Here is a 54,811-nt window from a genome sequence, read left to right on the forward strand (position 1 = left end):
TCGCGCCGCAGACGCCGAAGCACAAGACCGGCAAGAAGGTCGCCGTGGTCGGCTCGGGCCCCGCGGGTCTCGCGGCCGCGCAGCAGCTCGCGCGCGCCGGTCATGACGTGACCGTGTTCGAGAAGAACGACCGGATCGGCGGCCTGCTGCGTTACGGCATCCCCGACTTCAAACTGGAGAAGTGGCAGATCGACCGCCGCATGCGCCAGATGGAAGGCGAAGGCGTGACGTTCCGCACCAACGTGTTCATCGGCAAGCCGGACTCGCTGCCGGCGCACATCGGCAACACGGCGAAGGAAACCATCACGCCGGCCGAGCTGAACGAACAGTTCGACGCGGTCGTGATCGCCGGTGGTTCCGAAATGCCGCGCGATCTGCCGGTGCCGGGCCGCGAGCTCGAAGGCGTGTACTACGCGATGGAATTCCTGCCGCAGCAGAACAAGGTCAACGCCGGCGACAAAGTGCCGAACCAGCTCGTCGCGAAGGGCAAGCACGTCGTCGTGATCGGCGGCGGCGATACCGGTTCCGACTGCGTGGGTACGTCGAACCGTCACGGCGCGAAGAGCGTCACGCAATTCGAACTGCTGCCGCAGCCGCCGGAAGAAGAGAACAAGCCGCTCGTATGGCCGTACTGGCCGATCAAGCTGCGCACGTCGTCGTCGCATGAGGAAGGCTGCGAGCGCGACTGGGCGGTCGCGACCAAGCGTCTCGAAGGCAAGAACGGCAAGGTCGAGAAGCTGATCGCCGCGCGCGTCGAATGGAAGGACGGCAAGATGGTCGAAGTGCCGAACTCCGAATTCGAAATGAAGGCCGACCTCGTGCTGCTCGCGATGGGCTTCACGCAGCCGGTGTCGCCGGTGCTCGAAGCGTTCGGCGTCGACAAGGATGCGCGCGGCAACGTGCGCGCCACGACCGAGGGCGACAAGGCGTACTACACGTCGGTGAACAAGGTGTTCACGGCAGGCGACATGCGCCGTGGCCAGTCGCTCGTGGTGTGGGCGATTCGCGAAGGCCGTCAGTGCGCACGTTCGGTCGATGCGTTCCTGATGGGGCATTCGGAACTGCCGCGTTAAGCGTCTTCAGCCGGTGTGCGTGCCTGGCGTTCCATGCCGCGCGCGCCGGCCACGATTTGCAGGAAGACGTGGAGACGACAAGGCGTCCCATGAAGGGCACCTGTAGCGGGAAAGCAATGCAGTAAAAAAGAAACCGGGCTCGCCTGAAAGGGGGAGCCCGGTTTTCTTTTATCTCGTCGCGGTGCGTTATGTCCGCCTCATTGGCGATAGCGCGCGAGCGTCAGACCGTCGAGATCGATCTCCGGTTTGCGCTGCGCGATCAGATCCGCGACCACGCGCGCCGAGCCCATCGACATCGCCCAGCCCGTCGAGCCGTGCCCGAGGTTCAGCCATAAGTTGTCGATGTTGCACGGGCCGAGCAGCGGCGCGCCATCGGGCGTCATCGGCCGGCGGCCGACCCAGAAGTGCGCGGAAGTCGGATTGGCCGCGTGCGGAAACCAGTCGCGCAGCACCGTGAGCAGCGTTTGCAGCGCCTGCTCGCGCAACGTCGTCTGGCGATTGCCGAGCTCCGCCGTACCCGCGATGCGCAGGTTGTTGCCGAAGCGCGTGATCGCCGTCTTCAGCGATTCGTCCATCAGTGCCGCCCGTGGCGCTTTTTCCTCGTCGGTCACAGGCAGCGTGGCCGAATAGCCCTTCACCGGATAGAGCGGCACCTTCACGCCAAGCGGCGCGAGCAGCGCCGCGCTATCGACGCCGAGCGCGACGACCACCGCGTCGGCCGGCAGCGTCTGCGCGCCCTGCTCGCTTTGAATACGCACGCCGCGCACCGTCGCTCCCTCGACATCGAGCGACGTGACGCGCGTGTCGAAGCGAAAGCTCACGCCATTGCGTTCACAGATCGCGCGCAGTTCGCGGGTGAAGCGCGCGCAGTCGCCGGCTTCGTCGTCGGGCAGATAGAGGCCCGAGAACGGCGCCTGACGCGCCCAGCGCAGACCGGGCTCGATCTCCGCGCACTGCGCGGCGCTGACTTCCCGATGCACGATGCCCGCATCGCGCAGCACCGCGAGCGCCGGCTGCGCGAGTTCGACGTCGTACTCGCTGCGAAACAGTTGCAGATAGCCCTGGCTGCGGTCGTAATCGAACGGATGACGGCCGCGAAATTCGTGCAGGCAAGCGCGGCTGTAGTACGCGATGCGCTGCATACGCTGCTTGTTCACGCGAAAGCGGTCGAGGTCGCACTCGCGCAGCCAGCGCGCGATCCAGCGCCATTGGGCCGGATCGAGCGTCGGCCGGAAGATCAGCGGCGAGGCCGGCTTGAACAGGTACTTGAGGATTTTCGCCGGCATGCCGGGCGCGGCCCATGGCGTCACGTAGCCCGGCGCGATCACGCCGGCGTTGCCGAAACTCGTGGCCAGGGCGACGTCGGGTTCGCGCTCGATCACCGTCACGTCGCAGCCTTGCTGGCACAGATAAAAAGCAGTGGCGACGCCGATGACGCCGCCGCCGAGTACGATCGTTTTCATGATTGTGGAACTGCGGTGTCAGACGATCTCAAGCGGCGGAGCCGGCCGCCCCTAGCACCTTGCCCTTCGTTTCCGGCAGGCACAACGCGGCGACGATCACGAGCAGATACCCCGCGCCCGCGACGATGCCCATCGCCTTCACGAGCGTCATCGTCTGTGCGAAGGTGCCGACGAGTATCGGAAAGAACGAGCCGAGCCCGCGCCCGAGGTTGTAGCAGAAGCCTTGCCCCGAGCCGCGGATTTCGTTCGGATACAGCTCCGACAGATACGCGCCGATGCCCGCGAAAATCCCCTGCACGACGATGCCGAGCGGAAAGCCGAGCGCGAGCATCATCGCGTCGGTGATCGGCAGCATCGTGTAGACCATGCCGAGCACGAACGAGCCGAGCGCGAACAGCACGAACGACGCGCGCCGGCCGATCCTGTCGCACAGAATGGCGCCGACGATATAGCCGGCGAACGAACCGACGATCAGCACGATCAGATAGCCGCTCGTATTGAACACCGACAGATGGCGCTCCGTCTTCAGATAGGTGGGCAGCCACGTCGTGATCGCGTAGTAGCCGCCGAGCATGCCGGTGCACAGCGCGCTGCCGAGCACAGTTGTTTTCAGATGCGCGGCTGAGAAGATCTGCATGAAGTGCGACGTGTTGATGCCGCTTTCGCGCGCGCGACGCGTCGCGACAAAGATGTCTGGGTCGCTGACGTTGCGGCGGATATAGATGATCCACGCGGCGGGCAGCAGGCCAACCCAGAAGCACGCGCGCCACGCGTACTGCTCGGGCAGCAGCGCGAAAGCCGCCCAGTAGACGATCGCCGCAGCCGCCCAGCCGAACGACCAGCTGCTCTGCACGGTGCCGACCGCCTTTGCGCGATGCTGTGGCGAGCGGATCGTCTCGGCCATCATGATCGTCACGACCGACCACTCACCGCCGAAGCCGATGCCCTGCAGCGTACGCGTGGCGAGCAACTGCCAGAACGACTGCGTGAAGCCAGACAGGAACGTGAAGATCGCGAAGGTGGCGATCGTCCATTGCAATACACGGATGCGGCCGTGGCGATCGGCAAGAATGCCGGCGAGCCAGCCGCCGATCGCCGACGAAATCAGCGAGCTGGTGGCGATCATGCCTGCTTCGCTTTTGCTCATGCCCCACGTCGCGATCAGCGTCGGGATGAGGAACGAGTAGATCATGAAGTCGAACGCGTCGACCGCGTATCCGCCGAAACCGGCGAATAGCGTGCGACGCTCGCGCGGGGTCAGCTCGGTGAACCATTGGAGAGAAGACATGTTTTGTTGTGGTCTCCAGGTTTCTTGTGCCTGCGGGGGCCGGATGGGAGGGTGTCAGTATTCTACGGGGATGCGGCGTCGTGAGGCCAGTTGGGGTCAAAAAGGGCGTGCGCGCGGCAACGGCCGATAAGGCACCGCAAGGGAACGGAAATCGGTGGGCCAACCGTCCCTCTTTTTTCTTACAAGCCCTACGATGTAACGCAAAACTTCCTGGTCAACGTTAAACTGCGTCTGCAGCCCCGGCTGCCCCGCGCAATCCTCCTATACACCTGTCGCCCCGATGTCCGTTACCGCGAAAAACCGTTCGCCTTTCCGCGCCCTTGCGAGCACGATCGTGCCCGTGGAGCGCGGCATGCCCGGCGAAGCGTCGGCGGCGCGGCGACGCTTTCTGAGGGGCTCGGCCGGTGCGATGCTGGCCGCGGGTTTCGGCAGCACGCTGCTGTCCGCCTGCGGCGGTAGTCTCGAAGCCGATCAGCCGGCTACGCCGCGGCTCGTGTCGGTCAGCAACTTCCGCGATGTCGGCGGCGCGGGTGCCGGCTATCTGACCGTCGACGGCAAACAGATGCGGCGCGGCGTGTTCTATCGCGCGAACGCGCTGACGCTGAGCGGCACCGACACGGCGACGCTCGACAAGCTCGGTATCGTGTCGGTCTACGACCTGCGCACGCCCGCCGAAATCGCACGCACCGCCGACGTGCTGCCGAGCGGCGCGACATCCTCGACGCTGAACGTGCTCGGCACGAACGACTTCGTCGCGCCCCCGGTCGATTCTCCCGTCGACGCCGTCGCGTTCATGCAGGCGCAGGCGCGCGCGTATGTGACGGGCGGCCCGCAGCGAGCCGCCTATGGCGCGCTGCTCGGCGCGCTCGCCGACGGCACGGGCGCGCAGCTATTCCACTCGAACGCGGGCAAGGATCGCGCGGGCTGGGTCGCGGCGCTGCTGCTCAGCATCGCCAACGTTCCGCTCGACGTGATCATGCAGGACTACCTGCTCAGCAACGTCTATCTCGCGCCATCGATCGCCGCGCAAACCACCACGCTGCGCGCGCAGGAAGGCGCGGCCATCGCGACGGCGAGAGCGCCGTTGCTCGACGTGGACGAGAACTATCTGCAGGCGGGCTTCGACCAGGTGCAGGCGAGCTACGGCACGATGGCGAGCTACCTGACGCAAGGCCTCGGTCTTTCCAGGGCGAAGGTCGACGCGCTGCGCAATCGGCTCGTGCATTGACGCGCTTCGCTGGCGCGCTTTGGTGGCCTTCCTTACAGCGCAAAAAAAGTCCGCCGCAGAGGTGCGGGCGGACCGGGAAGGGCTGCATCGAGGTTGCCGGGGGTGACTATAAGGCCGCACCCCGCGCGACAGTCGATGCGGTAAGGGCAGGTAAGTGTCCGGTCCGCGCCGCGTTTGCCTGCGAACATGCTTACGACAGCGCCGGGTCCACCGGCAATTCGATCCGTACTTCGAGCCCACCCTGCGCGTGATTGCGCACGAGGCAGCGTCCACCGCGATCGTGCGCGAGCCGCGCGACGATCGCGAGACCGAGCCCGCAATGGCCTTCGCCGCCGCGCGCGGCGTCGAGCCGCACGAACGGCTTCATCGCCGCGGCAATGCGGTCGTCGGGAATGCCGGCGCCGTGGTCGCGCACGCTGATCGTCCAATGACGGTCGCTGCACGCGGTCGAGATTTCCACCGGCGGCATGCCGTGTTCGAGCGCGTTGTCGACGAGGTTCGTCACGAGCCGGTCGAGCAGCGTGCGCGGCAGCGTGAACGAGGGGCCGGCGCGCAGATCGAGCGCGAACAGCGGGGTTTCGGCTGGGTCCGCCGCTTCGGCGGTTTCAGCGGCCTCCGCGTAATCGCCCGAGGAAAACTGCTCGCGCAAGAACTCGTCGACTTCGACGGCCGGTCCGGCGTCCGCCGATTGGCCCGCGAATTCGAGGAACTGCTGGACGATGTTGGTCAGGGAATCGACGTCGCGGATCAGGCCCGCGCGCTCGTTTTCGTCGACCAGCACGCTTGCGCGCAGCTTCAGGCGCGTGAGCGGCGCCTTCAGATCGTGCGCGACGCCGGCGAGCATCACCGCCTGGTCGTCGCCGGCTTCGTTCAGGCGCCGCATCATGTCGTTGAATGAGCCGATCAGCTCACGCAGCTCGCGCGGGCCCTGCACCGGCACGGGTCGGGGCCGGCCGCCGGAGCCGAACGCCCGCGACGCATCGGCCACGCGAGACAACGGCCGTTGCATCTGCCACACCGCGAACAACGACAGGATCAGCCCGGCGACCAGCATCGACACCGATTCGATCAGAAAACGCGGCGGCGGCGGCAGGTCGACCGGCACGACGACCCAGTTCGACTTGCCCGGGACCAGCACCCACAGTTGCGGCGGACGCAGATCGTCGACGGCGATCTGCGTGCCGGCCGGCAGGTTCTCACGCAGGTGCCGGCTCAGTTCGACCACCATATGCTCGTGCGGCTCGCGCAGATGCACGCTGGTCGGCATGTTCCAGGTGGGCACCAGATGCACGCGCATCGCCGGCGCGAGCGCGGCGCCCTTGATCGGCTCGCCGTTGATCGCCTGCAGCACGAGCAGAATGCCGCGCGCGAAGCCGTCGATTTCGTGGCGCGGCGGCTGCATCGTCACCAGCACGAACCAGCTCGCCTGAATCGCGAACAGCACCGCCGCCGACAGCAACGCCATTCTGCCGAACAGCGTGTTCAGCGGATTTCTCATGCGCTCGGGGCGGCCCCGTCCTCGAAGGGTGCGCCGTTGGCGTCGGGCACGAACACGTAGCCCTTGCCGCGCACCGTTTGCACGTAGCACGGGTTCGACGGGTCGTCCTCGATCACGCGGCGCAGGCGCCAGATCGGTACGTCGAGGCTACGGTCGCGGAACGCGAGGTTGTCGCGATGCACGAGATCGTGAATCAGCACGCGCGACAGCACCTTGTACGGATTGTTGACGAAGATCTTCAGCAGCGCGAATTCGCTGTCGCGCAGCGGCAGCCTGGCGTCGTCGCGGCTCAGCGAGCGCGTGGCGAAGTCCAGTTCGAATGGACCGAAGCGATAGCGCTTGCGTGCTTCGGGCGCGCTCGTGGTGGACGGCCCGCGCCGGCGCAACACGGTCTGGATCCGCACGAGCAGTTCGCGCGGATCGAACGGCTTGGTCAGATAGTCGTCCGCGCCGAGCGACAGGCCGACGATGCGGTCGGCCACCGTGCCGCGCGCGGTCACGAAGATCACCGGGATGTCGTCGCCGGCGGCGCGCAACGCGGTGAGCGCGCGCAGGCCGTCGGTGTTCGGCATCATGATGTCGAGCACGACGACCGACGGCCGCTCACGCTCGAGACGACGCTGCAAATGGGTGCCGTCATGCAGCACGGACGCATCGAAGCCGTTCGACTGCAGAAATTTGCAAAGCAGATCGCGTACGACCGGATCGTCGTCGACGATAAGGACCTGTGGATTCATGGCGAAATTCTAGACTGGCCCGCCCGACGCGCGACCGGGCATTTCCTTACCAACGCTTACTGTGCGCCGCTCGGTGCTGGCGGGCTCGCGCCGGGGCGGATCAGCGAAGGTGCAGCGCTTACTTTAGCACTGCCTGATCCGGCTCTGCGCGACGACAGGCAAGCGATGACAACAGTTGGCAAGCACTCGAAAGCCCTCGCAAGCCCACGGAACGGATCGTAACAACCGCGCGAAAGCGTGCTTTGCTTCGCCCATCGTCGGCACCCGCGCGGCGCGATGATTCGTTCCGCAGCAAGTCGCGCCGCACGCCGAACGAGGCCCGCTGCCTCGGACGACGGCGCGCGGCGTTCAACCGACACCGGTGCGCAATGCGCACCTTCGCGAGGTCCATCATGACGATCCACAATACGCTCAGTTCCACGCCTTTCTCCTCGCCGGTCGGCAGCGTGCCGATCTGCGAGACGGACGTGCAGGCCGGAGCGCTCGGCATGCGGCTGAAGTCGCACGATAGCCTGAGCGTCGCGTGCCGCTGGGCGCATCGCGATGATGAACGCTGGGCGGTGTCGCAGGCCGTGGTCGATGGTGCGCCGGCGCTCGAACACGTGATGCGCTTCGCGCGCATCGACGGGCAGGGCGCGCTGCGTCTCTACGAGATGTCGTTCGTGATCGACGAGTTGACCGCGGAGGATCTGCGCGACGCGCTCGAGGATCGTTACGGGCCGCCGCGTCTCGCGACCCGCAACGCGGCGCGGCGCCGGGCGCGATGCCGATGTACGTATGGGAGAACGCGGTGAGTTCGATCACGCTGTGCTTTCTGCCCGGCAGCCGCAACGGCACGCTCACGTATCTGCTGAAGGGCTCGGATGCGTGGATGAAAGCGGTCGTGCGGCAGTGGCAGGCGAGCGGCGCCGACGCGGGCTGACGCGGGCTGACGTTTGCCAGGCAACCCTGATTACCGGTGCGATCCCAACGCCGAAACCGGGCGGTGTCCGCATAGGCCGCCTCACTTCGACTCCTTTCATCCTTTCCGCCACGGAGCCAGCATGACCGCGCTACGTCTCACCCTCGTGCTCGGCGCCGCGAGCTGTCTCGCGGCCTGTTCGAGCGCGCAGACCAGGTCGATCGTCGAAACGCCGATGGCGCCGCCGCTCGCGTCCGCGCCGTTGAACGTCAACACGCAAGGCGCGATCTATCAGGCCGGCGCGCCGCTGCTGCTGTATGAGACGCCGCGCGCGCAGCACGTCGGCGACGTGCTGACGATCCGGCTGTCGGAATCGTATAGCGGCAACAACAGCGCGAGCGCGTCGGCGAACCGCACGAGCAGCATCACCGCGACTGCCGCGGATCAATCGACGAATGCCGCCGCGCGACTCGCCAAACTGTTCAACATCGGCTCTGCCGGCACCGACTACAAAGGGCAGGGCAATCTGAGCGACATCAGCGACATGACGGGCACGCTAGCCGTGACCGTGATCGGCACGGTGTCGGGCGGCAATCTCGTCGTGTCAGGCGAGAAGGTGATCGCGATGAGCGGGACCCGCGACCGTCTTCGACTCTCGGGCATCGTCAATCCCAAGGACATCGAAGCAGGCAATTACGTCGCGTCGAGCAAGGTCGCGAACGCGCGCATCGAGCAGGCGGGCCTCGGCATGGTCAACGATGCGACGACGATGGGCTGGCTGCAGAGGATGTTTCTGAGTGTGCTGACGTTTTGACCGTCAGCCGGGTCAGCGCGGTGCGCGCGACACCGCGCTGCGCGTTACGTGCGACGCGTGGGCCGCATCAACCGGCTTCGACCGTCAGGCGCCGCTAACCGAGCGGCGGCGCAAGCCCGCGTTCGGCCGCGCCGATCTCGCCGTCCGGCACGAACACGTAGCCGCGTCCCCACACCGTCTGCACGTAGCGCGGTTCCGACGGGTCCACTTCGATCAATCGACGCAAGCGCCAGATCGATACGTCGAGACTGCGGTTGCGATGCGCTTCGCTATTGCCGTGCAGTTTTTCGAGCAGCTGCGCACGCGTGAGCACGGTCATCGCGTGCGTGACGAACACCTTCAGCATCGCGAATTCGCTCGAACGCAGCGTGATGCGTTCGCCGTCGCGACGCAGTTCGCGCGCGGGGAAGTTCACTTCGAAGCGGCCGAAATGATAGGGCGCGCGCTGTTCGGGCGCGCCCGCCGCGATCGAGCCGCGACGCCGCAGCACGGTGCGAATCCGCGCGACGAGCTCGCTCGGTTCGAAAGGCTTGCCGAGATAATCGTCGGCGCCGAGTTCGAGGCCGATCACGCGATCGATCGGATCGGCGCGCGCGGTCAGCAGGATCACGGGAATGTCGTCGCCGGCGACACGCAAAGCGCGCAGCGCGCTGATGCCGTCGAGCTCCGGCATCATGATGTCGAGCACGACGAGCGCGGGACGCTCCTGCTGCAATCTGCGCTGCAACGCCAAGCCATTTTCCAGCATGGCGACCTTGAAGCCGCGGCCGTGCAGATATTCGCCGACGAGCTCGCGTACGACGGGATCGTCATCGACGATCAGGATGGTCTGGTTCATTCAGGTCATCTTAGTGATGCGCACGGGCCGCGCAAAGCGTATACCGCTTTCCAATCCTTTCCCGTGTAAGGCGCTGCAAGCGAAAGCAAAGCCGCGAGCACTCAGTGGGGCGGCGGGAAAGCCTGCGAGGTTTGCAGGGTCTGCTGTTGCTGCGCTTGACGCGGGAAATCGGTCCGATCGACCACCATCCGCTCGATCAGTCCGCCGAGCTTGACCGAGGCCGACGAAAAACGGTCGGTGTTCAGGCCGCCGGTCTGATAGCGCGCGGTGACCAGAATGCGGCCACTCTGGATCAGCGTCAGATCGATGATCGACAGGTACTGGATCGATTCGTCGCTGAACGAGCGGCGGCCATAGCCGATCGCGGCGTCGTAGACGAGCCGCGCTTCGCAGCCGGCCGGCGAGGTGCCCGGATTGTAGACGTCCGAACGAATACCGCGCCGCTCGAGCGCGAGCTGCAGCGCCGGCACGAAATCGCCGACCGACACCGTCGGGTTCACTTCGATGCAGAGGTGCTGCAAATCCGCGGGCCGGCCGTTGACGAAGGTCGGCGACGAGTAGTTCGACGCGATCGCGTAGCCGGCCTGGATGACGGAGCCGGTGGCGTCGGCGGCCTGGATCAGCGTCCAGGCGCAACCGTCGAGCGCGAGCGTCAGCGTCGCGGCGAAGGCGGCGAGGGCGCAACGACGCCGGCATATCAGCGAGGCGACCAGACACAGGCGCGAATGCCTGGTTGCCGCTGGCGCGCGCACGGTCGGCGACGAGGTCATGAGGCAGCGCCCGATCCCGGTCACAAAATGCGATGGAGCATCAAAAGCAGCGACGGCCGCGCGCTCAGGGAGTCACGCGCAGTCGCAGTTCGTTCTGACCTTGCACGCTCGCGGTGACGTTCACGCGACGGGCGTCGGTGGTCACGACGAAATGCTGGCGCACGGGTGTGTTGACGTCGTGCACGACGCGCGGAAAGCAGGCGGCGATGTCGGCGCCGAGTTCTTCGAGCGGATCGTTGATGACGCCGTCGGCTTGCCAGTGCGCACGCCAGTGGCAGTCGTACGCGTGCGGGCTGGCGCGGCAATCGTCCGTATTGGAGACGCCCGGCAGTTGCGCGGCGGTCTCGTTTGGCAGCCGCCGGAAATCGCTCGCATCGACGATGTGCGTGAGCGCCGCGCAGATATCGGCGGGTTGGTTCGGCCCGGTCGTTTGCGCGGCATCGACGGCGTTCGTGAGCAGCAGCGCCGCGCCGCAGGCGAGCGCGACGCGCGGGAGCAAAGGTGAAACACGGCGAGCGAATGACATGGGCGAGGAGTCCGAAGAGCGGTTGCGATGAAAGACGTGACTGACATCAACGAAGGCCGGCGCATGGCGCGGCCCGTACGACTATCGTCGCTGCTCGCAGGCATTTTCAAAGCGCGGAACAGCTTGCGCGCTCCGCAAATGCTTTCGAACTCTTCTCGTGTCTTTCCGGATGTTGCGCCCGGAGGTGCCGGCGCGCAGGCGAGGCTTAACCGAGCGTCAAGCCGCCATCGATGTGAATCACCTGGCCGGTGATGTGGCGTGCCGCGTCGGACAGCAGGAATGCGATCAGCGCGGCGACGTCGTCCGGTTCGGCGACGTGACCGAGCGGCGTGGCTTCGGCGGCGTGCGCCCACACGGCCGCGTTGTCGGCGCTTGGGCCGCGATCCTTGCGCGTGTAGCCCGGCGCCACGCAATTGACGGTCACGCCGAGCGGCGCGAGCTCCGCGGCCGCCGTTTTCGCAAGCGCTTCGAGTGCCGCTTTCGCGGCCGCCGTCGCGGCGAATGGCGCATCCGCGCGATAGCGATGCGCGACGAACGAACTCAAGGCGACCACGCGACCGCGCTTCGATGTTTCGAGCGCGGGCATCGCGCGCCGCACGAGCGCGGCGAAGGCGGCTGGCATCGCGGCGAAGGCGGCGCCGAAGGTGTCGGGATCGAGCGCGGCCAGCGTTTGGCGCTGCGCATGGCCGGCGTTCGCGACCAGTTGATCGAGTGCGCCGAAGCTCGCGAGCGTCTGATGGATCACGTGCTCCGCCGCGCCGCGCTCGGCGAGGTCGCCGAACACGGTCGCGCAGCGTGCGCCGCTTGCCGTGCAGTCGGCGGCAACCTGCACGAGCCGTCGACGGGAGGCGTCGTCTGCGCCGCGCGCGTGCAGCATCAACGACGTATGCGGCGCCGCGAGGCGCCGTGCGAGCGCCGCGCCGATGCCGGAACCGGCGCCGGTGATCAGCACGACGCGAGCGGCGGTGCCGTGCGCTTCGCTGACGTGAGCGCCGCTCGCGTCGCTCACGCCGCTACCGCTTCGACAGAACGCTCGACGTCGAGCGTTTCGTGATGGAACGCTGCGAGCGATTCGCGATGCGCGACGCTGACGATCGCAGCCTTCGGCAACCGCTCGGTGAACAGCCGATAGAGCCGCGCCTCGTTTTCCGCGTCGAGCGCGCTGGTCGCTTCGTCGAGGAACAGGTAGTCCGGCTTGTGCAGCAGCACGCGCGCGGCGGCGAAGCGCTGCTGTTCACCCGGCGACAGCACGCGAGTCCAGTGCGCCGTTTCCTGCAGACGGTCCGCGTATTCCGACAGATGGCAGGTGATGAGCGCGTCGCGGCATTCGTCGTCGTCATAGGTGTCCGCCGCCGACGGATACGCGAGCGCCGCCTTCAGCGTGCCGATCGGCATGTAGCTGACCTGCGGGATGAACATCATGCGCGCGTTGACCGGTGCGTCGATCGAGCCGTCGCCGAACGGCCACAGGCCCGCGAGCGCGCGCATCAGCGTGCTCTTGCCGGCGCCCGACGGACCGCGCACGAGCCAGCGCGAGCCCGGCCGGATCGCGATATCGCGGATGCGCGACAGTGGGTTGCCATTGGGCAGCGCGAGCTGGAGGCTGTCGGTGGTAAGCGTGTTGCTGTCGACGAAATGCAGATTGATGCCGCCATGTTCCGTGGCCGGCGACACCGATTCCTTCAGACGCGGCGAATGCACGACGCGCTTGAATTCGCGCAACCGGTTCACGGTCGCGCGCCATTCGACGAGGCTCGTATAACTGTTGATGAACCACGAGAACGAATCGCTGACCGTGCCGAACGCGCTCGATATCTGCATCAGCACGCCGAACGTGAACGCGCCCGCGAAGTAGCGCGGCGAGGCGACGACGATCGGGAAAATGATCGCGATCTGGCCGTAGAAGCTCAGCACGAAGGTCAGGCGCTTCGTGTACTTCATCACCTGCCACCAGTTGTCGCGGATGCGGCCGAACAGCGTGCGCGCGTTCGTCTTCTCGGTTTCCATGCCGTTGTAGAACGCGATCTGCTCGGCGTTCTCACGCAGCCGTATCAAGCCGAAACGGAAATCGGCCTCGACTTTCTGCGCCTGATAGTTGATCGACACGAGCGGATGGCCGACCTTCTGCGTGACGAGCGAGCCGCCCACCGCATACAGCGCCGCGGCCCACACCATATAGCCGGGGATCTGCAGCGGCATGCCGCCGAGCGAGATGCTCAACGCGCCCGCGAGCGACCACAGGATCGTGATGAACGACACGAGCGTGACGACGGTCGACAGCAGATCGAGCGTTAGCGACAGCGTGGTGGTCGCGAACGACTGCAGGTCGTCGCTGATCCGCTGGTCGGGGTTGTCGGTGAGGCGGTCGCGCTCGATGCGGTAGAACGCGCTGTCGTCGAGCCACTCGTTCAGGTAGCGGGTGGTCAGCCACTGGCGCCAGCGGAAGCCGAGCATCTGGCGCAGATAGCGTCCATACACGGCGAGGATGATGAAACCGAACGCGAGTCCGGTGAAGATCATCAGCAGGTGCGGGAAGTCGTGGACGTTCTTCGCCTGCAGCGCGTTGTAGAAGTCCCTGCTCCAGCTATTCAGGCGCACGTTGATCCAGACGACGAGCAGGTTCATCACGATGATCGTGACGAGCAGCCCCCACGCGATGCCTCGTTCCTCGGAAACCCAGTAGGGCTTGATCAGGGTCCACGCGGAGACCTTTTCGTCGGGCGGCAGCGCGGGGCTGGCGGAAGTATGTGGTGTCATGAGCATCCTGATGAAGTGCTGACCCGAAGTGCCATTCCGGCGTACGGGTCCGATCTGGTTGACCCATGTCGGGCGATCCCGCGAACAGCAGGCGCCTTTGCGAGGGTGTGGCTGCCGCGGGTCTGCGATACCTGGCCGGTCATCGCGCCATCACGCTCGATGACGCGAGTCCGGACGGGCGCCCGATTCTGGCGTGACGCCCTTAAGCGAAAATTAATTTTCGGGGCCGGCATCCGCTGGGGTGCCGCCGCCACGCATGCGGCCACGAGTGCCGCGCGCGCCGCGTTTTTGCGGCACCGATCACGGCATTGTGCCAGAGCGCCGGGCCGCTTCGCACCGGCATCTCGATAGACGGTGCCAGATCAAAATTGGGGTGGCGACCGCGGAGCGCTGGTTTGCGGGCGCCGCGCCTTTTATGGTCTAATAACCTGCGACGAAACAGGGGTGCTTCGCCCACAGGCGGCATGACTTTCATGCCGGGGCGGCGAGGCTGAGAGAGACCCTTTGCACCCGATCCGGGTAATACCGGCGCGGGAAGTTTCCGGAAGCAACCGTCTTCCATTCCCCGCCGGGCGGCGAGCGCAGCTCACATGTGCACGTCGTGACCGGCCGGCTTCACCCGCCGGTTTCGTCCTGGGTACGTGCGTTTTTGGCCGTACGGAAAGGACTCGATGACCGCCCATTCTTCAGACATGCATTTTTCCCTTCGTCACGCCGCCTCGGGCGAGCCGTGCCGTTTTGGTTTTGCCCACCGCAGTCGAACGGAGCGCGCGCGATGAACCGTCCCGCCCGACCCGATTTCGCCGTGCTCGGCGGCGGCCTGTGCGGCCGCCTGGTCGCGTGGCGCCTCGCTGGCGACGGGCATCGCGTGGCGCTCTACGAGCGCGGCGATGCCACCGGTTCGCAGGCTGCCGCGTGGGTCGCCGCCGCGATGCTCGCGCCGCTGGCAGAGGCCGCGAGCGCCGAGCTGCTGATCACGCGGCTTGGCGCGAGTTCGCTCGAAAGCTGGCCGCGCGTGCTTGCCGAACTGCCGGAGCCGGTGTTTTTCCAGCGCAACGGCACGCTCGTCGTCTGGCATCACGCGGATCGCACCGAGGCGCCGCTATTCGAGCGGCGCGTGCGTGCGAACGCGCCGGCCGAGTTGCTCGCTCGACGGCGGCTTCGTCGCGTTGGCAGGCGCGCAGCTCGGCGCCGCCGAACCCGCGTTGGCCGGCCGCTTCAGCCAAGGCTGGCTGCTGCCGCGAGAAGGCCAGCTCGACAACCGCCAGGTGCTGTCCGCGCTCGCGGCCGGGCTTGCCGAGCGCGGCGTCGACACGCACTGGAACACGCCGATCGACGACGCGTCGCTGCCCGATGCCGGCATCACCATCGATTGCCGCGGGCTCGGCGCGAAGCCGGTGCTGCCGACGCTGCGCGGCATCCGCGGCGAAGTTGCGCGCGTGCATGCGCCTCACCTGCAGCTGACGCGCCCGGTGCGGCTACTGCATCCGCGTTACCCGCTGTATATCGCGCCGAAGCAGAACGGCCTCTACGTGATCGGCGCGACCGAGGTGGAGGGCGAGGACATGTCGCCCGTCAGCGTGCGTTCGGCGCTCGAGTTGCTGAGCGCGGCGTTTTCGGTGCACCCGGGCTTCGGCGAGGCGCGCATTCTCGAGCTGAATTCGCAGTGCCGGCCGACCTTGCCCGATCATCGTCCCGCGCTGCTGTGGGACGGCGCGCGCACGCTGCGCGTGAACGGCCTGTACCGGCACGGCTACATGATCGCGCCCGAAGTCGCCGACGAAGCCGTGCGCTTCGCGAGCGCGCTGCTCGACGGCCGCGTCGGTGATGCCGACGCATTCGCCGGCTGGCGGCGCGACTCACGCTGGAGCGAGCTGTTCCAGCAGCATTTCGCGCGCGAGCCGGCCCGAGCGTAGCGGCCAACGTGCCGCGCGCGATGCCGCTTGCGCCATCGATTGAACCGCATTCGAACACCATGGACATTCATATCAATCAGAAGCCGTTGTCGCTGCCCGAGGGCGCGACCGTCGCCGATGCGCTCGCCGCCTTTGGCGCGCGTCCGCCGTTCGCGGTCGCGCTCAACGGCGATTTCGTCGCGCGTGCGCAGCATGCGGCGCGCGCGTTGCAAACGGGCGACCGGCTCGACGTCGTGCAGCCGGTCGCGGGTGGCTGAGCGCGACCGCGCCAGCCTGTCGCTTACCGAACGCAACAACCGTCGCCGAAAACCCATTGCCGCAACGCGGTCGGTTCTAGCCGCGAGGGCAAACCAGGATGATGCAAATGACTTCTCACGAGACCGCCGACGCGCTGACGCTATACGGTCAAACTTTTGCAAGCCGCGTGCTGCTCGGCACATCGCGCTATCCGTCGCTGCAATCGCTGTCCGATTCGATCGACGCCGCGCGCCCCGGCATGGTGACGGTCGCGCTGCGCCGTCAGATGAACGAGGGCCACGCCGAAGCCGGCTTCTTCGATCTGCTCAAGCGCCATGGCGTGCCGCTCTTGCCGAACACGGCGGGTTGCCTGAGCGTCGGTGAAGCGGTGACGACCGCGCACATGGCGCGCGAAATCTTCGAGACCGAGTGGATCAAGCTCGAACTGATCGGCGACGACTACACACTGCAGCCCGACCCGGTCGGCCTGATCGAAGCCGCCGCGCGGCTCGTCAAGGATGGCTTCAAGGTGCTGCCGTACTGCACCGAAGATCTGGTGATCGGCCGCCGTCTGCTCGACGCCGGCTGCGAGGCGCTGATGCCGTGGGGCGCGCCGATCGGCACCGGCAAGGGCGTGATCAATCCATACGGGCTGCGCGTGTTGCGCGAGCGGCTGCCGGACGTGCCGCTGATCGTCGACGCCGGGCTCGGCGTGCCGTCGCATGCGGCCCAGGTGATGGAGTGGGGCTTCGACGGCGTGCTGCTGAACACGGCCGTGTCGCAGGCGACGCACCCCGACGCGATGGCGCGCGCGTTCGCGCTGGGCGTCGAGGCGGGTCGGCAAGCGTATCTCGCGGGCCCGATGGCCGAGCGCGAGAGCGCGCACGCGAGCACGCCGGTGGTCGGCATGCCGTTCTGGCATCAGGATGGAGGTGCCGCATGACTCAGTCGTTGACGCTGAAGGACCGCGATCTGTTCTGGCCGACGGCCGACGAACTCATCGAAGCCGCCGAGCGCATCCGCGCACGTCTCGGCGACTGGCCGCCGACGCACGCGCCGTGGCGCATCTGCCTGATCGCACCCGACGAACCGAACGGTGGCGACCTGATCGTGAGCGCCGACGCACAGCCGCACGGCGAGCAGATCGCGCGCTGGCTGACGCGGGGTGCGGGCGTGATCGTCGCCGCGGAAAACCGCGCGACGCTGCATCTGGGCGGCGAGAAGTACGGCCTCGAAGGCCATCTGGCGGAAGACTGGATTCCCGCGCTTGCCGCGTTCCTCGACTGCGGTTTCGATCCGCACGACGCGCTGGTGCTCGCGCTCGCGTGGCGCGATGGCGACGAGACCCGCGCCGACGATGCTTTCCCGGCCGACCTCGCTCGCTTTCCGCGCCTTACCGACCTGCCGGCGGCACCCGCCAAGGCGTTCCCGCGCTGCCCGGCAAGGCTCGGCCTGTATCCGGTGTTGCCGACCGCGGACTGGGTCGAACGGGTGGTCGGCTTCGGCGTGAAGACGGTGCAGTTGCGCCGCAAGTCGGCCGAACCCGCCGACGAGCTGAAGCGCGAAATCGCGCGCTGCGTGGCGGCCGGCCGCGCGCACGACGCGCAGGTGTTCATCAACGATCACTGGCAGGCGGCGCTCGAGGCGGGCGCATACGGCGTGCACCTCGGCCAGGAAGACGTGCATACCGCGGATCTGTCCGCGCTGGCCGACACGGGCGTCCGCCTGGGCCTGTCCACTCATGGCTTCTACGAGATGCTGAAGGCGCTGCATTTCCGGCCGAGCTACATTGCATTGGGCGCCGTGTTCCCGACCACGACCAAGGTCATGCCGACCGCGCCGCAGGGCTTGCGCCGCCTCGCACGCTATGTGCGGCTGCTCGACGGCGTGGTGCCGCTCGTCGCGATCGGCGGGATCGATCTGCAGGTGCTGCCGGACGTGCTCGCGACCGGCGTCGGCTGCGCGGCCGTGGTGCGCGCGGTGACGGAAGCGGCCGACCCGGCCGCCGCCGTGTCTGCACTGCAACACACGTTTACGCAATAATCGTCAGGCATAGTCAAGGAACGGGGCACCTCACGGCAGCTTTTGCACGATGGCCCTATAATTCGGCCTTCCCTGTAAAAGGATTGTCAGTGTGGTGCCTTCCTATCCCGAGACCTTACTCGAGTTGCGCGACGTCGACTTCGGTTACGGCGACCGGCTCGTCCTGTCGAATCTGAATCTGCGCTTTCGTCGCGGTCAGGTCGTCGCGGTCATGGGCGGCTCGGGTTGCGGCAAGACCACGGTGCTGCGGCTGATCGGCGGACTCGTGCGCGCCCAGCGCGGCCAGGTGCTGTTCCATGGCGAGGACATCGGCGAGCAGACGCGCGAAGGCCTTTACGCGCTGCGCCGCAAGATGGGCATGCTGTTCCAGTTCGGCGCGCTGTTCACCGACATGTCGGTGTTCGAAAACGTCGCCTTCTCGCTTCGCGAGCATACCGATCTCCCCGAGGAACTGCTGCGCGACCTCGTGCTGATGAAGCTCAACGCGGTCGGCCTGCGCGGCGCGCGCGACCTGCTGCCGTCCGAGATTTCCGGCGGCATGGCGCGGCGCGTGGCGCTCGCGCGCGCAATCGCGCTCGACCCCGAACTGATGATGTACGACGAGCCGTTCGCCGGTCTCGACCCGATCTCGCTCGGCATCACCGCGAACCTGATCCGCACGCTGAACCGGGCGCTCGGCGCCACGTCGATTCTCGTCACGCATGACGTGCCGGAATCATTCGCGATCGCCGACTACGTGTACTTCCTGTCCAACGGCGGTGTGCTTGCCGAGGGCACGCCCGACGAACTGCGCGCGTCGACCGATCCGACCGTGCGGCAGTTCATCGACGGCGCGCCGGACGGCCCGTTCAGATTCCACTATCCGGCGCAGACGCCGCTCGCGGCGGACTTCGGCATCGGCGGAGGCCAGTCATGATCAGTACGATCGGTCGCTCGGTCATCACCGGGCTCGGCACCGCCGGCTACGCGACGCGCTTCTTCCTGCGGCTCGTGCTCGAGTTTTTCCCGCTGCTGCGCCGCCCGCGTCTTGTCACGAAGCAGATCCACTTTGTCGGTAATTATTCGCTAGTGATCATCGCGGTGTCGGGGCTGTTCGTCGGCTTCGTGCTCGGGCTGCAGGGCTATTACACGCTGAACCGTTATGGCTCCGAGCAGGCGCTCGGGTTGCTGGTCGCGCTGTCGCTCGTGCGCGAGCTCGGGCCGGTCGTGACCGCGCTGCTGTTTGCCGGGCGCGCGGGCACGTCGCTGACCGCCGAAATCGGCCTGATGAAGGCGGGCGAGCAGCTCACCGCGATGGAAATGATGGCCGTCGATCCGGTCAAGGTCGTGATCGCGCCGCGCCTGTGGGCCGGCATCGTGTCGATGCCGATCCTCGCCGCGATCTTCAGCGCGGTCGGCGTTCTGGGCGGTTACGTGGTAGGCGTGCTGCTGATCGGCGTCGATGCCGGCGCGTTCTGGTCGCAGATGCAAAGCGGCGTCGACGTGTGGCGGGATGTCGGCGCCGGGGTCGTCAAGAGTGTGGTGTTCGGCCTCGCGGTGACCTTCGTCGCGCTGTTTCAGGGCTACGAGGCGAAGCCGACGCCGGAAGGCGTGTCGCGCGCGACGACCCGCACGGTCGTGTACGCGTCGCTCGCGGTGCTCGGGCTCGATTTCCTGCTGACCGCACTAATGTTCAGCTAAGACCGCGCAGCATGCCGGCTGCCGGCGGTGCATGATGCGCCGCGCACGGCGGGAGGTGGCGGCGGCGCGGCGGATTCACTTTGGGATGACGATGAAAAAGAATGTTCTCGACTTCTGGGTCGGCCTGTTCGTGGTGCTGGGTTTCGTGGCGTTGCTGTTTCTTGCGCTGAAGGCCGGCAATATGAGCTCGTTGTCGTTCCAGGCAACCTACCCGGTCAAGCTGAAGTTCGACAACATCGGCGGGCTGAAGCCACGCGCGCCGGTGAAGAGCGCCGGCGTGACGGTCGGCCGGGTCGCGTCGATCGGCTTCGACAGCAACACCTACCAGGCGCTCGTCACGATCGATATCGACAAGCAATATCAGTTTCCGAGGGACACTTCGGCGAAGATCCTGACCTCGGGTCTGCTCGGCGAGCAGTACATCGGGCTCGAGCCGGGGGGCGACTCGGAAATGCTGAAGGCCGGCGATACGATCTCGATGACGCAATCGGCGATCGTCCTGGAAAACCTGATCGGCCAGTTCCTGTATAGCAAGGCCGCGGATTCCGGCGCGGCGAAGCCCGCCGCATCCGCCCCTGCACCGGCGCCCGGCGCGCCGGCCTCCGGCGCTGCCGCCCAGTAAGGCCAACAAGGAGAATTAGATGCAGACGACACTGCAGACCGCGCGCAGCGGCGCGCGCGTCCTACAGTTCGGCAAGGTCGCCGTGGCGGCTGCGCTGCTCGCCGGTTGCACGACCGTGCAGACGCCTACCAAGGGCGACCCGTTCGAAGGGCTGAACCGTACGATCTTCACCGTCAACGACAAGATCGACCAGTACGCGCTGAAGCCGGTTGCGCAGGGCTACGTTTGGGTCACGCCGCAGCCGGTTCGCGACAGCGTGACGAACTTTTTCTCGAACATCGGCGACGTCTATATCGCGGCGAACAACCTGCTGCAGCTGCGCATCGCCGACGGCGTGTCCGACATCATGCGGATCGTGATCAACACGTTGTTCGGCGTCGGCGGCCTGTTCGACGTCGCGACGCTCGCGAAGCTCCCGAAGCACGACAACGACCTCGGTCTGACGCTCGGCCACTACGGCGTGCCGGCGGGCCCCTATCTGGTGCTGCCGCTGTTCGGGCCGAGCACGGTGCGCGATGCGGTCGGCTCGCTCGGCAACTACTACGTGAACCCGATCAGCTACGTCGACCCGCCGGGCCTGAGCTGGGCGCTGTATGGCCTGAACATCGTCAACACGCGCGCGAACCTGCTCGGAGCGAGCAACCTGCTGGAAGGCGCAGCGCTCGACAAATACTCGTTCGTGCGTAACGCGTATCTGCAGCGCCGGCAGTATCTGTTGTCGGATAACCGCCGGCGTCCGCAGGAACTGCCGAGCTACGACGAGGAAGCGCCGCTGCCGAAGTACGACGAAGGCGAGACGGGCGCGGCAGGTGCGCCGGCCAAGCCGGCTCCCGCATCCGGCGCGGCCGTGGGCACGCCGCAAGGCGCGTCGGCACCGGAGGCCGCGTCGGGCGCCGAAACACCGCCTCTCGACCTGAAAGGCGGCCCGGAAACGCAAGTTCCGGCCGGTCAGTTGGTGCCGCCCACGCGCTTCAACTTCCCGTCCTTAAGATTGCATTGAACGTGCAGCCGTAACAGATCGATACGACTCTCGCAGTTTGCGCATCGATTGCCGTCGAACTCGCGTGATAAGGTCGGTTCAAACTGTTGCATTATTTTTGAGGCAAAGCTCGATATGAAAAAATTCTTCCTGATTCCGTTGTTTGCCGCGTTGTTTTCGTTCATCAGCGCGGGCGCATCGGCGCAAACCGTCGACACCAGCTCGCCCGACGCGCTGATCAAGACCGTCACCCAGCAGGTGATGGACGCGATTCGGGGCGACAAGTCGATCCAGCAGGGCGACATCAGGCACATCACGGCGCTCGTCAACGAAAAGATCCTGCCGTACATCGATTTCCGCCGCACCACCCAGCTCGCGATGGGCCGTAACTGGCGCACCGCGACGCCCGAACAGCAGAACCAGGTGGTCGAGCAGTTCAAGATGCTGCTGATCCGGACGTACGCGGGCGCGCTCGCGCAGGTGCGCGACCAGCAGATCCAGTACAAGCCGTTCCGCATGAACCCGGACGACACCGACACGGTGGTGCGCTCGGTCGTGATGAACAACGGCCAGCCGATCGAACTCGACTACCGCCTGTACAAGACGGCGCAGGGCTGGCGCGTGTATGACATCAACGTGCTCGGCGCGTGGCTGATCCAGGCGTATCAGCAGCAGTTCAACGAGCAGATCCAGCAGAAGGGCGTGGACGGACTGATCCAGTTCCTCACGCAGCGCAATCAGCAACTCGCTGCGGGCAAGCAGTCGTGAGCGACGTGCTGAACCCGGTGGCGAACCGCTTCGACAGCGGCACGACGCTGACCCACGAGAGCGCGAAGGCCGCGCTCGCGGCGGGTCTGCAACGCATCGCGGCGGGTGCGGGCGGCGTCGATTGCGCGCCGCTCACGCAATTCGATTCGTCGGCGCTCGCCGTCCTGCTCGCGTGGGTGCGGGCCGCGGCGGCGCGCGGCGGCAAGTTCGAAATCGTCAATCTGCCGGCTGGGCTCGCCAGTCTCGCGCAGGCCTACGGCGTCGATACACTTCTCTCTTCTGGCGCCTCCAGCATGGTTGCGTCAGCGCGACATTGACGCTCCTCTAGCGTCGTCTCCTCCCTTCCGGCCAGGCCGGGGGTGTCAGTTTTTGCCCTATAATCAAACGTTTTTTTGGGGCGTCGAACTGGCCCCCTAATCGGCCCCGGTTCCCGTTTCTTCCAGCATTTGCGCATCCCCAAGCTCCATTGGGGCTACTTCAGGCGCCGCGACGCACGCGGCCCATAGTCATGTCAGCCATAGAAATTCGTAACGTCAAGAAGCGCTACAAGGACTTGCAGGCGCTCAAGGGCGTCAGCCTCACGGTCGAAGAAGGCGAGTTCTTCGGACTGCTCGGTCCGAACGGCGCGGGCAAGACGACGCTCATCAGCATACTCGCGGGTCTCGCGCGCGCCGACGAAGGCAGCATCGCGGTGCGCGGTCACGACGTCGTCGACGATTTCCGCAACGCGCGCCGCGCGCTCGGCGTGGTGCCGCAGGAGCTCGTGTTCGATCCGTTCTTCACGGTGCGCGAAACCTTGCGCATCCAGTCCGGCTACTACGGGCTGCGCAACAACGACGCGTGGATCGACGAGATCATGGCCAATCTCGATCTCACCGAAAAGGCCGATGCCAACATGCGCGCGCTGTCGGGTGGCATGAAGCGCCGCGTGCTGGTCGCGCAGGCGCTCGTGCACCGCCCGCCGGTGATCGTGCTCGACGAGCCGACCGCGGGTGTCGACGTCGAGTTGCGCCAGACGCTGTGGAAGTTCATCTCGCGCCTGAATCGCGAAGGCCACACGATCGTGCTGACCACGCACTATCTGGAAGAAGCCGAATCGTTGTGCGACCGCATCGCGATGCTGCGCCGTGGCGAGGTCGTTGCGCTCGATCGCACCAGCACACTGCTGCAGCGTTTCGCCGGCATGCAACTGTTCGTTCGCTTCGCGCAGGGCGTGCTGCCTGCCGAGCTGCGTCCGCTCGAGGCGGAAAGCGGCGCCGGCAACGGCAATGGCCGCCAGCATCTGCTGCGCCTGACGAGCTACGACGACGTCGAGCGCATCCTCGCGCAATGCCGCGCGGCCGGTTGTACATTCGAAGAAATCGAGGTCCGCAAGGCCGACCTCGAAGACGTATTCGTTCAGGTGATGAACGGTCCAGAAGTGATCGAGGGGCTTGCATGAGCGGGTACAGTGGATTTAGCACGCTGTTTTACAAAGAACTGCTGCGCTTCTGGAAGGTGTCGTTCCAGACCGTGCTCGCGCCGGTCATCACCGCGCTGCTTTACCTGACCATCTTCGGCCACGCGCTGCGCGGCCACGTGCAGGTCTATCCGGGCGTCGAATACACGAGCTTCCTGATTCCGGGCCTCGTGATGATGAGCGTGCTGCAGAACGCGTTCGCGAATAGTTCTTCGTCGCTGATTCAATCGAAGATCACCGGCAACCTCGTGTTCGTGCTGCTGCCGCCGCTGTCGCACCACGAGATGTTCGCGGCCTACGTGCTCGCGGCCGTGGCGCGCGGGCTGAGTGTCGGCTTCGGCGTGTTCATCGTGACGATCTGGTTCGTGCCGCTCGCCTTCACCGCGCCGCTCTATATCGTCGTGTTCGCGATGTTCGGCTCGGCGATTCTCGGCACGCTGGGTCTGATCGCCGGCATTTGGGCCGAGAAGTTCGACCAGCTCGCCGCGTTCCAGAACTTTCTGATCATGCCGCTCACGTTCCTGTCGGGCGTGTTCTACTCGACGCATACGCTGCCGCCCGTATGGCGCGAAGTATCGCGGCTCAATCCGTTTTTCTACATGATCGACGGCTTTCGCTATGGTTTTTTCGGCGTGTCGGATATCGACCCGCTGGTGAGCCTCGCGATCGTCGCCGGTTTCTTCGTGGTGCTGGCCGCTGTGGCGATGCGCATGCTCGCTACCGGCTACAAGCTGCGCCACTGACGAGGAGCTTCTCTCATGTTGCCGACTCCCGAACAGGTCAAACAGTACATTGCAGCTGGACTCGCGTGCGAGCATCTCGAAGTCGAAGGCGACGGTCAGCATTTCTTTGCGACGATCGTCTCGCCGAACTTCGAAGGCAAGCGCCTGATCCAGCGTCACCAACTCGTGTATGCGGCGCTCGGCGACCGCATGCGCGAAGAAATCCACGCGCTCAGCATGAAGACGCTGACGCCCGCCGAATGGCAGAACGCGTAATCTGGAAATTTTGTGCGAATTACTCAGGAAGGGCGCGACACCGCTAGCGGCGCGCCGAACACAGACAAAGCAGGTCCGGACGCGAACCGGGCCGATCAGGAACCGACAGGCATGGATAAACTCATCATTGAAGGTGGCTACCCGCTCTCCGGTGAAGTTGTCGTCTCGGGTGCGAAAAACGCGGCATTGCCGATTCTGTGCGCGGCTCTGCTGAGCGCCGATCCGGTGCATCTGGAGAACGTGCCCGATCTGCAGGACGTGCGCACGATGCTCAAGCTGCTCGGCCAGATGGGTGTGCGTATCGAAGCCGGCGAAGGGCGCGTCGCGCTCGACGCGTCGAAGGTCGACAACCTCGTCGCGCCGTACGAAATGGTGAAGACGATGCGCGCGTCGATCCTCGTGCTCGGTCCGCTCGTCGCGCGCTTCGGTCATGCGCGCGTGTCGCTGCCGGGCGGCTGCGCGATCGGCGCGCGTCCGGTCGATCAGCACATCAAGGGTCTGCAGGCGATGGGCGCCGAGATCACGATCGAGCACGGCTTCATCGAAGCGCGCGCGAAGCGTCTGAAGGGCGCGCGCATCGTCACCGACATGATCACCGTGACCGGTACCGAGAACCTGCTGATGGCGGCGGTGCTCGCCGAAGGCGAGACGGTCATCGAGAACGCAGCGCGCGAACCCGAAGTGGTCGACCTCGCGCGTCTGCTCGTCGCGATGGGCGCGAAGATCGAAGGCATCGGCACCGACCGTCTGGTGATCCATGGCGTCGACAAGCTGCACGGTGCGAAGCACACGGTGATTCCGGACCGCATCGAAGCGGGCACTTTCCTGTGCGCGGTCGCGACGGCCGGCGGCGACGTCATGCTGCGCAAGATGCGTCCGCTGCTGCTCGAAGCCGTCACCGAAAAGCTGCGCGAAGCGGGCGTCACGGTCGAGGAAGGCGACGACTGGATGCGCGTGCGCATGGACAAGCGCCCGAGCGCGGTCACGTTCCGCACCTCCGAATACCCGGCGTTTCCGACCGACATGCAGGCGCAGTTCATGGCGCTCAACACGATCGCGGACGGTACGTCGCAAGTCGTGGAGACGATCTTCGAAAACCGTTTCATGCACGTCCAGGAGCTGAACCGTCTCGGCGCGAGCATCACGATCGACGGCAACACCGCGCTCGTAACCGGCGTCGAAAAACTGTCCGGCGCGAAGGTGATGGCCACCGATCTGCGCGCGTCCGCGAGTCTTGTGATCGCCGCGCTGCGCGCCGAGGGCGAGACGCTGATCGACCGCATCTATCACCTCGATCGCGGCTACGACCGCATGGAAGCGAAGCTCAATGCGATCGGCGCGAAGGTGCGCCGGGTTTCCGGGAGCGGGACATGAGTTCGATGCCGCAAACGTCGTCGTCGCCGGCGGTCAGCGCGCCGCTCACGCTCGCGTTGTCGAAAGGGCGTATCTTCGAGGAAACGCTGCCGCTGCTCGCGGCGGCCGGCATCGAGGTAGCGGAAGACCCGGAGAGCTCGCGCAAGCTGATTCTGTCGACCACCGACCCGAACCTGCGCGTGATCGTCGTGCGCGCGACCGACGTGCCGACCTATGTCGAGTATGGCGCGGCCGACTTCGGCGTGGCCGGCAAGGACGTGCTGCTCGAGCATGGCGGCAGCGGCCTGTATCAGCCGGTGGATCTGGACATTGCGCGTTGCCGCATGTCGGTCGCGGTCGCGGCCGGTTTCGATTATGCGAACGCGGTGCGCCAGGGCGCGCGTCTGCGGGTCGCGACCAAGTATGTTGAAACCGCTCGTGAGCATTTTGCCGCCAAGGGCGTTCACGTCGATCTGATCAAGCTGTACGGTTCGATGGAACTCGCTCCGCTGGTTGGTCTCGCCGACGCGATCGTCGACCTGGTCAGCTCGGGTAATACGCTGCGCGCGAACAATCTGGTCGAGGTGGAGGAGATCATGCAGATTTCGTCGCGTCTCGTCGTGAACCAGGCAGCGCTGAAGCTCAAACGCGCCGCGTTGCGGCCGATTCTCGACGCGTTTGCCAATGCTTCGTCGAAAACCGCCGCCCCGGCGGCCTGACTGACGATGGCAATGTGACGTTGCACTGATAGCGCGCCTTACCGAAACGGATACCTGTATGTCTACCAAGATTCGCAAACTCGATTCCACCGCTCGCGACTTCCACAAGTCGCTGCATGCGGTGCTCGCGTTCGAGGCGAGCGAAGACGAAGCCATCGAGCGCGCGGTCGCGCAGATTCTGAACGACGTGAAGGCGCGCGGCGACGAGGCGGTGCTCGAGTACACGAATCGCTTCGATCGCGTCGATGCGAAAAGCGTGGCCGAGCTCGAACTGCCGATGGCCGAACTCGAGGCGGCGCTCGAAAGTCTCGAGCCGAAGCGGCGCGCGTCGCTCGAAGCGGCGGCGGCACGCGTGCGCGGCTATCACGAGAAGCAGAAGATCGAGTGCGGCAGCCATAGCTGGCAGTACACCGAAGCCGACGGCACCGTGCTCGGCCAGAAGGTCACGCCGCTCGATCGCGCGGGCATCTACGTGCCGGGTGGCAAGGCCGCGTATCCGTCGTCGGTGCTGATGAACGCGATACCGGCGCGGGTGGCCGGCGTGCGCGAAATCGTGATGGTCGTGCCGACGCCGGAAGGCGTGAAGAATCCGCTCGTGCTCGCGGCGGCTCTGCTGGGTGGCGTCGATCGCGTGTTCACGATCGGCGGCGCGCAGGCGGTAGCTGCACTCGCGTACGGCACGCAGACTGTGCCCGCGGTCGACAAGATCTGCGGCCCCGGCAACGCGTACGTCGCGTCGGCCAAGCGTCGCGTGTTCGGCACGGTCGGCATCGACATGATCGCCGGGCCGTCGGAAATCCTCGTGGTGTGCGACGGCACGACCGACCCGCGCTGGGTCGCGATGGACCTGTTTTCGCAAGCCGAGCACGACGAGCTCGCGCAGTCGATCCTGCTGTGCCCCAACGACGCGTTCATCGCGCGCGTGCAGGAAGCGATCGAGGAACTGCTGCCCACCCTGCCGCGCCGCGAAGTGATCCGCACGTCGCTCGAAAACCGCGGCGCGCTGATCAAGGTGCGCGACATGGCCGAGGCTTGCGCGATCGCCAACGACATCGCGCCGGAGCACCTTGAAATTTCGGCGCTGGAGCCGCATCAGTGGGCGCAGCAGATCCGTCACGCAGGCGCGATCTTCCTTGGCCGTTACACGAGCGAGAGCCTCGGCGACTACTGCGCGGGCCCGAATCATGTGCTGCCGACGTCGCGTACCGCACGGTTTTCGTCGCCGCTCGGCGTCTATGATTTCTTCAAGCGTTCGAGCCTGATCGAGGTCAGCGCGGAAGGTGCGCAGACGCTCGGCGAGATTGCCGCGGAACTGGCATACGGCGAAGGTCTGCAAGCGCACGCACGCAGCGCCGAATACCGGATGCGGCAGAACAACAACGAACGCGGCTGAGGCGCAGCGCTGATCGCGCTGGCGCGCGGCGGAGCTCAAGCAGGCGTAAGCGGGAGCAGGAGAAGCGGCGAGGGCGGCAACCGCCGCCGCATCGACCGGCTTCCATGTTTTCCGGCTTCCTCCACCCGCTCGAGCGACGGCTCGAGCCCACCCGCCCCATTCAATAACGACGACAGAGACCAACCCGAGCGCCGAGCGCCGAGCACTGACGACGCCGACCCGGCGTCTTTCGCACGGCCCGGCCCCCGAACCTATGACGACACCTCAAGACATCATCCGCAGCGACGTGCTCGCAATGACGAGCTATCCGGTTCCGGACGCCACCGGCTTCATCAAGCTCGACGCGATGGAAAACCCGTTTCCGCTGCCGCCGGAACTTGCCGCGCATCTCGGCGAGCGTCTGGCCGGCGTCGCGTTGAACCGTTATCCGGCGCCGCGCCCCGAGCAGTTGATCGAGCGCATTCGTCACGTGATGGGCGTGCCGGCGAGGTGCGACGTGCTGCTCGGCAATGGCTCGGATGAAATCATCAGCATCATGTCGGTCGCGTGCGCGAAGCCGGGCGCGAAGGTGCTCGCGCCGGTGCCGGGCTTCGTCATGTATCAGATGTCGGCGAAGCTGGCGAATCTCGAATTCGTCGGCGTGCCGCTCAAAGCCGACTTCACGCTCGATACCGACGCGATGCTCGCGGCGATCGCCGAGCATGAACCGGCGATCATCTATCTCGCGTATCCGAACAACCCGACCGGCACGCTGTTCGATGACGCCGAAATCGAGCGCATCATCGCCGCGGCGGGCAAGAGCCTCGTCGTGATCGACGAGGCGTATCAGCCGTTCGCGCAGAAGAGCTGGCTGCCGCGCGCCGACCAGTTCGACAACGTCGTCGTGATGCGCACGGTGTCGAAGCTGGGCCTCGCCGGCATTCGCCTCGGTTACCTGGTCGGCAAGCCCGCGTGGCTGACCGAGTTCGACAAGGTCCGCCCGCCGTACAACACCAACGTGCTGACGCAGGCCGCCGCTGATTTCCTGCTCGACCACATCGGCGTGCTCGATGCGCAGGCCGCGCAATTGCGCGACGAACGCGAGAAACTCGCGCAGGCGGTGGCCGCGCTGCCGGGCGCCGAAGTGTTCACTAGCGCGGGCAACTTCCTGCTCGTGCGGGTGCCCGATGCGTCGGTATTGTTCGAAACCCTGCTAACGGCGCGGATTCTGATCAAAAACGTGAGTAAAATGCATCCATTGCTGGCCAATTGCGTGCGTTTGACCGTCGGTTCGCCGAACGAGAACGCCCAGTTGCTCGCCGGCCTGAAACTCGTGTTGCGGTAACCCGCCGCATCGAGCGGCGGCACTGAGCCGCTGCGTTGAACGGCTGCACTGAGCAGCCCGCCAGTTTGTCCATCCCACATTACTAGCGCTTTTAAGCCAGATTCGAGGAATTGCCATGCGCCTTGCGGAAGTCGTTCGCAACACCAGCGAAACGCAGATCCGTGTGAAGATCAACCTGGACGGCACCGGCCAGCAGAAGCTGGCCACCGGTGTGCCGTTCCTGGACCACATGCTCGACCAGATCGCCCGCCACGGGTTGTTCGACCTCGAGATCGAAGCGCATGGCGACCTGCATATCGACGATCATCACACGGTCGAAGACACCGGCATCACGCTCGGCCAGGCCGTCGCGAAGGCGATCGGCGATCGCAAGGGCATCCGCCGCTACGGCCTTTCCTACGTGCCGCTCGACGAAGCGCTGTCGCGCGTCGTGATCGATTTTTCCGGCCGTCCGGGCCTCGAATTTCACGTGCCGTTCACGCGCGCGCGCATCGGCACGTTCGACGTCGACCTGTCGATCGAATTCTTCCGCGGCTTCGTGAACCATGCCGGCGTGACGCTGCACATCGACAACCTGCGTGGCATCAACGCGCACCATCAGCTCGAAACGGTGTTCAAGGCATTCGGGCGTGCGCTGCGCATGGCCGTCGAACTCGACGAGCGCGCGGCCGGACAGATTCCGTCGACCAAGGGCAGCCTCTAACGTAACGGCCGTAGCAGGCCTTAACACGGGTTTCACCGCCTCCAACGTCTTCAGGCCACTCACCTACAGGCGATTCATCGGGCAGGACCGCATTTGCCGGCACGTCGTTTGACGCCGCGCGGCGGCATCGATGGATCGAGGGCAGAGCGGCCAAACTTGAAATGAAAACTTCGATAGCGATTGTGGATTACGGAATGGGCAACCTGCGCTCGGTTGCCCAGGCACTGCGTAAAGCGGCGCCGGAAGCGGACGTGGCGATCGTCGATCGTCCGGAAGCGATCCGCTCGGCCGACCGCGTGGTGCTGCCGGGCCAGGGTGCGATGCCCGACTGCATGCGCAGTCTCGGCGCGTCCGGTTTGCAGGAAGCGGTCGTCGAGGCGTCGCGCAGCAAGCCGCTGATGGGCGTGTGCGTCGGCGAGCAGATGCTGTTCGACTGGAGCGCCGAGGGCGACACGCCGGGTCTGGGTCTGTTGCCCGGCAAGGCGGTGCGCTTCGAACTCGAAGGCCAGGTGCAGGACGACGGCTCGCGCTTCAAGGTCCCGCAGATGGGCTGGAACCGCGTGCGTCAGGCGCAGCCGCATCCGCTGTGGGACGGTGTCGCCGACAACGCGTTCTTCTACTTCGTGCACAGCTACTACGTGGTTCCGGACAACCCGGCGCATACGTCGGGCGAAACGGTCTACGGCGTGCCCTTTACCTCGGCGGTAGCGCGGGATAACATCTTTGCCACCCAATTCCACCCTGAAAAGAGCGCCGAGGCGGGTCTGCGCGTGTATCGCAACTTCGTGCACTGGAACCCGTGAACGCCTTTTTTCATCCCGTTGCCGCGCGCGCGTCGCGCGGTGCCGCGGTCCCGCATCCGACCGGCGCCCCACTGGAGCGGCGAACGAGTTGTACTAAACTAGCGAGACGGTATTGCGGCGGGCTGACTCGCCAGCCGCTGCCGCCGACCTTCAATCCACTCCCAGATAACACCCGATTGCTATGCTGCTGATTCCCGCCATCGACCTGAAAGACGGTCAGTGTGTACGCCTCAAACAGGGCGATATGGACCAGGCGACGATTTTCTCCGAGGAACCGGCGGCAATGGCCCGACATTGGGTCGACCGCGGCGCGCGTCGTCTGCATCTCGTCGATCTGAATGGCGCGTTCGCCGGCAAGCCGAAGAACGGCGATGCAATCCGGGCGATCATCGATGAAGTGGGCGGCGCGATTCCGGTTCAGTTGGGCGGTGGCATCCGCGACCTGAACACGATCGAGCGCTATCTGGACGACGGTTTGTCGTACGTGATCATCGGCACGGCCGCGGTGAAGAACCCGGGCTTTCTGCAGGACGCGTGCACCGCGTTCGGCGGTCACATCATCGTCGGCCTCGACGCGAAAGACGGCAAGGTCGCCACCGACGGCTGGAGCAAGCTGACCGGTCACGAAGTGGCCGACCTCGCGCGCAAGTTCGAGGACTACGGCTGCGAGTCGATCATCTACACCGACATCGGCCGTGACGGCATGCTGCAAGGCATCAACATCGAAGCGACGGTGCGCCTTGCGCGCGCGGTCAAGATTCCGGTGATCGCGAGCGGCGGCCTTTCGAACCTCGCGGACATCGAATCGCTGTGCGAAGTCGAAGGCGAGGGCATCGAGGGCGTAATCTGCGGCCGCGCGATCTATTCGGGCGACCTCGACTTCGCGGCCGCGCAGACGCTCGCGGACAAGCTGCGCGAAGCGGACGACGCTTAAGCACGGCGTCGGCTGCGCGTGCTGTGCAGGTTGCGCGGGCCGCCGGCGTTGCGCTCGTGTCGGCTTGCGGCGCGTTCGAACGATGGCTTGCCTGTAACGCGCGTCGCACGATTAAGCGTCCGGAACCTCGCCAGCTTCCGGCCGGCACCTCACTCGCGGCGCGACGCAACCGCTCGCGCCGGCACCGTGCCGCTTGCCCGCAAGCGAGCGGCCCCATCAGCGGTATTGGCAGAATTGCACGATCATGGCTCTAGCTAAACGCATCATCCCCTGTCTCGACGTCACCGCGGGCCGCGTGGTCAAGGGCGTCAACTTCGTCGAACTGCGCGACGCGGGCGACCCGGTCGAAATCGCGCGCCGTTACGACGACCAGGGCGCCGACGAACTGACGTTCCTCGACATCACCGCGACCTCGGATCAGCGCGACCTGATTCTGCCGATCATCGAGGCGGTCGCTTCGCAGGTGTTCATTCCGCTGACGGTCGGCGGCGGCGTGCGCGCGGTCGAAGACGTGCGGCGCCTGCTGAACGCGGGCGCCGACAAGATCAGCATGAACTCGTCGGCGGTAGCGAATCCGCAACTCGTGAAGGACGCGACCGACAAATACGGCTCGCAGTGCATCGTCGTCGCGATCGATGCGAAGCGCGTGTCGGCCGACGGCGAAACGCCGCGCTGGGAAGTGTTCACGCACGGCGGGCGCAAGGCCACCGGTCTCGATGCGGTCGAATGGGCGCGCAAGATGGCCGAGTTGGGCGCGGGCGAAATCCTGTTGACAAGCATGGATCGCGACGGCACCAGGAGCGGCTTCGACCTCGCGCTGACTCGCGCGGTGTCGGACGCGGTGCCGGTGCCGGTGATCGCCTCGGGCGGCGTCGGCAATCTGCAGCATCTCGCCGATGGCATCAAGAGCGGTCACGCGGACGCGGTGCTCGCCGCGAGCATCTTCCACTATGGCGAACACACGGTCGGCGAGGCCAAGCGCTTCATGGCCGATCAGGGCATTTCGGTGAGGTTGTGACGTGACGAATCCTTCGGCAGTGAACTGGCTCGACAAGGTCAAGTGGGACGCGAACGGCCTCGTGCCGGTGATTGCGCAGGAAGCGTCGACGAACGACGTGCTGATGTTCGCGTGGATGAACCGCGAGGCCCTCGCGAAGACCGTCGAGACCGGCCGCGCGGTGTATTTCTCGCGCTCGCGCCAGCGCCTGTGGTTCAAGGGTGAGGAGTCGGGCCACGTGCAGCATGTGCATGAAGTGCGACTCGATTGCGACGAAGACGTCGTGCTGCTGAAAGTCGAGCAGGTATCGGGCATCGCGTGCCATACCGGCCGCCACTCGTGCTTTTTCCAGAAATTCGAAGGCTCGGTGGACGATGGCGACTGGCAGGCCGTCGATCCCGTGCTGAAAGACCCCGAACACATCTACAAATGACGCAATCCACGCAAAACCCGTCGCCCGCCACGGCTTCCACGCTCGACACGCTGCTGCGCCTCGCGGCGGTGATCGACAACCGCAAGGGCGGCGATCCGGACATCTCGTATGTATCGCGCCTGTTCCACAAGGGCGACGACGCGGTGCTGAAAAAGATCGGCGAAGAAGCCACCGAAGTCGTGCTGGCCGCGAAGGACGTGCGCCAGGGCGGCGCACCGAAGGCGCTGGTCGGCGAGGTTGCGGACCTGTGGTTCCACTGCCTCGTGATGCTGTCGCATTTCGATCTGAGCCCCGCCGACGTGATCGCCGAACTCGAGCGTCGCGAAGGCCTGTCGGGCATCGAGGAAAAGGCGCTGCGCAAGAGCCGCGAGCGCGAGGAAAACGGCGACTGAGCAGCCGGAGCGGAAATCTGGTGTTTCCGCTTGAAGTCGCGCGCGCCGGCACCAATATAGCGGTAACCGCACCTCCGGGAGGACGCAAGCATGGAACAGCCGCAGGGAAGCTATCCGCCGCCGGTCTACCGCCACGCGATGGAGCCTGAGCGCGAGCGCAGCCTGCGCACGCTCACGCACGTGCTGTACGCGCTGTATGCGGTCCACTGGCTGACCGGCGGGCTCACCATTCTGGTCGCGATCATCATCAACTACGTCAAACGGTCGGACGTGGCCGGCACGCCGTACGAAGCGCACTTCGAATGGCAGATCCGCACGTTCTGGCTGGGCCTCGTCGGTTACGCGATCGGCGCGTTGCTGCTGCTCGTCGTGATTGGCATTCCGGTGCTGTGGGCAGTCAGCATATGGATGTTGTACCGTATTATCAAAGGCTGGCTGTATCTGTACGATAACAAGTCGTTCGCGAATCCGGCCAGTTGGGTCTGAACGCCAGCCGGTCCGTATGGGCGGGCCGGCTTTCGGATCGAACCTCGGCGCGGGCGGCTTCGCTCGCCCAAGTCATACCGCGTCAGGAATACGATGAGTCACGATCCGAACTGCCTTTTCTGCAAGATTGCCGCTGGCGAAATCCCGTCGACCAAGGTCCACGAAGACGACGAGTTCGTCGCCTTCCGCGACATCCGTCCGGCGGCCGAAACGCATGTGCTGGTGATTCCTCGCAAGCACATTGCAACGCTGTCGAACTGCACGGAAAGCGACGCGCCTCTGCTTGGTAGAATGCTTGTCCTGGCCGCGCGACTGGCCGAACAATTGGGGGTCGCCTATCACGGCGGCGAAACGGGCTTTCGCACGGTAATCAATACCGGTCCGGGCGGTGGTCAGGAGGTGTATCACCTGCACGCGCACATTCTCGCGGGACCGCGTCCCTGGCAACGCATGGGCTGAGCGCCGGATCACGCGTCAGGCGCGCTGCGTGGCAAGTGCGCACCGCCGCGAGTTTTGGTCGAGGACAATAGCGCCGTCGTTGTTTTTACCGCTGTGTAATAACGTCGACGCGATCGTGTGGCCACAATGACAGGCGAAGATGGCCGCATTGCGAGCGAGGCGGTGCAGCCTGATGTAACGTAGAGATATATCGAGACGAAGCGCACGCGCTTCAGGTTGTGCAAATTGGCCGCATCAAGATGCGGCGCCGGGGTTAAGGAGAGTAGTCATGGGTTCGTTGAGTATTTGGCATTGGTTGATCGTTCTGTTGATCGTCGCGCTCGTGTTCGGCACGAAGAAGCTGCGCAACATCGGCAGCGATCTGGGCGGCGCCGTGAAGGGCTTCAAGGAAGGCATGAAGGAAGCCGATTCGTCGTCGGCCGACGCGCAACAGCAGCAGCGCGAGCTGCCGCGCAACGGCGCGGTGGACGTCGAAGCGAAGGAAAAGACGCAGCAATCGAGCGATTACCGCTAAGCCGCGGCCTTCGCGCCGTTCCCGCGTTTCTGACGGACATTCCACTTCATGCTGGACCTCGGTCTAACCAAGATGGCGCTGATCGGCGTCGTCGCGCTGGTCGTCCTCGGGCCTGAGCGCCTGCCGCGTGTCGCTCGCACGGCCGGCGCGCTGTTCGGCCGCGCACAGCGGTACATCAACGACGTTAAGGCCGAAGTCACGCGCGAAATCGAGCTCGACGAATTGCGGCGCATGAAGACCGAGTTCGAGAAGGCCGCGAGCAATGTCGAAACGGCGGTTCAGGACAATCTGCGCAAGCACGAGAATGAACTGAACGAAGCATGGAATAGCGGTACGTCGGTATCGCCGAGCATCGCCGGCGGCGCGCTCGAAGACGCCGGCAGCGGGGCCAGCGGCAGCGCGGGTGCCACCTCGTGGCCCGTCAGTACGCCGGCCGCCGCGCCCAAACGCAAGACCTGGCGCGTCCAGCAGAGCGCCACGCCCACCTGGTACAAGCGAGCGAGCCTGCGGCGCACGCGCGTGCAGTCGGGCGCCGCGCGCGTTGCGCGGCACACACCTGCCAACCTGCGTCGTCCGACGCGGTTTTTCTGATGTTCAGATCGACAATCCCCAACCGAGGGCCGGTGTGAGCGACCCCCAGCAATCCCAGAGCGAAGGCACTGAAGAGACCTTCATTTCCCACCTCGTCGAACTGCGTGACCGCATCATCCGTGCGGGGCTCGCCGTCGTCCTCGTGTTCATCGGGCTCGTGTACTGGGCGCCGGACATCTTCAAACTGCTCGCCCGTCCGCTGATGATGAATCTGCCGAAGGACGGCAAGATGATCGTCACCGACGTCACCGGCTCGTTCTTCGTGCCGATGAAGGTGACGATGCTGGTCGCCTTCGTGATCGCGCTGCCGGTCGTGCTGTACCAGATCTGGGCGTTCGTCGCGCCTGGGCTCTATCAGCACGAGAAGAAGCTCGTCGCGCCGCTCGTCGCGAGCAGCTACACGCTGTTCCTGTGCGGCATGGCGTTCGCGTACTTCGTCGTGTTTCCGACCATCTTCCGCGTGATGGCGCACTACAATGCGCCGCTTGGCGCGGAGATGACAACCGATATCAACAATTACCTGAGCTTCGTGCTGACGATGTTCATCGCGTTCGGCGTCACGTTCGAGGTACCGATCGTCGTCGTGCTGCTGGTGCGGATGAACGTGGTGAAGCTGAAGAAGCTGAAGGAGATCCGGCCGTATGTGATCGTCGGCGCGTTCGTGGTGTCGGCCGTCGTAACGCCGCCGGACGTGTTTTCGCAGCTGATCCTCGCGGTTCCGCTGATTCTGCTGTACGAAGCTGGCATCGTCGCGGCGCGGTTGATCGTCGGCAAGCAGCCGGTGGTCGTGGAGGATGCGAGTCCGCCGCCGTCTGGTTGAAGTGCCGCGAGTCAGTGCCGGGTGTCAAATGAAAAAGGGCAGTTCATTGCGGACTGCCCTTATTCATTGCGTGGAATCGCGGCATTACTTCAACCGCCTTCGTCATCCGGCTGATCGCCGCCGTTATCGTCTGGCGCCTGCTTCGGCGGCGGCGGGCGTTTGCCGATCATCACCTCGAGATCGATCTGATGACCTTTGCGCACCAGATGCACTTTCGCCGCCGTACCGGGCTTGATCTGCGCGATCACGTTCAACAGACGTGTGGTATCGGTGATAACCTGGCCGTTTACGCTCGTCAGGATGTCGCCGGGCTTGATGCCCGCACGGTCGGCCGGGCCGCTTTTCAGCACGCCCGCGACAATAGCGCCCGACTTCTGATCGAGCCCGAACGACTCCGCGATTTCCGGCGTGACGTCCTGCGGTTCGACGCCGATCCAGCCGCGCGTGACCGTGCCGGTCGTAATGATGCTCTCGAGCACGCTGCGCGCGGTCGACACCGGAATCGCGAAGCCGATGCCGAGCGAGCCGCCCGAGCGCGAGTAGATTGCGGTGTTGATGCCGAGCAGGTTGCCGTTCACGTCGACGAGCGCACCGCCCGAATTGCCGGGGTTGATCGGGGCGTCGGTCTGGATGAAGTTTTCGAACGTATTGATGCCGAGATGGTTGCGGCCGAGCGCGCTGACGATGCCCATCGTTACGGTCTGCCCGACGCCGAACGGATTGCCGATCGCGAGCACGACGTCGCCGACGCGGGTCTGGTCCATCCGGCCGAGCGTGATGGTGGGCAGATTGGTCATATTGACCTTGAGCACGGCCAGATCGGTTTCGGGGTCGATGCCGATGACCTTCGCGCTGGCGGTGCGGCCATCGGCGAGCGCGATTTCGATCTGATCGGCGCCGTCGACGACGTGCTGGTTCGTTAGAATGTAACCTTCCGAACTCACTATCACGCCTGAGCCGAGATTCGAGGCAGGCTGCTCCTGCTGCTTGCGATTGTTCCTGTCGCCGAAGAAGTAGCGGAACAGCGGGTCTTTGGCGCGCGGGTCGGGAGGCAGCGAGCCATCCTTGCTGGAGAACACGTTGACGACCGCGGGCATGGCCTTTTGCGCCGCTTCGGCATAGGACGTTTCGGCATGGCCAGTGCCGATGCCCGGCGCCACTTCCCGTAGCGCGACGATCGGTTCGGCGAGTTGTCTGCCGAATTGTCCTTGACGCTGCAGCCACTGCGGTTTGAGGGTCGCAATGATGAACATCAGCGCCAACAGCACCGTCACCGCTTGGGCAAATAACAGCCAGAAGCGTCTAAGCATCTGAAGACTAGAGGTCTATATGGATCGGATTGAACTTGAATTGTACTTGAACAATCTCCTTGAAACCGCGCGCTTCAAGGACTATTGCCCGAACGGATTGCAGGTCGAAGGACGCCGCCGGATCAACAAGCTCGCGACCGGCGTTACCGCGTCGGTGGCCTTCCTGGAGGCCGCGCTCGACTGGGGCGCGGACGCCGTGCTGGTCCATCACGGCTACTTCTGGCGCAACGAGGCACCGCAGATCACCGGCCGCAAACATGCTCGTTTGAAGCTGCTGCTCGCCAACGACCTGAACCTGTTCGCCTACCATCTGCCGCTCGACGATCATCCCGAGTTCGGCAACAACGCGCAGATCGGCGAAAAGATGGGCTGGATCAGCGACGCGCGTTTCGGCGACAACGATCTCGGCTGGCTCGCCACGCTGCCAATGCCGATCACGCTGTCGCACCTCACCGCGGAAATCGCGCAGACACTGGGCCGCACGCCGCTCGTGTTTGGCGATCCGGATATGGAGCTGCGCCGCGTCGGCTGGTGCACGGGCGCCGCGCAAGGGATGTTCGACGCGGCGATCAACGCGGGTGTCGACGTCTACGTGACCGGCGAGGTATCGGAGTCGGTGATGCATACGGCGGCGGAAAGCGGCGTCGCGTTTCTGGCCGCTGGCCACCACGCGACCGAGCGCTTCGGCGTGCAGGCGGTGGGCAAGCATCTGTCCGAATCGTTCGATATCGAACATCTGTTTATCGATATCCCCAATCCCGTTTGAATTGCGAATTGCATTAACGAAGAACAAGGCAGGAATACCGCAGAAGGCACTTAAAAGGAGGTGCGAAAAAGTTTGCGATCGGTACGGACAAACCCTGAGTTATCAAGGGCTTCGCACGGTTTTTGGCAATCGGCCCTTGTAAATGGCGACTCCATTCGAGCAAACTAGCGGCGGTAGACGCGACGTGAAGGAAAAATCCAACTCAGAAGTGGGGCGTGTGATGCGAGACAAAGAAGAGGAACGCGTCGATGGCAGCCGCCGTAACTGGCTGGTAGCGACGACCGTAGCAGGCGGCATAGGAGGTGTTGCCGTTGTCGTACCCTTTGTTAGTTCCTTTGCACCATCCGAAAAGGCCAAGGCCGCAGGTGCCCCGGTCGAAGTCGATATCAGTGGTCTGAAGCCCGGCGACATGATGACGGTCGCCTGGCGCGGCAAGCCGGTGTGGATCATCAACCGCACGGACCGCATGCTCGCCGATGTTCAAAAAGCCGACAGCCAGGTAGCGGACCCCCACTCGCTGAATCCATTTTCGATGCCGCTGCCGGACTACTGCAACAACGAATTCCGTTCACGTGCCGAGAACAAGCATCTGCTGGTTGCCGTCGCCGTTTGCACGCATCTGGGCTGCACGCCGACGCCGCGCTTCCAGGAAGGCCCGCAGCCGAATCTCCCCGACGACTGGCCCGGCGGCTTCCTGTGCCCGTGCCACGGCTCGACCTACGACATGGCCGGCCGCGTCTTCAAGAACAAACCCGCTCCGCAGAACCTCGACATCCCGCGCTTCATGTTCACGTCGGCGACGGCCCTTGTGATCGGGAAGGACGAAAAAGGAGAAGCGTAATGGCGAGCGAACACGAAGTAGAGACGACCGGGCTGGCTGGTTGGATCGACCAGCGCTTCCCGATGACTGCCACGTGGAAGAAGCACGTTTCCGAGTACTACGCGCCGAAGAACTTCAACTTCTGGTACTTCTTCGGTTCGCTTGCGTTGCTGGTGCTGGTCAACCAGATCGTCACCGGCATTTTCCTGACGATGAACTACAAGCCCGACGCGACGCTCGCGTTTTCGTCGGTCGAGTACATCATGCGCGAGGTGCCGTGGGGCTGGCTGATCCGCTACATGCACTCGACGGGTGCGTCGATGTTTTTCGTCGTCGTGTATCTGCACATGTTCCGCGGGCTCCTGTACGGCTCGTACCGCAAGCCGCGCGAACTCGTGTGGATTTTCGGCTGCCTGATTTTCCTGAGCCTGATGGCCGAGGCGTTCTTCGGCTACCTCCTGCCGTGGGGCCAGATGTCGTTCTGGGGCGCGCAGGTGATCGTGAACCTGTTCTCGGCGATTCCGTTCATCGGTCCGGATCTGTCGCTGTGGATTCGCGGCGACTACGTGGTCTCCGACGTCACGCTGAACCGCTTCTTCGCGTTCCACGTGATCGCGATTCCGCTGGTGCTGATCGGCCTCGTGATCGCGCACCTCGTCGCGCTACACGAAGTCGGCTCGAACAATCCGGACGGCATTGAGATCAAGGCCAAGAAGGGCCCGGATGGCGTGCCGCTCGACGGCATTCCGTTCCACCCGTACTACTCGGTGCACGACTTCATGGGCGTAACGATCTTCCTGCTGATCTTCGCGGCGATCATCTTCTTCGCGCCGGAAATGGGTGGGTACTTCCTTGAAGCCAACAACTTCATCCCCGCGAATCCGCTGCAGACGCCGCCGGAAATTGCGCCTGTGTGGTACTTCACCGCCTTTTATGCGATGCTGCGCGCCACCACCGATCCATTCAAGATCGTGCTGATGATCGTCATCGCGCTACTCGGGTTGCTGGCGCTCGTGCGCGCGCGCGGCAAGTGGAAGCTCGGTCTGCCGCTGCTTGCGGTGCTGGTGATCGTCGCGATGGTGTTCACCGAATCGAAGTTCTGGGGCGTCGTGGTGATGGGCAGCGCGGTGATTTCGCTGTTCTTCCTGCCGTGGCTGGACCGGTCGCCGGTCAGGTCTATTCGCTACCGGCCGTTCTTCCACAAGGTTTTCTTCGGGATCTTCGTGATCGCGTTCCTGACGCTCGGCTTCCTCGGCACGCGACCGCCATCGCCGGCCGCGACGCTGATCGCCCAGATCTGCGCGCTGATCTACTTCGCGTTTTTCCTCGGCATGCCCTTCTGGACCCGGCTTGGCAAGTTCAAGCAGCCGCCCGAGCGGGTGCGGTTCAAGCCTCACTAATCGCGAGCCAGGAGAACATGAAGATGAAAAAACTGCTTTCGATGTGCGCGCTGGTCGGCGCGACCGTGCTTGCGCTGTTGGCCGCTCCGGTTCACGCGGACGAGAATTTCCCGCTCGATCGCGCGCCGGACAACACGAACAATTTCGCTTCTTTGCAGCGCGGCGCGCAATTGTTTGTAAACTACTGCCTGAATTGCCACAGCGCGAACCTGATGCGCTACAACCGCCTGACTGATCTCGGCATCACGCCGAACGAAATCCGGGCGAACCTGCTGTTCACCACCGACAAGGTCGGCAACACGATGACCGTGGCGATGCGCCCGGAGGACGCGAAAGCGTGGTTTGGGGCGACGCCGCCGGATCTGTCGGTGGAGGCGCGGGCGCGCGGCACGGACTGGCTTTACACGTATCTGCGGAGTTTTTACCGCGACGATACGCGGCCGACCGGCTGGAACAATCTGGTGTACCAAAACGTGAGCATGCCTCACGTGCTGTGGCAGCTTCAGGGGCAGCGTGCGGCGCAATTCGGCGACGAAACCGACGAAAGAACCGGCGAAAAAGTACACAAATTCCTCGGCTTCCAGCAACTGACTCCGGGGACGATGTCGCCGGTAGATTATGATTCTGCTGTGGCCGACCTCGTGTCGTACCTGTCATGGATGTCCGAACCGACGCAGCAAACCCGCAGGCAACTTGGCGTGTGGGTGCTGTTGTTCCTCGGTATCCTGAGCTTTTTCGCCTGGCGACTGAACGCCGCGTACTGGAAACATATCAAATAATCACGCCGCTACATGGCGTGGGGCCGGCGCCAGGAAAAACCTGCTGAACGGTTTTTCCGCGCGCTGGCCCTTCAGCTTTTTGAGGAAACGTAAACATGATGGTTCTGTATTCCGGCACTACTTGCCCGTTCTCCCAGCGTTGCCGGCTGGTGTTGTTCGAAAAGGGCATGGACTTCGAGATCCGCGACGTCGACCTGTTCAACAAGCCGGAAGACATCGCCGTGATGAATCCGTATGGTCAGGTGCCGATTCTCGTCGAACGGGACCTGATTCTGTACGAATCGAACATCATCAACGAGTACATCGACGAGCGCTTCCCGCACCCGCAGCTGATGCCGGCCGATCCGGTCCAGCGCGCGCGTGCCCGCCTGTTCCTGCTCAACTTCGAGAAAGAGCTGTTCGTCCACGTCGGCACGCTCGAAAACGAGAAGGGCAAGGCAGCGGAGAAGAATCACGAGAAGGCGCGCCTCGCGATCCGCGATCGCCTGACGCAGCTCGCGCCGATCTTCCTGAAGAATAAGTACATGCTCGGCGAAGAGTTCTCGATGCTCGACGTCGCGATCGCACCGCTGCTTTGGCGCCTTGACCACTACGGTATCGAACTGTCGAAGAACGCCGCGCCGCTGATGAAGTACGCCGAGCGCATTTTCAGCCGCCCGGCTTATATCGAAGCGCTGACGCCGTCGGAAAAGGTGATGCGTCGTTGAGTTTGGCTTTGGAGCGCGGACGCCGCATCGCTTCGATGCGCGACCGCGCCCGCAAGAGGACTGTTGATGCAAGAGATTTCCACGAAGCCTTATCTGTTGCGCGCGCTCTACGAGTGGTGCACGGATAACGGCTACACACCGCATATCGCGGTCCGCGTCGACAATCAGACGCGCGTGCCACGTCAGTTCGTGCGCGACAACGAGATCGTGTTGAACATCAGCTTCGAGGCGACCAGCCAGCTGCAGATGGGCAACGAGTGGATCGAGTTCAACGCGCGCTTCTCCGGCAAGTCCCACAAGATCGAAGTGCCGGTCGCCAATATTCTTGCGATCTACGCGCGCGAGAACGGCCAGGGTATGGCGTTCCCGGTCGAATCGGCGGGCGGCGAGGCTCAGGATTCGGGCGCGGATGCCGCGGACGAAGCTGACACGCCGGCGGCTCCGCGCGCCGTCGAAACCGCCCCCGCCGACCCTGTCGAGGCCACCGACGCCGACGACAAACCGCAGCCCGACGACGATGGCTCGAAAGGCGGCGGAAGGGCTCGCCTTAAGATCGTGAAATGAAGTAGAATCACGGCCTCATGCCGGCTTAGCTCATCAGGTAGAGCGCTTGACTTGTAATCATGAGGTGGCGGGTTCGAGTCCTGCAGCCGGCACCAGATTGCTTTATCAGCAGTAACTGGAAATGCTAGAAAACCCCGTCGAAGCACACGCTTTAGCGGGGTTTTTCTTTTTTCGGTGGAAATTGCCCGGATCGTTGCTGATGCCGATCACCGAAGCCTTGGCCAGGCTTGTTTGCGACGAGGGTTTCACGCACGTCAAAACGTGCGAGGGCAGCGTGAGGTGAGCCGCGCGATGGCTCAAAAACCACGATATCTCTTTCACCTTGTCGATTGTAGACATGATTGTCTACTTTCGGTGCGTCTAGACTCACCTCATCACCGTCACCAATTCATGCCGCGCCGCGAATCCGCACGGCGGCGGTACGTTACTATTCGGGCGTCGCCCGGGATGGCGGGCAGCCGCCGGACATTCCGGTCCGCTGCCGCGGTCCACGTCGCCGGCGACGTCACATCGACTCCATTGCACCATGACCAGCCCCGCAACTCTCACCTGGCCAGAAGCCGACGGCCCGCGCACCGCACGCTGGCGTTCCGAAGCGGCCGTGCCGCCGCCGAAGCGCGTCGTCGTCGCCGACGACCGCACCACCGCCGATTCGGCCTACCGCCTCGCCTGCGAAGGCACCGCGCTGCTGTGGCGCGGCGACTTCCAGAACGCGCGCCAACTGCTGCAGGCCGTCACGCGCCGGCTCGAACGCAAGCCGCGCAAGCAGGGCGCCACACCGCTCGACGCGTTCAACCAGCATCGGCAGGCGCAGTCGCAGCGCGCGCGCACGCTCGGCATGATCCTGATTCCGCTCGATGCCGACTACGCCATTCCGCTGCGTCGCGCGCCCGACGTGCGGCAGGCCTGCATCGAAGCTTATGGACCGGCGAGCGGTGACGCGTCGGTCGTGTCGTTGCGCGAGTTGCTCGGTTTGATCGGCGCGCACGAATGGCGCAAGAAGGGCGTCGAGATTACGGCGCTCGGCGAGCGCATCCATCCGCACTACGGTGTGTTCTCACCGGTGCGCGGCGAGTACGTCGATCTGGTCGCGCGCACGCCGCTGCCGTCGTTGGACCTCGCGTTCGATATCGGCACCGGCACTGGCGTGCTGGCCGCGCTGCTGGCCAAACGCGGCGTGCGCAAGATCGTCGCGACGGACCAGGATGCGCGCGCGCTTGCGTGTGCTCGTGAAAATCTCGCGCGTCTTGGTTGCGCCGAGCAGGTCGAGATCGTACAGGCCGATCTGTTTCCGGACGGTCGGGCACCGCTCGTCGTCTGCAATCCGCCGTGGGTGCCGGCGCGGCCCGCGTCGCCGCTCGAATACGCGATCTACGATCCGGACAGCCGCATGCTGGTCGGCTTCCTGAACGGCCTCGCCGATCATCTGACGCCGGGCGGCGAGGGCTGGCTGATCATTTCGGATTTCGCCGAGCACCTTGGACTGCGGACGCGCGAGTGGCTGCTCGCGGCGATCGAGCACGCGGGGCTCAGTGTCGTGGGACGCGAGGACATTCGTCCACGGCATCCGAAGGCCAGCGATCAGAACGATCCGTTGTATGTTGCGCGAGCGGCCGAGGTCACGTCGTTGTGGCGGCTCAAGGCGCGGTGACGGCGACTGCGCGCGTCACGCCGACGTGCCGTGCGCTTCCAGATACGCGCACGCGCCCCGGCCAGCGACCAGCCCGCTGGCAAAGCAGGCGGTCAACAGATAACCACCGGTCGGCGCCTCCCAATCGAGCATTTCGCCCGCGCAGAATGCGCCGGGCATCCGGTCGATCATCAGATGCGCGTCCAACGCCTCGAACGGGATTCCGCCCGCGGTACTGATCGCTTCCTCGATCGGTCGCGCGCGCAGCAGTCGCATCGGCAGCGCCTTGATCGCGTGGGCGAGGCCGCGTGCATCGGCGAAGGCTTCTTTCGACAGAATCTCGTGCAACAACGCCAGCTTGACCCCGCCGATTCCGATTCGCCCGTGCAGATGACTCGCGATCGAGCGTGAGCCGCGCGGCCGCGTCACTTCCTCCACGATTCGCTCGAGCGGCAAGCCGGGCGCGAGATCCAGCGCGATCGTGACCTCGCCGCCGGCGAGAATCCGCTCGCGGATCGGCGCCGACAACGCGTAAATCAGGCTCCCTTCGAGGCCCGTTTCGGTCAAAAGTATTTCACCTTGTCGATTGTGGACTTTTCCGTCTACACCGGTGACGGAAATCGCGACCGTCTTGATCGGCTGACCCGCGAAACGCTCGCGCAGATACGGGCTCCAGTCCGCGTCGAAGCCGCAGTTCGCGGGACGCAGCGGCGTCACCGGCACGTCGCGCGACGTCATCAGCGGCACCCACGCGGCGTCGGAGCCGAGACGCGGCCAACTGGCGCCGCCGAGCGCGAACACGACCGCGTCGCAGCTGATCGTCTGCTCACCGTTGGGCGTGTCGAAGCGCAACGCGTGGGCGGCACCGTCTTCGGATGTTGACGCCCAGCCGCTCCACTTGTGACGCATATGAAACTGCACACCCGCTTCGCGCAGCCGATGCAGCCACGCGCGCAGCATCGGCGCGGCCTTCATGTCGGACGGAAATACGCGCCCCGAACTGCCGACGAACGTCTCGACGCCCAACTCGCGCAACCATGTGCGCAGCGCGTCGGGACCGAACGCGTCGAGTAACGGCGCGATGCGCTCGCGGCGCGAGCCGTAGCGCTCGAGAAACGGCGCGAGGGCTTCCGAATGCGTGATGTTCATGCCGCCTTTGCCCGCCATCAGGAATTTGCGGCCGACCGACGGCATCGCGTCATATACGTGGACTTGCACGCCGCGCCCGGCAAGCGTCTCCGCGGCCATCAGGCCGGCGGGGCCGCCGCCGATCACGGCGACGCGGGCGGAATCGAGCGAGAATGACATGCGGTTCAGCGGATCAACGGGGAGAAAAGTCGGTGCGCCGCGGTGACCGAACGGATATGCGGCGCGAAGGGCGCTATTGTCACACCGCGCGCGGCGCGCGGCAAACGCCGACAAACTCTGTCGAACTGTGCTCGGTACTGGCAAACAGGCGGCTATTCGGCCAGGCGACCGGGCTCGATCGCCCCAGACCGGAAAATACTGGATTCAGTCTTTCTCCCGGCCGTTGCGCATCGCGTTCACCGCTTGGCCCGCGCCGCACGCGACCTATACTTTTCAAACATCTTCCATCGGACGCCGTTCGCGTCGTTCCTCGCGTCAATCCCCAATCACGTCGCTTGCGACGCAGCCGCTGCGGCGCGCTTCACTGCCGCGCGCCGGCAGCCGACGCGAAGCGCCTGTTGAATCGATGGAAGGGTCGATCGTCTGGTTCAAGGAGATTGCCATGACCCGCAAATATATCGACTGTCGCGAGTTTCCGAGCGAAACGAACTGCACTGTCGCGCTATCCGCCGACAGCGACGGCGAACTGCTCGAAGCCGCGGTCCAGCATGCCGTCAGCGTTCACAAGCACGCGGATTCGCCGGAGCTGCGCGAGCAGCTGAAGACGCTATTTCATGAGGGAACGCCGCCCGTCGAGGCGCGGCACGCTTGAGACACCCGTGGAAGGGGAGTGTGGAAGCCCGCGTCGCGAGCGGCAGCCGGCCGCCCGCGGGCGAGGGTGTTGCAGCAGTCTTGTGGTGACACGAGAAACGCTATACCAAGCCAATCTAACCAGCATGCCGACGCGCTAACCCGGATACGCCTCATCGACCTTCAGCCCGGCGAGCTTGAAGATCACCCGCAACGTCTGCGGCTTGATGTCGCGTCGCGACGCGAGCGTCGTCATCACGAAGTCGAGCACCTTGGCGTACTTGAGCATCGTCAGGCAGGTCTCGAGGTCGACGTTGCCGTCACGCATGACCTCGGCGAGCCGCAGCATTTCCGTGGAGATGTCGCGAGCCATCTCCAGTTCGAGTTGCTGTTTCTCCGACCATGCCGGCGCGGCGGTGAGCTTCGCCATCATTTCCTGAAACTTCTGTTCGACATTTCCGTTGGGTACCGTATCCATTGCCGCCTCTTCTGTGATCATCCGAGCGCGCGACCCGTTGCAAAGCCGGCCGCTGCTGGTTACGTAACGTTCGCCCCTTGTTGCGGGGCCGCTCTCCCCACATGCATCCGGTTCGCGTGTCCGGTTGCACGGCCGGACAGCTTCCTGTTTTCGGCGACGCGGCTTGCACCCGCAGGCTCAGCCGGCGCTCAAGCTGTTTTCAGCCATTCTCGAGACACTTCCGCGCAGCGCCTTTCGAGCAGGAAATGTTCCCAGCGGACCGCCTGTCTCGCGTGACCCGGGCGGCGTACTCGCTGGGATTGCCGCACTTTGGGTAAACTGGCAGCAACTTTTCTCTTTTTCCGTCATCTGTCGCACGTTCGCACTGCAATTGATGGCGGCCCATACGATGTCCGGCAAAACCCACGAAATCCGTCCCAACCAGTCCGTCGAACTGCTCAAAGAGCTCCACATCCTCACGCGCGACGGCAAGATGAATCAGGACAGCCGTCGCAAGCTGAAGCAGGTCTACCATCTGTTCCAGTTCATTGAGCCGCTACTCAAGGACCTGAAGGACCAGCAGGGGGCGCTGACGCTCGTCGATCACGGCGCGGGCAAGTCATACCTCGGTTTTATCCTGTACGACCTGTTTTTCAAGGAGTTTCAGGATGTGGCTGGTGGGGCTTCGCACATTTACGGCATTGAAACGCGCGAAGAGCTGGTGACGAAGTCCGAAGAGCTGGCGGCGCGGCTCGGCTTCAAGGGGATGTCGTTTCTGAATCTGTCGGTGGCGGAGTCGATCACGTCGACGCGGCTGCCCGCCGAAATCGACATCGTGACCGCGCTGCACGCGTGCAATACCGCCACCGACGACGCGATCCGTTTCGCACTCGAAAAGCACGCGAAGTACATCGTCGTCGTACCGTGCTGCCAGGCCGAGGTAGCCGGCGTACTGCGGCAGAACAAGGGCAAGGCTCTGAAGACCGCGCTGACGGAAATCTGGCGGCATCCGCTGCACACGCGCGAATTCGGCAGCCAGATCACGAACGTGCTGCGCTGCCTGCAGCTCGAAGCGCATGGCTATCAGGTCAGCGTGACCGAGCTGGTCGGCTGGGAACACTCGATGAAAAACGAGTTGATCATCGCGCAGTACAAGGACCTGCCGCGGCGCCGGCCCGCTGAGCGGCTCGGCGAAGTGCTGGACGCGCTCGGGCTCGATACGCTGAAGGAGCGATTTTTCGTGCCGGCCTGAGGCGCGGCCTGGCGCTTCATTTAGCGCTTCACTTAGCGCTTCATCAACGCATCCCAGCCCGCGAGGCCAATGCGCCGCAGCGTTTCCTGATTGCGCTCGTAGATCTCTTCCGCGTCGGGAAAGGCCTGCACGGCCCGCTCGATGCTGTCCTCGCGCAGCAGATGCAGGATCGGATAGGGCGCCCGGTTCGTGTAGTTTTCGATATCGTCGGGCTCGCTGCCTTCGAACTGGTAATGCGGATGAAAGCTCGCGATCTGGATAGCGCCTTCGAGCCGTAGCTGCTGGACCAGCCGGTCGGCGAAGAACAGGCAGTCGTTGAAGCCGAGAAAGTCCTCGAACGCGCGCGGCAGGATCAGCAACGTCGTGTCGATGGCGGCGGGGTCGGCGGCGACGAGGGTCTGCAGCTCGGCTTCCAGGTCGGTCAGCACCGCTTCGAGCGTGTCCGCTTCGCTGACCGCATAGCGAATCTGCCCCTTCACATGCACGGCCTTCGCGAACGGACACAGGTTCAGGCCGATCACGGCCTCCGTCAGCCAATGACGGGTCGCGGCGATAACGGCATCGTGGGATTCGGCGGGCAACGGCATGGCGGACGGATGTGACGGGAAAACGCGCAATTCTAAAGGACCCAGCTGACGGACTGGCTCAGCGAACCGGCTTCTCCGCGCAAGCGGCCGCTACCAACTGCGCGGCGACTTTCGGCGCGGCGAGGATTGGCCCGCAGCCCGGCCCGTAAGTCTGGCTCGCCGCGTACACGCCCTCGATCAGCAGACCGAGCCCATCGGCCAGCGCTTGCGGATCGCCGGCGCCGGCCGCTGTCGACAGTTCGACGAGGCGCGCCATCAAGCGCTGCTTGTTGCGGAACACGAACTGCCGCGCCGGATGCGCGGTATCCGAAAACTCCACCGACACGTTCACGAACGGGCAGCCGCGGTAATCGTCGACCGAGGCGCGCACCGCGAGGTCGTCGAAGTACTGCTGAAGCTGCTTCGCCGGCTCGCCCGGATGCTTCGCGAAGCTCTTCTCGACGTAGCGGAAGAACTGCTCGTCCTTCTGCTCCAGATACGCCATCACGAGTTCGTCCTTCGACGAAAACTGCCGGTACAGACTCATCTTGTTCACGCCCGCGCGCTCGACCACCGCATCGACGCCGACCGTGCGCACGCCCTCGCGATAGAACAACTCGCTGGCCGCGCGCAGCAGATGCAGCTGCGCCTGCGGCCCGGCGGTCTGTGCGCCGCGCGCGCGCCGCGCACGAGTAGGGGCGGGCTTGGGGGTTTCGCTGTCGGACATGGCAAGTCACCCGAATGAGATTGACGCCTTGACATGTTACCGACCAGTAACTAAGATCGCAACACAATTGTGACCGATCTGTCACAAGTCATTCACCGAGGCCGTAATAATACGAACGACGCCGCCCCCCGGGCCGCGTCGATGGGAGAATCGATGAACTGGGCTGCGCGACTGATAGGCGGGCGTTTCCACTACGGCTGGTTGACCGTCGCCGTGGTGTTCCTGGTGTTGCTCGCGGCGGCGGGTACGCGAGCGACACCGAGCGTGATGATGGTGCCGCTCGAGCACCAATTCGGCTGGAGCCGCGCGACGATTTCGCTCGCGATCTCGGTGAACATCGCGCTGTACGGGTTGATGGGGCCGTTCGCGGCCGCCGCGATGCAGCGCTTCGGTGTGCGCCCCACGCTGCTGAGCGCGCTCGGCGCGATGGCCGCGGGTGTCGCGCTGTCGTCGCTGATGACGCATCCGTGGCAAATGGTGCTGATCTGGGGCGTGATGGTCGGCGGCTCGACCGGGGTAGCGGCGCTGTCGCTGTCGGCGACGGTCGTGACGCGCTGGTTCACGACGCGCCGCGGTCTCGTGATGGGTATCCTGACCGCCAGCTCGGCGACCGGCCAGCTGGTGTTTCTGCCGCTGCTCGCGGCCATCGCCGAGCATTACGGCTGGCGTCAGGTCGTGTGGGTCGTCGCGCTCGCGGCGGGCGTCGTGATTCCGCTCGTCGCGTTCCTGCTGCCCGAGCATCCGGCCAGCATGCAGCTGCGCCCGTACGGCGAACCGCATGACGCGCCCATCACGACGACCGTCACCAGGCAGAATCCGCTCGCGATCGCATTCGGCACGCTCGCGTCGGCGAGCAAAACGCGCGACTTCTGGCTGCTGTTCTTCAGCTTCTTCATTTGCGGCGCGAGCACCAATGGCTATGTCGGCACCCATCTGATCGCGATGTGCGGCGACTACGGGATGACCGAAGTGCAGGGCGCGTCGTTGCTCGCGGCGATGGGCGTGTTCGACCTGTTCGGCACGACGATGTCGGGCTGGCTGTCGGACCGCTTCAATAGCCGCGTGCTGCTGTTCTGGTATTACGGGCTGCGGGGGCTGTCGCTGATGTATCTGCCGCACGCGTTCGGCATCGACTTTTTCGGACTGCCGCTGTTCGCGGTGTTCTACGGTCTCGACTGGATCGCCACCGTGCCGCCGACCGTGCGTCTTGCGACCGACGTCTACGGCAAGGAATCGGCGCCGATCGTGTTCGGCTGGGTGGTCGCGGGCCACCAGCTCGGCGCGGCGTTCGCGGCGCTCGGCGCGGGCATGCTGCGCGCGAGTCTTGGCACCTACACGGTCGCATCGATGATTTCCGGCGGCTTGTGTTTGATCGCCGCGGTGATCGTGCTGCGCATCAATCGCCCGGCCAAGGTGCCGACGCCGCAGGCAATCTGAGGCGCCCTCGCGAGCCGCGCGGATTCACCGTCAGCGAAGCAACGACGCACGGCCCCATAACGGGGCCGTGCGCGTTTTCTCAGCCAGCACGCATAGCGCCTCGCCGCAACTTGGAGCGCGCACCGAAAGCCCGTTATGCTATGTGGCCTCGGGCAGCCGCCCGGAGAACATGAATATCTACCGAGAGAAGCGCATGGCCACCAAACCCGCCTCAACCGAAGTTGCCATTCACGAGCTGATTGCAGGCCGTTGGAGCCCTCGCGCGTATTCGAGCGAGCCGGTGAGCCGCGATCAGTTGCGCGCCGTGCTCGAAGCGGCGCGCTGGGCGCCGTCTTCATATAACGTGCAGCCCTGGCGTTTTGTGGTATTCGATCGCAGCGTCGACGAAGTCGCGTTCAAGAAGGCTTTCGCCACGCTGGTGCCGTTCAACCAGGGCTGGAATGCGCTCGCGCCGGTGCTGATCGCGGTGACCGCGCACACACTGACCAACAAGGGCGAGGTAAACCGCTGCGCGTTCTACGACGCCGGCGCGGCGGCGATGTCGCTGGTGCTGCAGGCGCACGCGCTCGGCCTCGCCGCGCACCAGATGAGCGGCTTCGACGTGAACGCGTTCCGTACCACCTTCGAACTACCAAAGGACGTCGAGCCGATCGCGATGATCTCGCTCGGCCATTACGGCGACGTCGACAAACTGGACCCGGTCCTGCGCGAACGCGAGAAGGCGCCGCGTCAACGCGCGGCGCTCGCGGATATCGCGTACGCCGGCGCCTGGAAGAAGGCGTTCTGAGCGACGGATTCGCCGCGCTTGCCGCGCGATTTCGCGTAAAGCGAAGAAAGCAGTCGATGAGCAACGAAGCAGTCAGGCACGCGCGGCACGGTCCGCGCGTTTTTCATGCAGCGCCGTCCATGCCGTTCTCGCCATCCGTCACGCTGGACAGCGGCGCGGCCACATGCTCGAGCGACTTGCGCTCCGCGTCGACACCCCAGATCGCCGCGACGAGCGCCGCCGCGAGCATCAACGCCGAGCCGACCAGATAGCCCGAAAACACCTCGCTGCGCTGATGCGTATCGATTAGCCGACCGAAAAACGCCGGCCCGATGATGCCGCCGAGCGCGGTGCCGAACGCATAGAAAACCGCGATCGCGAGCGCGCGGATTTCGAGCGGAAACGATTCGCTCACGGTCAGATACGCGGAACTCGCGGCCGCCGACGCAAAGAAGAAAATGACCATCCAGGCGACCGTCTGCGTGACGACGCTCAGCAGTTGCTGCTCGAACAGATAGCCGGACAGCGTCAGCAGGATCGCCGACATCGCGTAGGTCGCGGCGATCATCTTGCGTCGGCCGATCACGTCGAACAGCCGCCCGAGCACGAGCGGCCCCAGGAAATTGCCGAGCGCGAAAGGCAGCAGATACCAGCCGATGTCGTCGCCCGGCACGTGATAGAAGTCGGTGAGGACGAGCGCGTAGGTGAAAAAGATCGCGTTGTAGAAGAATGCCTGCGCGGTCATCATCGTGAGACCGACCAGCGCGCGGCGCCGGTGCACGTTGAACAGCGTGTGGAATACCTCGCGCAACGGCGTATGGTCGCGCGCGCGCAGGCGCAGCCGCGTGAGGGCGTCGTCGGCGAGCGTGTGACCGGCGTCGCGAAAACGCGTCTCGATGCCCTCGACGATCGTGCGGGCGTCGCGCTCGTCGCCGTGCGTGAGTAGCCAGCGCGGGCTTTCGGGTATCCAGATGCGCATCGGCAGGATCACCAGCGCGAGCACCGCGCCGATGAAAAAACACGCGCGCCAGCCCCAGTCGGAAGGCAGCAGGTGCGGATCGAGCAGCACCAGCGAGCCCGCGGCGCCGAGCCCCGCGCCCACCCAGAACGTGCCGTTGATGCCGAGGTCGGTCCAGCCGCGCACGCGTGCCGGCGTGAATTCCTGGATCGTCGAGTTGATCGCCGTGTATTCGCCGCCGATACCCGCGCCGGTCAGGAAGCGGAACAGCATGAAGCTCATCAGATTCCACGACAGCGCGGTCGCCGCGGTCGCGGCCAGATACAGCGTCAGCGTGACGAAAAACAGCTTGCGGCGGCCGAGCCGGTCGGTCAGCCAGCCGAAACCGAGCGCACCGAGCACCGCGCCGGCAATGTATGCGCTGCCCGCGAGGCCGACCTCGGCATTCGAAAAGCGCAGCGCCGGGCTGGTTTTCAGCGCGCTCGCGACCGCGCCGGCAAGCGTCACCTCGAGGCCGTCGAGCAGCCACGTCACGCCGAGCGCAACCACGATCAGCGTATGAAAGCGGCCCCACGGCAGACGGTCTAGCCGCGACGGCAGATCGGTTTCGATCAGCGTGGCGTGCTGGTCATCGACGGCGGCGGTGGGCGGCACGCTCATGACGCGAAGTCTCCTCGATGGCGAAATGGGGCGGCATATCCGGTCGGACGCAGCAAGATGCATTCCGCGCCATGATTTCAATCGATCTTGCGGCCGTCCCGGCAGCTTCAGTTGATGCTGCCGGAGTTTTCGTGATACAAAGCCGCTCCCCTTTCTTTGCGCGCCAGCCGTGAGCGGCCATTCCTGCCATGAACTATTGCGCGATTGACTTCGGTACTTCCAATTCGGCCGTCGCGGTTCCGATCGGCCCGCAGCTGAAGCTGGCGCCGGTCGAAGGCGCGTACACGACGCTGCCCACCGCGGTCTTCTTCAATACCGACGAACACACCAGCGAATTCGGGCGCGCGGCGCTCGCTGCTTACATCGACGGTTTCGACGGCCGGCTGATGCGCTCGATGAAAAGCATTCTCGGCTCGCCGCTCGCCGAGAATACGACCGATCTCGGCGACGGCAGTGCGATCAAGTACACCCACGTGATCGCGACGTTCCTGACTCACCTGAAGCGCGCGGCCGAGGCGAGCGCCGGCGGCGCGATTGACCGCGCGGTGCTGGGCCGCCCGGTGTTCTTCGTCGACGACGACCCGCGCGCCGACCAGATGGCGCAGCAACAGCTCGAAGCCGCCGCGCGCACCGCCGGCTTGCGCGACATCCACTTTCAGTATGAACCGATCGCGGCTGCGTTCGACTACGAATCGCACCTGAGCGCCGAGGGGCTCGTGCTGGTGGCGGACATCGGCGGCGGTACGTCGGACTTTTCGCTCGTGCGAGTGGGGCCGGAACGGATGAAGCGCGTCGAGCGCAAGGACGATGTGCTCGCGCACCATGGCGTGCACGTCGCGGGTACGGACTTCGACCGCCGCGTCGAACTCGCCACGATACTGCGCGAACTCGGCTACCAGTCGCTCGATCCGCAAGGGCGCGAAATCCCGAACCGGATTTATTTCGATCTCGCGACCTGGCACCTGATCAACACCGTCTACACGCCAAAGCGCGTCAGCGAACTCGCGCTAATGCGGCACCTTTTCACGGAGACGAAGCACCACGACCGGCTGATGCGCGTGGTCGAGCAGCGTTTCGGGCACGCGCTCGCCGCCCACGCGGAAGAGGCGAAGATCGGCGTGGCGGCGGGCGGCGAGACCGTGATCGATCTCGAGCAGGTGGAAGAGGATCTGCGTCTCGCGTTCGACGAAGCGCAGCTCGTCAAAGCAGGCGAGGAAGAAACGCGACGCATCGTGCAGGCCGCGCGCGATACGGTGCAGGCGGCGGGCGTCGCGCCGCGCGATGTCGACGCGATCTATTTCACCGGCGGGTCGACCGGCCTCGCGTTTCTGTCGAACGCGTTGGCCGCGGCGTTTCCAGACGCGCAAGCGGTATTCGGCGATCGTCTCGCGAGCGTGGCGACTGGCCTCGGTATTCATGCGCGGCGTGTATTCGGATAATCCCGAATAATCAACAAATAATCCGCCGCGGATTGCGAAGTAACGCGAAGTTAATCGGCGCATTCAGATTGGCCGCCGTAATAAAAAACCCCGCCGAGGCGGGGTTTTTTTGCGTCCAG

58 protein-coding genes, 1 tRNA gene, 2 pseudogenes and 1 riboswitch (1 of these 62 cut by a window edge) are annotated in these 54,811 nt (G+C 64.9%); of the genes and pseudogenes, 45 read left to right on the forward strand and 16 right to left on the reverse strand.

Going from position 1 to position 54,811, the window contains the following annotated elements; translation table 11 throughout:
• Positions 1–1,073, forward strand: partial view of a glutamate synthase subunit beta gene (locus OKW39_RS13760; RefSeq protein WP_090802122.1) — the 3' portion only. 397 nt of this gene lie to the left of the window's left edge; only the last 1,073 of its 1,470 coding nucleotides appear in the window; its start codon lies off the left edge, out of view; its stop codon occupies positions 1,071–1,073.
• 197 nt (positions 1,074–1,270) lie between these two features.
• On the opposite strand, the gene OKW39_RS13765 is transcribed toward OKW39_RS13760, so the two are convergent.
• Positions 1,271–2,536 carry a D-amino acid dehydrogenase gene (locus OKW39_RS13765; protein ID WP_429562877.1) on the reverse strand — a complete coding sequence of 422 codons (1,266 nt, stop codon included), beginning with the start codon at positions 2,534–2,536 and terminating at the stop codon, positions 1,271–1,273.
• Between the two features lie 28 nt (positions 2,537–2,564).
• On the reverse strand, positions 2,565–3,824 hold the full coding sequence (locus OKW39_RS13770; RefSeq protein ID WP_429562878.1) for an MFS transporter: 1,260 nt from the start codon (positions 3,822–3,824) through the stop codon (positions 2,565–2,567).
• Positions 3,825–4,176: 352 nt separating this feature from the next.
• On the opposite strand from OKW39_RS13770, the gene OKW39_RS13775 reads away from it, so the two are divergent.
• Positions 4,177–5,052: a tyrosine-protein phosphatase gene (locus OKW39_RS13775; protein WP_429335402.1), complete on the forward strand. Its 876-nt coding sequence runs from the start codon at positions 4,177–4,179 to the stop codon at positions 5,050–5,052.
• A gap of 190 nt (positions 5,053–5,242) precedes the next feature.
• On the opposite strand, the gene OKW39_RS13780 is transcribed toward OKW39_RS13775, so the two are convergent.
• The gene (locus tag OKW39_RS13780) at positions 5,243–6,550 is read right to left on the reverse strand and encodes an ATP-binding protein (RefSeq protein ID WP_429335401.1); all 1,308 of its coding nucleotides are present in this window, start codon (positions 6,548–6,550) and stop codon (positions 5,243–5,245) included.
• Positions 6,547–7,287, reverse strand: a complete 741-nt coding sequence (locus OKW39_RS13785) for a response regulator (RefSeq protein WP_429562879.1) — start codon at positions 7,285–7,287, stop codon at positions 6,547–6,549. Before OKW39_RS13785 ends, OKW39_RS13780 begins: the two co-directional genes overlap by 4 nt.
• A gap of 434 nt (positions 7,288–7,721) precedes the next feature.
• Here OKW39_RS13785 and OKW39_RS13790 point away from each other — a divergent pair.
• Both OKW39_RS13790 and OKW39_RS13795 read left to right on the forward strand, forming a co-directional pair.
• Positions 7,722–8,209, forward strand: a pseudogene (locus OKW39_RS13790) (hypothetical protein); the annotation flags it as partial.
• Positions 8,210–8,330: 121 nt separating this feature from the next.
• Entirely contained in the window at positions 8,331–9,002 is a 672-nt protein-coding gene (locus tag OKW39_RS13795; RefSeq protein WP_429562880.1) for a flagellar basal body L-ring protein FlgH, read from the forward strand.
• A gap of 94 nt (positions 9,003–9,096) precedes the next feature.
• Here the strand turns inward: OKW39_RS13795 and OKW39_RS13800 are convergent, their stop codons facing one another.
• The 5 genes from OKW39_RS13800 to OKW39_RS13820 form a co-directional block, all read right to left on the reverse strand.
• The gene (locus OKW39_RS13800; RefSeq protein WP_429562881.1) at positions 9,097–9,840 is read right to left on the reverse strand and encodes a response regulator; all 744 of its coding nucleotides are present in this window, start codon (positions 9,838–9,840) and stop codon (positions 9,097–9,099) included.
• A 101-nt stretch (positions 9,841–9,941) separates the two neighbouring features.
• Positions 9,942–10,610, reverse strand: a complete 669-nt coding sequence (locus OKW39_RS13805) for a hypothetical protein (RefSeq protein ID WP_429562882.1) — start codon at positions 10,608–10,610, stop codon at positions 9,942–9,944.
• Positions 10,611–10,674: 64 nt separating this feature from the next.
• Positions 10,675–11,136 carry a hypothetical protein gene (locus tag OKW39_RS13810; protein WP_429562883.1) on the reverse strand — a complete coding sequence of 154 codons (462 nt, stop codon included), beginning with the start codon at positions 11,134–11,136 and terminating at the stop codon, positions 10,675–10,677.
• Positions 11,137–11,341: 205 nt separating this feature from the next.
• The gene (locus OKW39_RS13815; protein ID WP_090802109.1) at positions 11,342–12,145 is read right to left on the reverse strand and encodes an SDR family NAD(P)-dependent oxidoreductase; all 804 of its coding nucleotides are present in this window, start codon (positions 12,143–12,145) and stop codon (positions 11,342–11,344) included.
• Positions 12,142–13,893, reverse strand: coding sequence for an ABC transporter ATP-binding protein/permease (locus tag OKW39_RS13820; protein WP_429562884.1), 1,752 nt, complete (start codon positions 13,891–13,893; stop codon positions 12,142–12,144). The genes OKW39_RS13815 and OKW39_RS13820 overlap by 4 nt, the downstream gene beginning before the upstream one ends.
• A gap of 430 nt (positions 13,894–14,323) precedes the next feature.
• Positions 14,324–14,447: riboswitch (TPP riboswitch) on the forward strand.
• A gap of 221 nt (positions 14,448–14,668) precedes the next feature.
• On the opposite strand from OKW39_RS13820, the pseudogene OKW39_RS13825 reads away from it, so the two are divergent.
• The 28 genes and pseudogenes from OKW39_RS13825 to tatC all read left to right on the forward strand — a co-directional run bounded on the left by OKW39_RS13825 (position 14,669) and on the right by tatC (position 36,516).
• Positions 14,669–15,809 (forward strand): annotated as a pseudogene (locus OKW39_RS13825) (FAD-dependent oxidoreductase).
• A gap of 59 nt (positions 15,810–15,868) precedes the next feature.
• Entirely contained in the window at positions 15,869–16,066 is a 198-nt protein-coding gene (thiS, locus tag OKW39_RS13830; protein ID WP_026225709.1) for a sulfur carrier protein ThiS, read from the forward strand.
• 107 nt (positions 16,067–16,173) lie between these two features.
• Entirely contained in the window at positions 16,174–16,989 is an 816-nt protein-coding gene (locus OKW39_RS13835) for a thiazole synthase (protein ID WP_090805494.1), read from the forward strand.
• Positions 16,986–18,089, forward strand: coding sequence for a thiamine phosphate synthase (gene thiE, locus OKW39_RS13840; RefSeq protein WP_429562885.1), 1,104 nt, complete (start codon positions 16,986–16,988; stop codon positions 18,087–18,089). Before OKW39_RS13835 ends, thiE begins: the two co-directional genes overlap by 4 nt.
• A 91-nt stretch (positions 18,090–18,180) precedes the next feature.
• Positions 18,181–19,005 carry an ABC transporter ATP-binding protein gene (locus OKW39_RS13845; protein ID WP_018420056.1) on the forward strand — a complete coding sequence of 275 codons (825 nt, stop codon included), beginning with the start codon at positions 18,181–18,183 and terminating at the stop codon, positions 19,003–19,005.
• Positions 19,002–19,769: a lipid asymmetry maintenance ABC transporter permease subunit MlaE gene (mlaE, locus tag OKW39_RS13850; RefSeq protein WP_018420057.1), complete on the forward strand. Its 768-nt coding sequence runs from the start codon at positions 19,002–19,004 to the stop codon at positions 19,767–19,769. Before OKW39_RS13845 ends, mlaE begins: the two co-directional genes overlap by 4 nt.
• Positions 19,770–19,860: 91 nt before the next feature.
• On the forward strand, positions 19,861–20,391 hold the full coding sequence (gene mlaD / locus OKW39_RS13855) for an outer membrane lipid asymmetry maintenance protein MlaD (RefSeq protein WP_090805493.1): 531 nt from the start codon (positions 19,861–19,863) through the stop codon (positions 20,389–20,391).
• Positions 20,392–20,410: 19 nt separating this feature from the next.
• Positions 20,411–21,391, forward strand: a complete 981-nt coding sequence (locus OKW39_RS13860) for an MlaA family lipoprotein (RefSeq protein WP_090802105.1) — start codon at positions 20,411–20,413, stop codon at positions 21,389–21,391.
• Positions 21,392–21,505: 114 nt separating this feature from the next.
• Positions 21,506–22,138 carry an MlaC/ttg2D family ABC transporter substrate-binding protein gene (locus tag OKW39_RS13865; RefSeq protein ID WP_090802103.1) on the forward strand — a complete coding sequence of 211 codons (633 nt, stop codon included), beginning with the start codon at positions 21,506–21,508 and terminating at the stop codon, positions 22,136–22,138.
• Positions 22,135–22,455, forward strand: a complete 321-nt coding sequence (locus OKW39_RS13870; protein ID WP_184065569.1) for an STAS domain-containing protein — start codon at positions 22,135–22,137, stop codon at positions 22,453–22,455. Before OKW39_RS13865 ends, OKW39_RS13870 begins: the two co-directional genes overlap by 4 nt.
• A gap of 191 nt (positions 22,456–22,646) precedes the next feature.
• Entirely contained in the window at positions 22,647–23,579 is a 933-nt protein-coding gene (locus OKW39_RS13875; protein ID WP_090802100.1) for an ABC transporter ATP-binding protein, read from the forward strand.
• The gene (locus OKW39_RS13880) at positions 23,576–24,340 is read left to right on the forward strand and encodes an ABC transporter permease (RefSeq protein WP_429562886.1); all 765 of its coding nucleotides are present in this window, start codon (positions 23,576–23,578) and stop codon (positions 24,338–24,340) included. Before OKW39_RS13875 ends, OKW39_RS13880 begins: the two co-directional genes overlap by 4 nt.
• A gap of 15 nt (positions 24,341–24,355) precedes the next feature.
• Complete coding sequence (locus OKW39_RS13885) at positions 24,356–24,595, forward strand: BolA family protein (protein ID WP_008918725.1); 240 nt, start codon at positions 24,356–24,358, stop codon at positions 24,593–24,595.
• A 111-nt stretch (positions 24,596–24,706) separates the two neighbouring features.
• Entirely contained in the window at positions 24,707–25,969 is a 1,263-nt protein-coding gene (gene murA / locus OKW39_RS13890; RefSeq protein ID WP_429562887.1) for a UDP-N-acetylglucosamine 1-carboxyvinyltransferase, read from the forward strand.
• Positions 25,966–26,667: an ATP phosphoribosyltransferase gene (gene hisG / locus OKW39_RS13895; protein ID WP_187612912.1), complete on the forward strand. Its 702-nt coding sequence runs from the start codon at positions 25,966–25,968 to the stop codon at positions 26,665–26,667. The genes murA and hisG overlap by 4 nt, the downstream gene beginning before the upstream one ends.
• Before the next feature lie 58 nt (positions 26,668–26,725).
• Positions 26,726–28,060, forward strand: coding sequence for a histidinol dehydrogenase (gene hisD, locus OKW39_RS13900; protein ID WP_429562888.1), 1,335 nt, complete (start codon positions 26,726–26,728; stop codon positions 28,058–28,060).
• A gap of 253 nt (positions 28,061–28,313) precedes the next feature.
• Positions 28,314–29,384, forward strand: coding sequence for a histidinol-phosphate transaminase (gene hisC / locus OKW39_RS13905; protein ID WP_429562889.1), 1,071 nt, complete (start codon positions 28,314–28,316; stop codon positions 29,382–29,384).
• A gap of 115 nt (positions 29,385–29,499) precedes the next feature.
• Positions 29,500–30,087: an imidazoleglycerol-phosphate dehydratase HisB gene (gene hisB / locus OKW39_RS13910; RefSeq protein ID WP_429555280.1), complete on the forward strand. Its 588-nt coding sequence runs from the start codon at positions 29,500–29,502 to the stop codon at positions 30,085–30,087.
• A gap of 161 nt (positions 30,088–30,248) precedes the next feature.
• Entirely contained in the window at positions 30,249–30,890 is a 642-nt protein-coding gene (hisH, locus tag OKW39_RS13915; protein ID WP_184035773.1) for an imidazole glycerol phosphate synthase subunit HisH, read from the forward strand.
• 181 nt (positions 30,891–31,071) lie between these two features.
• Positions 31,072–31,824, forward strand: coding sequence for a 1-(5-phosphoribosyl)-5-[(5-phosphoribosylamino)methylideneamino]imidazole-4-carboxamide isomerase (gene hisA / locus OKW39_RS13920; RefSeq protein WP_090802089.1), 753 nt, complete (start codon positions 31,072–31,074; stop codon positions 31,822–31,824).
• 244 nt (positions 31,825–32,068) lie between these two features.
• A complete protein-coding gene (hisF, locus tag OKW39_RS13925; protein WP_090802088.1) occupies positions 32,069–32,842 on the forward strand; it encodes an imidazole glycerol phosphate synthase subunit HisF in 774 nt (257 codons plus the stop codon).
• A 1-nt stretch (position 32,843) separates the two neighbouring features.
• On the forward strand, positions 32,844–33,254 hold the full coding sequence (gene hisI / locus OKW39_RS13930) for a phosphoribosyl-AMP cyclohydrolase (RefSeq protein WP_090802086.1): 411 nt from the start codon (positions 32,844–32,846) through the stop codon (positions 33,252–33,254).
• Positions 33,251–33,646 carry a phosphoribosyl-ATP diphosphatase gene (locus tag OKW39_RS13935; protein ID WP_090802085.1) on the forward strand — a complete coding sequence of 132 codons (396 nt, stop codon included), beginning with the start codon at positions 33,251–33,253 and terminating at the stop codon, positions 33,644–33,646. The genes hisI and OKW39_RS13935 overlap by 4 nt, the downstream gene beginning before the upstream one ends.
• A gap of 90 nt (positions 33,647–33,736) precedes the next feature.
• The gene (locus OKW39_RS13940; RefSeq protein WP_184065591.1) at positions 33,737–34,132 is read left to right on the forward strand and encodes a DUF4870 family protein; all 396 of its coding nucleotides are present in this window, start codon (positions 33,737–33,739) and stop codon (positions 34,130–34,132) included.
• A gap of 93 nt (positions 34,133–34,225) precedes the next feature.
• Positions 34,226–34,591 (forward strand): histidine triad nucleotide-binding protein, encoded by a 366-nt coding sequence (locus OKW39_RS13945; protein ID WP_429335390.1) that lies wholly within the window; start codon positions 34,226–34,228, stop codon positions 34,589–34,591.
• A 268-nt stretch (positions 34,592–34,859) separates the two neighbouring features.
• Positions 34,860–35,105 carry a Sec-independent protein translocase subunit TatA gene (gene tatA, locus OKW39_RS13950; protein WP_090802080.1) on the forward strand — a complete coding sequence of 82 codons (246 nt, stop codon included), beginning with the start codon at positions 34,860–34,862 and terminating at the stop codon, positions 35,103–35,105.
• 48 nt (positions 35,106–35,153) lie between these two features.
• Entirely contained in the window at positions 35,154–35,696 is a 543-nt protein-coding gene (gene tatB, locus OKW39_RS13955) for a Sec-independent protein translocase protein TatB (protein ID WP_090802078.1), read from the forward strand.
• Positions 35,697–35,730: 34 nt separating this feature from the next.
• Complete coding sequence (tatC, locus tag OKW39_RS13960; protein WP_429335389.1) at positions 35,731–36,516, forward strand: twin-arginine translocase subunit TatC; 786 nt, start codon at positions 35,731–35,733, stop codon at positions 36,514–36,516.
• A gap of 89 nt (positions 36,517–36,605) precedes the next feature.
• Here the strand turns inward: tatC and OKW39_RS13965 are convergent, their stop codons facing one another.
• Positions 36,606–37,826, reverse strand: coding sequence for a Do family serine endopeptidase (locus OKW39_RS13965; RefSeq protein WP_429562890.1), 1,221 nt, complete (start codon positions 37,824–37,826; stop codon positions 36,606–36,608).
• A gap of 19 nt (positions 37,827–37,845) precedes the next feature.
• On the opposite strand from OKW39_RS13965, the gene OKW39_RS13970 reads away from it, so the two are divergent.
• The 7 genes from OKW39_RS13970 (at position 37,846) to OKW39_RS14000 (ending at position 42,957) form a co-directional block, all read left to right on the forward strand.
• Complete coding sequence (locus tag OKW39_RS13970; protein ID WP_090802074.1) at positions 37,846–38,592, forward strand: Nif3-like dinuclear metal center hexameric protein; 747 nt, start codon at positions 37,846–37,848, stop codon at positions 38,590–38,592.
• Positions 38,593–38,812: 220 nt separating this feature from the next.
• Positions 38,813–39,433, forward strand: a complete 621-nt coding sequence (gene petA, locus OKW39_RS13975) for a ubiquinol-cytochrome c reductase iron-sulfur subunit (RefSeq protein WP_090802072.1) — start codon at positions 38,813–38,815, stop codon at positions 39,431–39,433.
• Positions 39,433–40,812 (forward strand): cytochrome b, encoded by a 1,380-nt coding sequence (locus OKW39_RS13980; RefSeq protein WP_090802071.1) that lies wholly within the window; start codon positions 39,433–39,435, stop codon positions 40,810–40,812. The genes petA and OKW39_RS13980 overlap by 1 nt, the downstream gene beginning before the upstream one ends.
• Positions 40,813–40,835: 23 nt before the next feature.
• Complete coding sequence (locus OKW39_RS13985) at positions 40,836–41,591, forward strand: cytochrome c1 (RefSeq protein ID WP_090805491.1); 756 nt, start codon at positions 40,836–40,838, stop codon at positions 41,589–41,591.
• A gap of 95 nt (positions 41,592–41,686) precedes the next feature.
• Positions 41,687–42,298 carry a glutathione S-transferase N-terminal domain-containing protein gene (locus OKW39_RS13990; RefSeq protein ID WP_006052302.1) on the forward strand — a complete coding sequence of 204 codons (612 nt, stop codon included), beginning with the start codon at positions 41,687–41,689 and terminating at the stop codon, positions 42,296–42,298.
• Between the two features lie 66 nt (positions 42,299–42,364).
• Positions 42,365–42,862, forward strand: coding sequence for a ClpXP protease specificity-enhancing factor (locus tag OKW39_RS13995; protein WP_090802069.1), 498 nt, complete (start codon positions 42,365–42,367; stop codon positions 42,860–42,862).
• Positions 42,863–42,881: 19 nt separating this feature from the next.
• Positions 42,882–42,957 (forward strand) — tRNA-Thr (locus tag OKW39_RS14000).
• Positions 42,958–42,967: 10 nt separating this feature from the next.
• Here the strand turns inward: OKW39_RS14000 and OKW39_RS14005 are convergent.
• On the reverse strand, positions 42,968–43,201 hold the full coding sequence (locus OKW39_RS14005) for a hypothetical protein (RefSeq protein ID WP_429335387.1): 234 nt from the start codon (positions 43,199–43,201) through the stop codon (positions 42,968–42,970).
• 187 nt (positions 43,202–43,388) lie between these two features.
• On the opposite strand from OKW39_RS14005, the gene OKW39_RS14010 reads away from it, so the two are divergent.
• Positions 43,389–44,513, forward strand: a complete 1,125-nt coding sequence (locus OKW39_RS14010) for a methyltransferase (RefSeq protein ID WP_429335386.1) — start codon at positions 43,389–43,391, stop codon at positions 44,511–44,513.
• 15 nt (positions 44,514–44,528) lie between these two features.
• On the opposite strand, the gene OKW39_RS14015 is transcribed toward OKW39_RS14010, so the two are convergent.
• Positions 44,529–45,800, reverse strand: coding sequence for a TIGR03862 family flavoprotein (locus tag OKW39_RS14015; protein WP_429362842.1), 1,272 nt, complete (start codon positions 45,798–45,800; stop codon positions 44,529–44,531).
• A gap of 442 nt (positions 45,801–46,242) precedes the next feature.
• Between OKW39_RS14015 and OKW39_RS14020 the strand changes: the two genes are divergently transcribed.
• On the forward strand, positions 46,243–46,452 hold the full coding sequence (locus OKW39_RS14020; protein ID WP_090805487.1) for a DUF1059 domain-containing protein: 210 nt from the start codon (positions 46,243–46,245) through the stop codon (positions 46,450–46,452).
• 135 nt (positions 46,453–46,587) lie between these two features.
• On the opposite strand, the gene OKW39_RS14025 is transcribed toward OKW39_RS14020, so the two are convergent.
• Entirely contained in the window at positions 46,588–46,908 is a 321-nt protein-coding gene (locus OKW39_RS14025) for a DNA-binding protein (RefSeq protein ID WP_090802066.1), read from the reverse strand.
• Between the two features lie 388 nt (positions 46,909–47,296).
• Here OKW39_RS14025 and OKW39_RS14030 point away from each other — a divergent pair, with 388 nt between their 5' ends.
• Positions 47,297–48,139 (forward strand): class I SAM-dependent methyltransferase, encoded by an 843-nt coding sequence (locus OKW39_RS14030; RefSeq protein ID WP_090805485.1) that lies wholly within the window; start codon positions 47,297–47,299, stop codon positions 48,137–48,139.
• Positions 48,140–48,171: 32 nt separating this feature from the next.
• On the opposite strand, the gene OKW39_RS14035 is transcribed toward OKW39_RS14030, so the two are convergent.
• Entirely contained in the window at positions 48,172–48,726 is a 555-nt protein-coding gene (locus tag OKW39_RS14035; protein ID WP_429335383.1) for a DUF1415 domain-containing protein, read from the reverse strand.
• A gap of 58 nt (positions 48,727–48,784) precedes the next feature.
• Positions 48,785–49,432: a TetR/AcrR family transcriptional regulator gene (locus OKW39_RS14040; protein WP_429362844.1), complete on the reverse strand. Its 648-nt coding sequence runs from the start codon at positions 49,430–49,432 to the stop codon at positions 48,785–48,787.
• Between the two features lie 153 nt (positions 49,433–49,585).
• Between OKW39_RS14040 and OKW39_RS14045 the strand changes: the two genes are divergently transcribed.
• Together OKW39_RS14045 and OKW39_RS14050 are read left to right on the forward strand one after the other, a co-directional pair.
• The gene (locus OKW39_RS14045; RefSeq protein ID WP_090802061.1) at positions 49,586–50,869 is read left to right on the forward strand and encodes an MFS transporter; all 1,284 of its coding nucleotides are present in this window, start codon (positions 49,586–49,588) and stop codon (positions 50,867–50,869) included.
• A 169-nt stretch (positions 50,870–51,038) separates the two neighbouring features.
• Positions 51,039–51,656, forward strand: a complete 618-nt coding sequence (locus tag OKW39_RS14050) for a nitroreductase family protein (protein ID WP_090802060.1) — start codon at positions 51,039–51,041, stop codon at positions 51,654–51,656.
• Positions 51,657–51,759: 103 nt separating this feature from the next.
• On the opposite strand, the gene OKW39_RS14055 is transcribed toward OKW39_RS14050, so the two are convergent.
• Positions 51,760–53,253, reverse strand: coding sequence for an MFS transporter (locus OKW39_RS14055; RefSeq protein WP_429562891.1), 1,494 nt, complete (start codon positions 53,251–53,253; stop codon positions 51,760–51,762).
• A gap of 188 nt (positions 53,254–53,441) precedes the next feature.
• On the opposite strand from OKW39_RS14055, the gene OKW39_RS14060 reads away from it, so the two are divergent.
• On the forward strand, positions 53,442–54,692 hold the full coding sequence (locus tag OKW39_RS14060) for an Hsp70 family protein (RefSeq protein ID WP_429562892.1): 1,251 nt from the start codon (positions 53,442–53,444) through the stop codon (positions 54,690–54,692).
• The last annotated feature ends 119 nt before the right edge of the window (positions 54,693–54,811 follow it).

Source organism: Paraburkholderia sp. MM6662-R1, from assembly GCF_050436245.1.
Classification (GTDB): Bacteria; Pseudomonadota; Gammaproteobacteria; order Burkholderiales; family Burkholderiaceae; genus Paraburkholderia; species Paraburkholderia tuberum.

Bases quoted from the DNA above. Each gene is read 5' to 3' on its own strand.
- OKW39_RS13765 (WP_429562877.1), bottom strand. From the start codon at position 2,536: ATGAAAACGATCGTACTCGGCGGCGGCGTCATCGGCGTCGCCACTGCT.
- OKW39_RS13770 (WP_429562878.1), bottom strand. From the start codon at position 3,824: ATGTCTTCTCTCCAATGGTTCACCGAGCTGACCCCGCGCGAGCGTCGC.
- OKW39_RS13775 (WP_429335402.1), top strand. From the start codon at position 4,177: ATGCCCGGCGAAGCGTCGGCGGCGCGGCGACGCTTTCTGAGGGGCTCG.
- OKW39_RS13780 (WP_429335401.1), bottom strand. From the start codon at position 6,550: ATGAGAAATCCGCTGAACACGCTGTTCGGCAGAATGGCGTTGCTGTCG.
- OKW39_RS13785 (WP_429562879.1), bottom strand. From the start codon at position 7,287: ATGAATCCACAGGTCCTTATCGTCGACGACGATCCGGTCGTACGCGAT.
- OKW39_RS13795 (WP_429562880.1), top strand. From the start codon at position 8,331: ATGACCGCGCTACGTCTCACCCTCGTGCTCGGCGCCGCGAGCTGTCTC.
- OKW39_RS13800 (WP_429562881.1), bottom strand. From the start codon at position 9,840: ATGAACCAGACCATCCTGATCGTCGATGACGATCCCGTCGTACGCGAG.
- OKW39_RS13805 (WP_429562882.1), bottom strand. From the start codon at position 10,610: ATGACCTCGTCGCCGACCGTGCGCGCGCCAGCGGCAACCAGGCATTCG.
- OKW39_RS13810 (WP_429562883.1), bottom strand. From the start codon at position 11,136: ATGTCATTCGCTCGCCGTGTTTCACCTTTGCTCCCGCGCGTCGCGCTC.
- OKW39_RS13820 (WP_429562884.1), bottom strand. From the start codon at position 13,893: ATGACACCACATACTTCCGCCAGCCCCGCGCTGCCGCCCGACGAAAAG.
- thiS (WP_026225709.1), top strand. From the start codon at position 15,869: ATGGACATTCATATCAATCAGAAGCCGTTGTCGCTGCCCGAGGGCGCG.
- OKW39_RS13835 (WP_090805494.1), top strand. From the start codon at position 16,174: ATGACTTCTCACGAGACCGCCGACGCGCTGACGCTATACGGTCAAACT.
- thiE (WP_429562885.1), top strand. From the start codon at position 16,986: ATGACTCAGTCGTTGACGCTGAAGGACCGCGATCTGTTCTGGCCGACG.
- mlaE (WP_018420057.1), top strand. From the start codon at position 19,002: ATGATCAGTACGATCGGTCGCTCGGTCATCACCGGGCTCGGCACCGCC.
- mlaD (WP_090805493.1), top strand. From the start codon at position 19,861: ATGAAAAAGAATGTTCTCGACTTCTGGGTCGGCCTGTTCGTGGTGCTG.
- OKW39_RS13860 (WP_090802105.1), top strand. From the start codon at position 20,411: ATGCAGACGACACTGCAGACCGCGCGCAGCGGCGCGCGCGTCCTACAG.
- OKW39_RS13865 (WP_090802103.1), top strand. From the start codon at position 21,506: ATGAAAAAATTCTTCCTGATTCCGTTGTTTGCCGCGTTGTTTTCGTTC.
- OKW39_RS13875 (WP_090802100.1), top strand. From the start codon at position 22,647: ATGTCAGCCATAGAAATTCGTAACGTCAAGAAGCGCTACAAGGACTTG.
- OKW39_RS13880 (WP_429562886.1), top strand. From the start codon at position 23,576: ATGAGCGGGTACAGTGGATTTAGCACGCTGTTTTACAAAGAACTGCTG.
- OKW39_RS13885 (WP_008918725.1), top strand. From the start codon at position 24,356: ATGTTGCCGACTCCCGAACAGGTCAAACAGTACATTGCAGCTGGACTC.
- murA (WP_429562887.1), top strand. From the start codon at position 24,707: ATGGATAAACTCATCATTGAAGGTGGCTACCCGCTCTCCGGTGAAGTT.
- hisG (WP_187612912.1), top strand. From the start codon at position 25,966: ATGAGTTCGATGCCGCAAACGTCGTCGTCGCCGGCGGTCAGCGCGCCG.
- hisD (WP_429562888.1), top strand. From the start codon at position 26,726: ATGTCTACCAAGATTCGCAAACTCGATTCCACCGCTCGCGACTTCCAC.
- hisC (WP_429562889.1), top strand. From the start codon at position 28,314: ATGACGACACCTCAAGACATCATCCGCAGCGACGTGCTCGCAATGACG.
- hisB (WP_429555280.1), top strand. From the start codon at position 29,500: ATGCGCCTTGCGGAAGTCGTTCGCAACACCAGCGAAACGCAGATCCGT.
- hisH (WP_184035773.1), top strand. From the start codon at position 30,249: ATGAAAACTTCGATAGCGATTGTGGATTACGGAATGGGCAACCTGCGC.
- hisA (WP_090802089.1), top strand. From the start codon at position 31,072: ATGCTGCTGATTCCCGCCATCGACCTGAAAGACGGTCAGTGTGTACGC.
- hisF (WP_090802088.1), top strand. From the start codon at position 32,069: ATGGCTCTAGCTAAACGCATCATCCCCTGTCTCGACGTCACCGCGGGC.
- OKW39_RS13935 (WP_090802085.1), top strand. From the start codon at position 33,251: ATGACGCAATCCACGCAAAACCCGTCGCCCGCCACGGCTTCCACGCTC.
- OKW39_RS13940 (WP_184065591.1), top strand. From the start codon at position 33,737: ATGGAACAGCCGCAGGGAAGCTATCCGCCGCCGGTCTACCGCCACGCG.
- OKW39_RS13945 (WP_429335390.1), top strand. From the start codon at position 34,226: ATGAGTCACGATCCGAACTGCCTTTTCTGCAAGATTGCCGCTGGCGAA.
- tatA (WP_090802080.1), top strand. From the start codon at position 34,860: ATGGGTTCGTTGAGTATTTGGCATTGGTTGATCGTTCTGTTGATCGTC.
- tatB (WP_090802078.1), top strand. From the start codon at position 35,154: ATGCTGGACCTCGGTCTAACCAAGATGGCGCTGATCGGCGTCGTCGCG.
- OKW39_RS13965 (WP_429562890.1), bottom strand. From the start codon at position 37,826: ATGCTTAGACGCTTCTGGCTGTTATTTGCCCAAGCGGTGACGGTGCTG.
- OKW39_RS13970 (WP_090802074.1), top strand. From the start codon at position 37,846: ATGGATCGGATTGAACTTGAATTGTACTTGAACAATCTCCTTGAAACC.
- petA (WP_090802072.1), top strand. From the start codon at position 38,813: ATGCGAGACAAAGAAGAGGAACGCGTCGATGGCAGCCGCCGTAACTGG.
- OKW39_RS13980 (WP_090802071.1), top strand. From the start codon at position 39,433: ATGGCGAGCGAACACGAAGTAGAGACGACCGGGCTGGCTGGTTGGATC.
- OKW39_RS13985 (WP_090805491.1), top strand. From the start codon at position 40,836: ATGAAAAAACTGCTTTCGATGTGCGCGCTGGTCGGCGCGACCGTGCTT.
- OKW39_RS13990 (WP_006052302.1), top strand. From the start codon at position 41,687: ATGATGGTTCTGTATTCCGGCACTACTTGCCCGTTCTCCCAGCGTTGC.
- OKW39_RS13995 (WP_090802069.1), top strand. From the start codon at position 42,365: ATGCAAGAGATTTCCACGAAGCCTTATCTGTTGCGCGCGCTCTACGAG.
- OKW39_RS14005 (WP_429335387.1), bottom strand. From the start codon at position 43,201: ATGTCTACAATCGACAAGGTGAAAGAGATATCGTGGTTTTTGAGCCAT.
- OKW39_RS14010 (WP_429335386.1), top strand. From the start codon at position 43,389: ATGACCAGCCCCGCAACTCTCACCTGGCCAGAAGCCGACGGCCCGCGC.
- OKW39_RS14015 (WP_429362842.1), bottom strand. From the start codon at position 45,800: ATGTCATTCTCGCTCGATTCCGCCCGCGTCGCCGTGATCGGCGGCGGC.
- OKW39_RS14020 (WP_090805487.1), top strand. From the start codon at position 46,243: ATGACCCGCAAATATATCGACTGTCGCGAGTTTCCGAGCGAAACGAAC.
- OKW39_RS14025 (WP_090802066.1), bottom strand. From the start codon at position 46,908: ATGGATACGGTACCCAACGGAAATGTCGAACAGAAGTTTCAGGAAATG.
- OKW39_RS14030 (WP_090805485.1), top strand. From the start codon at position 47,297: ATGTCCGGCAAAACCCACGAAATCCGTCCCAACCAGTCCGTCGAACTG.
- OKW39_RS14035 (WP_429335383.1), bottom strand. From the start codon at position 48,726: ATGCCGTTGCCCGCCGAATCCCACGATGCCGTTATCGCCGCGACCCGT.
- OKW39_RS14040 (WP_429362844.1), bottom strand. From the start codon at position 49,432: ATGTCCGACAGCGAAACCCCCAAGCCCGCCCCTACTCGTGCGCGGCGC.
- OKW39_RS14045 (WP_090802061.1), top strand. From the start codon at position 49,586: ATGAACTGGGCTGCGCGACTGATAGGCGGGCGTTTCCACTACGGCTGG.
- OKW39_RS14050 (WP_090802060.1), top strand. From the start codon at position 51,039: ATGAATATCTACCGAGAGAAGCGCATGGCCACCAAACCCGCCTCAACC.
- OKW39_RS14055 (WP_429562891.1), bottom strand. From the start codon at position 53,253: ATGAGCGTGCCGCCCACCGCCGCCGTCGATGACCAGCACGCCACGCTG.
- OKW39_RS14060 (WP_429562892.1), top strand. From the start codon at position 53,442: ATGAACTATTGCGCGATTGACTTCGGTACTTCCAATTCGGCCGTCGCG.